The 57,295-nt window shown below is 59.6% G+C and carries 52 protein-coding genes (1 of these 52 cut by a window edge); 25 read left to right on the top strand and 27 right to left on the bottom strand.

Annotated elements, in window-relative coordinates:
• The 4 genes from bioC to bioB all read right to left on the bottom strand — a co-directional run.
• Positions 1-177 carry the beginning of a malonyl-ACP O-methyltransferase BioC gene (gene bioC / locus AWM69_RS13985; protein WP_218727230.1) on the bottom strand. 636 nt of this gene lie to the left of the window's left edge, so only the first 177 of its 813 coding nucleotides appear in the window; the start codon lies at positions 175-177; its stop codon lies off the left edge, out of view.
• A complete protein-coding gene (locus AWM69_RS13980; protein ID WP_131653342.1) occupies positions 170-901 on the bottom strand; it encodes an alpha/beta fold hydrolase in 732 nt (243 codons plus the stop codon). Before AWM69_RS13980 ends, bioC begins: the two co-directional genes overlap by 8 nt.
• A complete protein-coding gene (gene bioF / locus AWM69_RS13975; RefSeq protein ID WP_218727229.1) occupies positions 894-2,066 on the bottom strand; it encodes an 8-amino-7-oxononanoate synthase in 1,173 nt (390 codons plus the stop codon). The genes AWM69_RS13980 and bioF overlap by 8 nt, the downstream gene beginning before the upstream one ends.
• A gap of 133 nt (positions 2,067-2,199) precedes the next feature.
• Positions 2,200-3,255: a biotin synthase BioB gene (gene bioB / locus AWM69_RS13970; protein ID WP_048380805.1), complete on the bottom strand. Its 1,056-nt coding sequence runs from the start codon at positions 3,253-3,255 to the stop codon at positions 2,200-2,202.
• Positions 3,256-3,343: 88 nt separating this feature from the next.
• On the opposite strand from bioB, the gene AWM69_RS13965 reads away from it, so the two are divergent.
• The 5 genes from AWM69_RS13965 (at position 3,344) to rarD (ending at position 9,168) form a co-directional block, all read left to right on the top strand.
• A complete protein-coding gene (locus AWM69_RS13965; RefSeq protein ID WP_218727227.1) occupies positions 3,344-4,084 on the top strand; it encodes a ComF family protein in 741 nt (246 codons plus the stop codon).
• A gap of 57 nt (positions 4,085-4,141) precedes the next feature.
• Complete coding sequence (locus AWM69_RS13960; protein WP_218727225.1) at positions 4,142-4,906, top strand: TOBE domain-containing protein; 765 nt, start codon at positions 4,142-4,144, stop codon at positions 4,904-4,906.
• Between the two features lie 73 nt (positions 4,907-4,979).
• Positions 4,980-6,881 carry a PhoX family phosphatase gene (locus AWM69_RS13955; protein WP_218727224.1) on the top strand — a complete coding sequence of 634 codons (1,902 nt, stop codon included), beginning with the start codon at positions 4,980-4,982 and terminating at the stop codon, positions 6,879-6,881.
• A 212-nt stretch (positions 6,882-7,093) separates the two neighbouring features.
• Positions 7,094-8,068, top strand: coding sequence for a serine/threonine protein kinase (locus AWM69_RS13950; protein ID WP_048380813.1), 975 nt, complete (start codon positions 7,094-7,096; stop codon positions 8,066-8,068).
• Between the two features lie 212 nt (positions 8,069-8,280).
• Complete coding sequence (rarD, locus tag AWM69_RS13945; protein ID WP_048380815.1) at positions 8,281-9,168, top strand: EamA family transporter RarD; 888 nt, start codon at positions 8,281-8,283, stop codon at positions 9,166-9,168.
• 108 nt (positions 9,169-9,276) lie between these two features.
• On the opposite strand, the gene AWM69_RS13940 is transcribed toward rarD, so the two are convergent.
• Entirely contained in the window at positions 9,277-9,795 is a 519-nt protein-coding gene (locus AWM69_RS13940; RefSeq protein ID WP_218727222.1) for a glycine cleavage system protein R, read from the bottom strand.
• A gap of 370 nt (positions 9,796-10,165) precedes the next feature.
• On the opposite strand from AWM69_RS13940, the gene AWM69_RS13935 reads away from it, so the two are divergent.
• Entirely contained in the window at positions 10,166-12,343 is a 2,178-nt protein-coding gene (locus AWM69_RS13935) for a malate synthase G (protein ID WP_218727221.1), read from the top strand.
• 129 nt (positions 12,344-12,472) lie between these two features.
• On the opposite strand, the gene AWM69_RS13930 is transcribed toward AWM69_RS13935, so the two are convergent.
• Positions 12,473-12,919: a response regulator gene (locus AWM69_RS13930; protein ID WP_131653349.1), complete on the bottom strand. Its 447-nt coding sequence runs from the start codon at positions 12,917-12,919 to the stop codon at positions 12,473-12,475.
• 297 nt (positions 12,920-13,216) lie between these two features.
• Between AWM69_RS13930 and AWM69_RS13925 the strand changes: the two genes are divergently transcribed.
• The 7 genes from AWM69_RS13925 (at position 13,217) to AWM69_RS13895 (ending at position 21,644) form a co-directional block, all read left to right on the top strand.
• Positions 13,217-15,151, top strand: a complete 1,935-nt coding sequence (locus AWM69_RS13925; RefSeq protein ID WP_218727219.1) for a putative nucleotidyltransferase substrate binding domain-containing protein — start codon at positions 13,217-13,219, stop codon at positions 15,149-15,151.
• Positions 15,148-15,858: a PolC-type DNA polymerase III gene (locus AWM69_RS13920; RefSeq protein WP_218727217.1), complete on the top strand. Its 711-nt coding sequence runs from the start codon at positions 15,148-15,150 to the stop codon at positions 15,856-15,858. The genes AWM69_RS13925 and AWM69_RS13920 overlap by 4 nt, the downstream gene beginning before the upstream one ends.
• A gap of 446 nt (positions 15,859-16,304) precedes the next feature.
• Positions 16,305-16,829, top strand: coding sequence for an RNA polymerase sigma factor (locus AWM69_RS13915; protein ID WP_218727215.1), 525 nt, complete (start codon positions 16,305-16,307; stop codon positions 16,827-16,829).
• Complete coding sequence (locus AWM69_RS13910; protein WP_218727213.1) at positions 16,826-17,803, top strand: FecR family protein; 978 nt, start codon at positions 16,826-16,828, stop codon at positions 17,801-17,803. Before AWM69_RS13915 ends, AWM69_RS13910 begins: the two co-directional genes overlap by 4 nt.
• 90 nt (positions 17,804-17,893) lie before the next feature.
• Positions 17,894-20,308, top strand: a complete 2,415-nt coding sequence (locus AWM69_RS13905; protein ID WP_131653354.1) for a TonB-dependent receptor — start codon at positions 17,894-17,896, stop codon at positions 20,306-20,308.
• 41 nt (positions 20,309-20,349) lie between these two features.
• The gene (locus AWM69_RS13900) at positions 20,350-21,459 is read left to right on the top strand and encodes a PepSY domain-containing protein (protein ID WP_218727211.1); all 1,110 of its coding nucleotides are present in this window, start codon (positions 20,350-20,352) and stop codon (positions 21,457-21,459) included.
• Positions 21,459-21,644, top strand: a complete 186-nt coding sequence (locus tag AWM69_RS13895) for a hypothetical protein (protein WP_048380830.1) — start codon at positions 21,459-21,461, stop codon at positions 21,642-21,644. Before AWM69_RS13900 ends, AWM69_RS13895 begins: the two co-directional genes overlap by 1 nt.
• 34 nt (positions 21,645-21,678) lie before the next feature.
• On the opposite strand, the gene AWM69_RS13890 is transcribed toward AWM69_RS13895, so the two are convergent.
• A complete protein-coding gene (locus AWM69_RS13890) occupies positions 21,679-22,179 on the bottom strand; it encodes an ATP-dependent zinc protease (protein WP_048380832.1) in 501 nt (166 codons plus the stop codon).
• Positions 22,180-22,410: 231 nt separating this feature from the next.
• Here AWM69_RS13890 and AWM69_RS13885 point away from each other — a divergent pair, with 231 nt between their 5' ends.
• Positions 22,411-23,235: an acyltransferase gene (locus AWM69_RS13885; RefSeq protein ID WP_256930344.1), complete on the top strand. Its 825-nt coding sequence runs from the start codon at positions 22,411-22,413 to the stop codon at positions 23,233-23,235.
• A gap of 66 nt (positions 23,236-23,301) precedes the next feature.
• On the opposite strand, the gene AWM69_RS13880 is transcribed toward AWM69_RS13885, so the two are convergent.
• Positions 23,302-23,859 carry a DUF2780 domain-containing protein gene (locus AWM69_RS13880; protein WP_131653356.1) on the bottom strand — a complete coding sequence of 186 codons (558 nt, stop codon included), beginning with the start codon at positions 23,857-23,859 and terminating at the stop codon, positions 23,302-23,304.
• Positions 23,860-24,132: 273 nt separating this feature from the next.
• Here AWM69_RS13880 and AWM69_RS13875 point away from each other — a divergent pair, with 273 nt between their 5' ends.
• Both AWM69_RS13875 and AWM69_RS13870 read left to right on the top strand, forming a co-directional pair.
• Positions 24,133-25,209: an RHS repeat-associated core domain-containing protein gene (locus tag AWM69_RS13875; RefSeq protein ID WP_218727210.1), complete on the top strand. Its 1,077-nt coding sequence runs from the start codon at positions 24,133-24,135 to the stop codon at positions 25,207-25,209.
• Positions 25,210-25,274: 65 nt separating this feature from the next.
• Positions 25,275-26,318 carry an RHS repeat-associated core domain-containing protein gene (locus tag AWM69_RS13870; protein WP_218727208.1) on the top strand — a complete coding sequence of 348 codons (1,044 nt, stop codon included), beginning with the start codon at positions 25,275-25,277 and terminating at the stop codon, positions 26,316-26,318.
• Positions 26,319-26,385: 67 nt separating this feature from the next.
• Here the strand turns inward: AWM69_RS13870 and fdhA are convergent, their stop codons facing one another.
• The 7 genes from fdhA to glyA form a co-directional block, all read right to left on the bottom strand.
• Complete coding sequence (fdhA, locus tag AWM69_RS13865; RefSeq protein WP_131653359.1) at positions 26,386-27,585, bottom strand: formaldehyde dehydrogenase, glutathione-independent; 1,200 nt, start codon at positions 27,583-27,585, stop codon at positions 26,386-26,388.
• Positions 27,586-27,673: 88 nt separating this feature from the next.
• Positions 27,674-28,531: a formyltetrahydrofolate deformylase gene (gene purU / locus AWM69_RS13860; protein ID WP_131653360.1), complete on the bottom strand. Its 858-nt coding sequence runs from the start codon at positions 28,529-28,531 to the stop codon at positions 27,674-27,676.
• Positions 28,532-28,661: 130 nt separating this feature from the next.
• On the bottom strand, positions 28,662-29,294 hold the full coding sequence (locus AWM69_RS13855) for a sarcosine oxidase subunit gamma (RefSeq protein WP_131653361.1): 633 nt from the start codon (positions 29,292-29,294) through the stop codon (positions 28,662-28,664).
• A 98-nt stretch (positions 29,295-29,392) separates the two neighbouring features.
• The gene (locus AWM69_RS13850) at positions 29,393-32,410 is read right to left on the bottom strand and encodes a sarcosine oxidase subunit alpha (RefSeq protein WP_218727206.1); all 3,018 of its coding nucleotides are present in this window, start codon (positions 32,408-32,410) and stop codon (positions 29,393-29,395) included.
• Positions 32,407-32,739: a sarcosine oxidase subunit delta gene (locus AWM69_RS13845; RefSeq protein ID WP_131653363.1), complete on the bottom strand. Its 333-nt coding sequence runs from the start codon at positions 32,737-32,739 to the stop codon at positions 32,407-32,409. Before AWM69_RS13845 ends, AWM69_RS13850 begins: the two co-directional genes overlap by 4 nt.
• A gap of 14 nt (positions 32,740-32,753) precedes the next feature.
• Positions 32,754-34,004, bottom strand: coding sequence for a sarcosine oxidase subunit beta (locus tag AWM69_RS13840; RefSeq protein ID WP_048380847.1), 1,251 nt, complete (start codon positions 34,002-34,004; stop codon positions 32,754-32,756).
• A gap of 22 nt (positions 34,005-34,026) precedes the next feature.
• Positions 34,027-35,280, bottom strand: a complete 1,254-nt coding sequence (glyA, locus tag AWM69_RS13835; RefSeq protein WP_131653364.1) for a serine hydroxymethyltransferase — start codon at positions 35,278-35,280, stop codon at positions 34,027-34,029.
• A 359-nt stretch (positions 35,281-35,639) separates the two neighbouring features.
• On the opposite strand from glyA, the gene AWM69_RS13830 reads away from it, so the two are divergent.
• On the top strand, positions 35,640-36,680 hold the full coding sequence (locus tag AWM69_RS13830) for a low specificity L-threonine aldolase (RefSeq protein ID WP_048380851.1): 1,041 nt from the start codon (positions 35,640-35,642) through the stop codon (positions 36,678-36,680).
• A gap of 147 nt (positions 36,681-36,827) precedes the next feature.
• On the opposite strand, the gene AWM69_RS13825 is transcribed toward AWM69_RS13830, so the two are convergent.
• From AWM69_RS13825 to gbcB, 3 genes are all read right to left on the bottom strand, one after another.
• Positions 36,828-37,130 (bottom strand): cell division protein ZapA, encoded by a 303-nt coding sequence (locus AWM69_RS13825; protein WP_048380853.1) that lies wholly within the window; start codon positions 37,128-37,130, stop codon positions 36,828-36,830.
• On the bottom strand, positions 37,127-37,357 hold the full coding sequence (locus AWM69_RS13820) for a hypothetical protein (protein WP_131653365.1): 231 nt from the start codon (positions 37,355-37,357) through the stop codon (positions 37,127-37,129). The genes AWM69_RS13825 and AWM69_RS13820 overlap by 4 nt, the downstream gene beginning before the upstream one ends.
• A gap of 146 nt (positions 37,358-37,503) precedes the next feature.
• Positions 37,504-38,604, bottom strand: a complete 1,101-nt coding sequence (gene gbcB / locus AWM69_RS13815; protein ID WP_131653366.1) for a glycine-betaine demethylase subunit GbcB — start codon at positions 38,602-38,604, stop codon at positions 37,504-37,506.
• Between the two features lie 282 nt (positions 38,605-38,886).
• Between gbcB and gbcA the strand changes: the two genes are divergently transcribed.
• Complete coding sequence (gbcA, locus tag AWM69_RS13810; protein ID WP_048380860.1) at positions 38,887-40,179, top strand: glycine-betaine demethylase subunit GbcA; 1,293 nt, start codon at positions 38,887-38,889, stop codon at positions 40,177-40,179.
• A gap of 17 nt (positions 40,180-40,196) precedes the next feature.
• Here gbcA and AWM69_RS13805 read toward each other — a convergent pair whose 3' ends face one another.
• The 7 genes from AWM69_RS13805 to AWM69_RS13775 all read right to left on the bottom strand — a co-directional run bounded on the left by AWM69_RS13805 (position 40,197) and on the right by AWM69_RS13775 (position 49,268).
• Positions 40,197-40,769 carry a GNAT family N-acetyltransferase gene (locus AWM69_RS13805; protein WP_218727204.1) on the bottom strand — a complete coding sequence of 191 codons (573 nt, stop codon included), beginning with the start codon at positions 40,767-40,769 and terminating at the stop codon, positions 40,197-40,199.
• A 527-nt stretch (positions 40,770-41,296) separates the two neighbouring features.
• Entirely contained in the window at positions 41,297-42,067 is a 771-nt protein-coding gene (locus AWM69_RS13800) for an electron transfer flavoprotein subunit beta (RefSeq protein ID WP_131653368.1), read from the bottom strand.
• Positions 42,068-42,176: 109 nt separating this feature from the next.
• Positions 42,177-43,439, bottom strand: coding sequence for an electron transfer flavoprotein subunit alpha/FixB family protein (locus AWM69_RS13795; RefSeq protein WP_131653369.1), 1,263 nt, complete (start codon positions 43,437-43,439; stop codon positions 42,177-42,179).
• On the bottom strand, positions 43,436-45,379 hold the full coding sequence (gene dgcB, locus AWM69_RS13790; protein ID WP_218727203.1) for a dimethylglycine demethylation protein DgcB: 1,944 nt from the start codon (positions 45,377-45,379) through the stop codon (positions 43,436-43,438). Before dgcB ends, AWM69_RS13795 begins: the two co-directional genes overlap by 4 nt.
• 148 nt (positions 45,380-45,527) lie before the next feature.
• Entirely contained in the window at positions 45,528-47,588 is a 2,061-nt protein-coding gene (gene dgcA, locus AWM69_RS13785; RefSeq protein ID WP_131653371.1) for a dimethylglycine demethylation protein DgcA, read from the bottom strand.
• A 15-nt stretch (positions 47,589-47,603) separates the two neighbouring features.
• Positions 47,604-48,134 carry a 4-vinyl reductase gene (locus tag AWM69_RS13780; protein WP_048380870.1) on the bottom strand — a complete coding sequence of 177 codons (531 nt, stop codon included), beginning with the start codon at positions 48,132-48,134 and terminating at the stop codon, positions 47,604-47,606.
• Positions 48,135-48,290: 156 nt separating this feature from the next.
• The gene (locus tag AWM69_RS13775) at positions 48,291-49,268 is read right to left on the bottom strand and encodes a dipeptidase (RefSeq protein ID WP_131653372.1); all 978 of its coding nucleotides are present in this window, start codon (positions 49,266-49,268) and stop codon (positions 48,291-48,293) included.
• A 228-nt stretch (positions 49,269-49,496) separates the two neighbouring features.
• On the opposite strand from AWM69_RS13775, the gene AWM69_RS13770 reads away from it, so the two are divergent.
• Both AWM69_RS13770 and AWM69_RS13765 read left to right on the top strand, forming a co-directional pair.
• Entirely contained in the window at positions 49,497-49,898 is a 402-nt protein-coding gene (locus tag AWM69_RS13770) for a lysozyme inhibitor LprI family protein (RefSeq protein ID WP_218727201.1), read from the top strand.
• 37 nt (positions 49,899-49,935) lie between these two features.
• A complete protein-coding gene (locus tag AWM69_RS13765) occupies positions 49,936-50,352 on the top strand; it encodes a DUF3010 family protein (protein WP_218727199.1) in 417 nt (138 codons plus the stop codon).
• A 6-nt stretch (positions 50,353-50,358) separates the two neighbouring features.
• Here the strand turns inward: AWM69_RS13765 and AWM69_RS13760 are convergent, their stop codons facing one another.
• Positions 50,359-51,297 carry a GlxA family transcriptional regulator gene (locus AWM69_RS13760; protein ID WP_218727197.1) on the bottom strand — a complete coding sequence of 313 codons (939 nt, stop codon included), beginning with the start codon at positions 51,295-51,297 and terminating at the stop codon, positions 50,359-50,361.
• 165 nt (positions 51,298-51,462) lie between these two features.
• Between AWM69_RS13760 and AWM69_RS13755 the strand changes: the two genes are divergently transcribed.
• From AWM69_RS13755 to AWM69_RS13735, 5 genes are all read left to right on the top strand, one after another.
• Complete coding sequence (locus tag AWM69_RS13755; protein WP_218727195.1) at positions 51,463-52,407, top strand: choline ABC transporter substrate-binding protein; 945 nt, start codon at positions 51,463-51,465, stop codon at positions 52,405-52,407.
• A 74-nt stretch (positions 52,408-52,481) separates the two neighbouring features.
• The gene (locus AWM69_RS13750) at positions 52,482-53,369 is read left to right on the top strand and encodes a 3-keto-5-aminohexanoate cleavage protein (protein WP_131653376.1); all 888 of its coding nucleotides are present in this window, start codon (positions 52,482-52,484) and stop codon (positions 53,367-53,369) included.
• A gap of 106 nt (positions 53,370-53,475) precedes the next feature.
• Positions 53,476-54,441, top strand: coding sequence for an L-carnitine dehydrogenase (locus AWM69_RS13745; protein WP_218727193.1), 966 nt, complete (start codon positions 53,476-53,478; stop codon positions 54,439-54,441).
• 19 nt (positions 54,442-54,460) lie between these two features.
• Positions 54,461-54,991 (top strand): thioesterase family protein, encoded by a 531-nt coding sequence (locus tag AWM69_RS13740; protein ID WP_218727191.1) that lies wholly within the window; start codon positions 54,461-54,463, stop codon positions 54,989-54,991.
• 187 nt (positions 54,992-55,178) lie between these two features.
• The gene (locus AWM69_RS13735; protein WP_048380887.1) at positions 55,179-55,436 is read left to right on the top strand and encodes a hypothetical protein; all 258 of its coding nucleotides are present in this window, start codon (positions 55,179-55,181) and stop codon (positions 55,434-55,436) included.
• 155 nt (positions 55,437-55,591) lie between these two features.
• Here AWM69_RS13735 and AWM69_RS13730 read toward each other — a convergent pair whose 3' ends face one another.
• Positions 55,592-56,695, bottom strand: a complete 1,104-nt coding sequence (locus tag AWM69_RS13730; protein WP_218727189.1) for a GlxA family transcriptional regulator — start codon at positions 56,693-56,695, stop codon at positions 55,592-55,594.
• Positions 56,696-57,295 lie beyond the last annotated feature (600 nt).

Below are 57,295 nucleotides of genomic sequence, written 5' to 3'. Positions count from 1 at the left end.
GTCCAACCAGCGCTGCGGCTGGATGCCTGCCGGCAAACGGGCGATCAACTGATGGCCAACCGCACGTTGCAGTTCGGCCACACTGTCATAACTGACGGCGGCACGAGAAAACGAATCGGCCACCTGACGCTTGTCCGGCAAGTGGCCGGCCAATGTTGCAACACTCAAATCAGTCATCACCCAACTCATGTAAAAAAGCCTGGATGGCGGCCGCCAGTTCGTGGGGCGCTTCCAGTAAAAAAGCATGACAGGCCTGTTCAATCAGACCCACTTCAACATCGGGCAAAAGGGTCAATACGTCAGTGGCAGCCTGTACCGGCACCAGTGCATCGAGACCGGCAAACAGGTGCAGTTGCGGCCCGCTGAATGCCTGCAAGGCACGTCGTGTATCCAGCTTGCCCAGCAGGTCGAGACCCGCGAGCAAGGTGTCCGGTTCGGCCTTTGGTGCCCCGCCCAGCAGCAGACCGGCCAGCGATCGGGGCTCGGATGCGCCTTGGCTGCACAACAGGCAAAAACGCTTCAAGGTGGTGTTGGGGGCATCGCGAAAGTTGTTGAGGAACGCCTCAAAGGTGACGGTCGGCATCGCACTTGGCCAATCGCTGCGACTGACGAAGCTCACGTTGCTGCCCAGCGTCACGAGCCCGCAGCAACGATCTCCCCGACGTGCCGCCAATTCGCTGGCAAGCATCCCGCCCAGCGACCAGCCACCGAGCCAGACGTTGTCGGGCAGGCTGGCGTCAAGTTCGTCGAGCCAGTCGTCCAGCGCTGCCGAAAGCAGCACCGGCAAAGGTTCGATTTCGACTCGCAAATGCTCGTCCAAACCACTCAAGGCCGCCGCCAGGGGTTCCAGCGGCGATACTCCCAAGCCCCAGCCGGGCAGCAAAATCAAACGATCACGCATGGTCGGGCTCCAGCTCACGCCAGCAATCTTCAAGTGCATTTAACAATAGCTGCACCTGCGCCTCGGTGTGAGCAGCCGACAAGGTCACACGCAAACGTGCGCTACCGGCAGGCACGGTCGGCGGGCGGATGGCCGTCACCAGCAGCCCGCGCTCGCGCAGGCGCCGCGACAGCTGCATGGCTCGGCCGCTATCACCCACCATGATCGGCTGAATCGGCGTGAAGCTGTCCATCAGTTGCAAACCGATCTGCTCCGCGCCATGGCGAAACTGGCGAATCAAGCGGTTCAAGTGCTCGCGACGCCAGTGTTCAGTGCGCAACAGCTCAAGGCTTTTCAAGGTCGCACAGGCCAGAGCTGGCGGTTGGCTGGTGGTATAGATGTAAGGCCGGGCGAACTGGATCAGGCTTTCGATCAGCTCTTCGCTGCCGGCGACAAAAGCGCCGCTGGTGCCGAACGCTTTGCCGAGCGTGCCGACCAGTACCGGCACATCGTCCGCGCTTAAGCCGAAGTGCTCGACAATCCCGCCACCCGTGGCGCCCAGCGGCCCGAAGCCATGGGCGTCATCGACCATCAGCCACGCGCCTTTGGCTCTGGCTTCACGGGCCAGCGCAGGCAAATCGGCCAGATCGCCGTCCATGCTGAACACGCCATCGGTTACCACCAGCGTATGACCGCAGGCTTTTTCCAGGCGCTTGGCCAGACTGGTTGCGTCGTTGTGCAGGTAGCGATTGAAACGCGCACCGCTCAACAGGCCCGCATCGAGCAACGAAGCATGGTTGAGACGGTCTTCGAGCACCGTGTCGCCCTGCCCCACCAATGCCGTGACAGCCCCGAGGTTGGCCATATAGCCATTGCTGAACAGCAACGCACGCGGGCGTCCGGTGAACTCGGCCAGGGCTTCTTCCAGCGCATGGTGCGGAACGCTGTGGCCGATGACCAGGTGCGATGCTCCGCCGCCAACGCCCCAGCGCGAGGCCCCGGCCTGCCAGGCTTCGATCACCTGAGGATGATTGGCGAGCCCCAGGTAGTCGTTGTTACAAAAGGCCAGCAAGGGCTGACCGTCCACCACCACTTCAGGCCCTTGCGGGCTCTCAAGCAGAGGGCGCTGGCGGTACAAATTGTCGGCCCGACGCGCGGCCAGACGAGTGCTCAGGTCAAAAGACATGCTGGCAATAATCCTTGTAGCCGCTGCCGAAGGCTGCGATGAGCAGCGAAACGACCCCGGCCCGGCTATGAAAAGCGAACGCCACGCGGGCCTTGTCGCAGCCTGCGGCAGCGGCTACAGGCCTGCGTCTGGTTTAAACCGCAGCGTTGTAGAACTGTTCGCCGGATTTCTGATCCATCAGCGCATGCTCAATGGCCGCCTGGTGCACTTCGTCAGCGTGATCCTCACGCGCTTCGGGCAGGATGCCCAGGCGGCTGAACAACTGCATGTCCTTGTCGGCCTGAGGGTTGGCGGTGGTCAGCAACTTCTCGCCATAGAAAATCGAGTTGGCCCCGGCAAAAAACGCCAGCGCCTGCATTTGCTCGTTCATGGCTTCACGCCCGGCCGACAGTCGCACATGGCTCTGCGGCATCATGATCCGCGCCACTGCCAACATGCGAATGAAGTCGAATGGATCGATGTCCTTGGCGTTTTCCAACGGCGTGCCGGCCACTTTCACCAGCATGTTGATGGGCACCGACTCAGGGTGCTCCGGCAGGTTGGCCAGTTGAATCAGCAGATTGGCGCGGTCATCCAGTGACTCGCCCATGCCCAGAATCCCGCCGGAACAGATTTTCATCCCGCTGTCGCGCACATAGCTCAGGGTTTCCAGACGCTCGCTGTAAGTGCGCGTGGTGATGATGCTGGTGTAGAAGTCCGGCGAGGTGTCGAGGTTGTGGTTGTAGTAATCAAGACCGGCATGGGCCAGCGCAGCGGTTTGCTCCTGATCGAGTTTGCCCAGGGTCATGCAGGTTTCCAGGCCGAGGGCCTTGACCCCTTTCACCATCTCCAGCACGTAAGGCATGTCCTTGGCGGACGGATGCTTCCAGGCGGCACCCATGCAGAACCGGGTGGAGCCAATCGCCTTGGCGCGCGCGGCTTCTTCCAGCACGGCCTGTACTTGCATCAGCTTCTCTTTGGCCAGGCCGGTGTTGTAGTGACCCGACTGCGGACAATATTTGCAATCTTCCGGGCAGGCGCCGGTCTTGATCGAAAGCAAGGTCGAGACCTGCACCCGATTGGCATCGAAATGCGCGCGGTGAACGGTTTGCGCCTGGAATAACAGGTCATTGAACGGTTGGACGAATAACGCTCGGACTTCGGCTAAAGACCAATCATGTCGCAAGTTGGCAAGGCTGCTGGCGCTCATCGGCGTATCTCTTGTTTATGCTTTGACTTGAACCTGAAGCAAACGCCCCAGGTACGGCACGGATGCTCGGCATGTTTAAGGATGAACGATGAACTGTCAACCACAATGGATAAGGTCGGTTTACATCTGGTTATTAAATAACCATTCGTGCTTGTTGTGCGATGAATCAACCGATGGCGGGCTGCCCATGTGCACACCTTGCGAACTTGAGCTGCCGTGGCTGGGCGACAGTTGCCAGCGTTGCGCCTTGCCGCTGCCCATGGCGGGACTGACGTGTGGTCACTGCATCAGGCAACCACCCGCCTTTGAGGCTGTGCATGCGCCTTGGGCCTACAGCTTTCCCGTAGACAGCCTGATCATCCGTTTCAAGCACAACCGCAAATGGCCCTTTGGTCGATTGTTAGCCGAACTTCTAAGTCAATCGCTGCTCGATAGCTTCAACTCCGGCACCCCTCGACCCGATGCCCTGTTGCCCGTGCCCCTGTCTACCGGGCGTCTGCGCAAACGCGGTTTCAACCAGGCGGCAATGCTCGCTCACTGGCTCAGCCCGCTCGTGAGCATCCCTTGCCATGAACATTGGCTGCTGCGCACTCAGGACACCCCGGCGCAACAGGCGCTGGATGCCAAAACCCGCAAGCGCAATTTGCTCCAGGCCTTCGCCCTCGCGCCCGGGGTGCAGGTGAACGGCCTGCACCTGGCGCTGGTGGATGACGTACTGACCACCGGTGCCACCGCTGAAAGCCTGGCCCGCCTGCTGATCAAGGCCGGTGCGCGCCGGGTCGACGTGTATTGCCTGGCCCGCACCCCCAAACCTGATGGGCCGCCTTGACGTCACCGGGTTGTACAGGCACTTTCCAGCCTTCAACCGCTTTGCGAATCCGTCGTCATGCACTTGCCCACCCTGCTCACGCAACACATCGTCCGCCGTCCTCAGCGCATCGCCTTGCTGCAGCATATTGCCGAGCAAGGTTCGATCACCGCCGCGGCAAAAAGCGCGGGCATCAGCTACAAGGCTGCGTGGGATGCCATCGATGAGCTGAATAACCTGGCGCAGACCCCACTGGTGGAGCGCATCGTGGGTGGCAAAGGCGGCGGGGGCGCTCGCCTGTCGGTGGCAGGCGAGCGCGTGTTGCGGCTATACCAGCGTCTGCAAACCCTGCAAAGCCAGGTGCTGGACGCGACCGAAGACGTCGAAGACCTCGACCTGCTCGGTCGATTGATGCTGCGCACCAGCGCCCGTAACCAGTTGCACGGCAGCGTGATTGCCATTCATGGGCATGGCCACTACGACCTGATCCACCTGGAACTCCCCGGCGGTCTGACCCTGCAGGCACAAATCACCCGCGACAGCACCCAGCGACTGGAGCTCGCGATTGGCACCCCGGTGGTGGCACTGATCAAGGCCGGCTGGCTGCAAGTGATCGATATCCGGCAGGATATCGCTGCCGGACACAACCATCTGCATGGCCAGATAGAGCAGATCCTGCAGGCCGACGATGGTCCCAGCGAAGTGCGCATCAGCCTGCCCAACGGGCAAACCCTGTGCGCCCTGACAGAGCCGCAGCACCTTGAAACACTCGGCTTGCAAGCCGGTAGCCCGACCCGGGTGCAGTTCGCGCCGTCTCTGGTGCTGCTCGGTACACCGCTGTAACAGCGTGTTGAAACATCCCTGTCACACCGGCTGATTAAGGTGACTGCAAAAATCGTCTTGAGCCCAGCCTGCCATGAACCTATTAGAAGAAGATCAATCCACCGACCTTGAGCAAATCGTAGGCCTCAGTCGCCGGGGGTTTATCAGCGCGGGTGCGCTGTGCGGTGCCGCAATGTTTTTGGGGGGCGGTCTGCTGAGCCGCAGCGCACTGGCTTCAAGCATCAGTGCCGGCACCAGCCAACTGCTGGGGTTTGACAGCATCGCTGCCGCCACTGCCGACAGCATCAGCCTGCCGCCCGGCTACCGCTCGGCGGTGCTCATCAGTTGGGGGCAACCTTTGCAAGCCAACGGCCCCGCGTTTGATTCCAGCGGCAACGGCAGCGCCGATGCTCAGGAAGTGCAGTTCGGTGACAACAATGACGGCATGAGCCTGTTCGCCTTCCCGGATGATCCGAACCGCGCCCTGATGGCGATCAACAACGAATACACCAACTATCGCTACCTCTATCCTCATGGCGGCCAGCCTACCTCTGCGCAAGAGGTGCGTAAGGCCCAGGCCAGCGAAGGCGTGTCAGTCATCGAGATTCAGCGTAAGGGCGATGCCTGGCAGTTTGTTCAAGGCTCGCCCTTCAACCGCCGTATTCACGGCAACACACCGATTCGGCTTGGCGGCCCGGCAGCAGGCCACGCGTTACTGAAAACCCGGGCAGACAACACAGGCACCCGCGCATTGGGGACGTTCCAGAACTGCGCCAATGGCAAAACGCCGTGGGGCACCTACCTCACCTGCGAAGAGAACTTCACGGATTGCTTTGGCAGTTCAGACCCCGCACAGACTTTCGACCCGGCGCAAAAGCGCTATGGCGTGGTTGCCGCCAGCAAAGAGATCGGCTGGCATCTGCACGACCCGCGCTTCGATGTCGCGGTTAATCCCAACGAGCTCAATCGTCACGGCTGGGTCGTGGAGATCGACCCGTTCGATCCGCAGTCGGTGCCGGTCAAACGTACCGCGCTGGGGCGCTTCAAGCATGAAAACGCGGCTCTGGCCGAAACCCTCGACGGCCGCGCCGTGGTGTACATGGGTGACGACGAACGTGGCGAGTTCATTTACAAGTTCATTAGCCGCGACAAAATCGACCACAAGAACCCCAAGGCCAACCACGATCTGCTCGACCACGGCACGCTCTATGTTGCGCGCTTCGATGCTGGCGACAAGAACCCGGACCGCCCCAGAGGCCAGGGCCAGTGGATCGAATTGAGCCACGGCAAAAACGGCCTCGACAGCAGCAGCGGTTTCGCTAATCAGGCTGAAGTATTGATCCACGCCCGCCTGGCGGCGAGCGCGGTCGGCGCCACGCGTATGGATCGCCCGGAATGGATCGTGGTCAGCCCCAAAGATGGTCAGGTCTATTGCACCTTGACCAACAACGTCAAACGCGGAGAAGACGGTCAGCCGGCCGGTGGCCCCAACCCGCGCGAGAAAAACGTGTACGGGCAGATCCTGCGCTGGAAGGAACGCAACAACGACCACGCCGCGGCGGCATTTGACTGGGATTTGTTTGTGGTGGCGGGCAACCCGGTTGTGCATGCCAAAACCCCGAAAGGCGGCTCGGCCAACATCACCCCGCACAATATGTTTAACAGCCCCGATGGGATGGGGTTCGATGATGCCGGACGGTTGTGGATCCTGACGGATGGCGACGCCAGCAATGCCGGAGACTTTGCCGGGATGGGCAACAACCAGATGCTGTGCGCCGATCCTGCCAGCGGGGAAATCCGTCGTTTCATGGTCGGTCCGGTGGGCTGCGAAGTCACGGGCATCAGCTTCTCACCGGATTACAAAACCCTGTTTGTCGGCATCCAGCACCCAGGCGAAAACGGCGGCTCAACTTTCCCTGAACACCTGCCCAACGGCAAACCGCGCTCCTCGGTCATGGCCATCAGCCGTGAGGACGGCGGTATCGTCGGGGCTTGAAACGACCACAAGCCTTGTAGCCGCTGCCGCAGGCTGCGAAAAGGGCCGCAGGACCTTCACTATTTCAGGGTCGCTGCGTCACCCATCGCAGCCTACGGCAGCGGCTACAGGGGTTGGCAGAGCGGCTCCGCCCATTTCAGTCGCCCTCTGCCAACCGGTCTGCGCTAACATGCATGGCCGGACGCGGCAGCCTGCTGCGCGCAGGAGTCAGCATGTCTCATCCGTTTGCAACACTTACCCCAGATCTGGTGCTCGATGCCGTCGAAAGCATCGGTTTCTTGAGCGATGCCCGTGTGCTTGCGCTCAACAGTTATGAAAACCGTGTGTACCAGGTCGGTATCGAAGACTCGGAACCGCTGATCGCCAAGTTCTACCGCCCTCAGCGCTGGACCAACGAAGCGATCCTCGAAGAACATCGCTTCACGTTCGAACTGGCCGAATGCGATGTGCCCGTCGTTGCCCCCATGATTCACAACGATAAAAGCCTGTTTGAGCATGCCGGGTTCCGTTTCACCCTGTTTCCGCGCCGCGGCGGCCGTGCGCCAGAGCCCGGCAACCTCGACCAGTTGTACCGCCTCGGGCAATTGCTGGGGCGCTTGCATGCCGTAGGTGCAACCAAACCGTTTGAGCACCGCGAAGCGCTGGGCGTGAAAAACTTTGGTCACGACTCGCTGACTACCTTGCTTGAAGGCAATTTCATTCCTCGTAGCCTGCTCCCGGCCTACGAGTCCGTGGCCCGGGACCTGCTCAAGCGCGTCGAAGACGTGTACGCCGCCACGCCGCACACCAACATCCGCATGCACGGTGATTGCCACCCCGGCAACATGATGTGCCGCGACGAGGTGTTCCATATCGTCGACCTCGATGACTGCCGCATGGGCCCCGCGGTACAGGATTTGTGGATGATGCTGGCGGGCGATCGCCAAGAGTGCCTGGGCCAGCTGTCTGAGCTGATGGACGGTTACAGCGAGTTCCATGACTTCAACCCCCGTGAACTGGCGTTGATCGAACCGCTGCGCGCCTTGCGCCTCATGCATTACAGCGCCTGGCTTGCCCGCCGCTGGGACGACCCGGCCTTCCCCCACAGCTTTCCCTGGTTTGGCACCGAACGCTATTGGGGTGATCAGATACTGGCCTTGCGCGAGCAATTGTCGGCCCTCAATGAAGAGCCATTGAAACTGTTCTGACCTGCTCGAAAACCGATCCTGTAGCCGCTGCCGAAGGCTGCGTCCGGCGGCAACGCCGTCGTAAAACCCTGCGACCGGGATCTCCTGGGGGAACCTGGTCCTCAGGATTTACGATCGCTTCGCAATCGGACGTAGCCTTCGGCAACTGCTACAAATTTTGCTTACACTCTTCTTCTCTTTTCGTCCGTTAGTTGCCTAAGCAAGGATTCTGCATGCAAGCCGCCAACCCGCGTCGCGGGTACATCTTAGGTCTCAGCGCCTATATCATTTGGGGACTCTTCCCGCTCTACTTCAAACTGCTGGCCAGCGTACCCGCGGCCGAAATCATCGTGAACCGGGTGCTCTGGTCTGCGTTGTTCGGGTCGTTGTTGCTGCTGTTCTGGAAACACCCCGGCTGGTGGCAGGAACTGCGCGACAACCCCAAGCGCATCGGTGTGCTCACCCTCAGTGGGCTGTTGATTGCCGGCAACTGGCTGACTTATGTGTGGGCCGTGAACAACGACCGCATGCTGGAAGCCAGCCTGGGTTACTACATCAACCCGCTGGTGAACGTGCTGCTCGGCATGTTGCTGCTGGGCGAGCGCCTGCGCCGCCTGCAGTGGATCGCCGTAGGGCTGGCCGCCGTGGGTGTGGCCCAGCAGGTGTGGCAAGTCGGCAGTTTGCCGTGGGTGTCACTGGTACTGGCACTGACCTTTGGGTTTTACGGACTGATCCGCAAGCAGGCACCCGTCCAGGCGCTGCCGGGCCTGGTGGTGGAGACGTGGATTCTGGTGCCCATCGCCATTGGCTGGTTGCTGATGCACCCGGGCGCCAATAGCGCCCAGGCAGCGTTCTGGACCAGCTCCGAAGCCTGGTTACTGGTCGCCGCCGGCCCGGCCACGCTGATCCCGCTGGTGTGCTTTAACGCCGCTGCGCGACATCTGCCCTACACCACCCTGGGTTTCATGCAGTACCTGGCCCCCACTCTGGTGCTGATCCAGGCCGTTCTGTTGTTTGGCGAGCATTTATCCGACAGCACGTTGATCGCGTTCATGTTCATCTGGGCCGGTTTGGTGGTGTATAGCCTCGATGCCTGGTTCAGCATGCGCCGCCGCAACTGATCAAAAAACGTACAAACTATTGCAGGCCTTGCTTTATAAGGCCTGCAACAGGTTCTCCAAAGGTTATCCACAGGCGGATGCAGCGTTTCATGGGATAACCCCTGTGGATTAATCGTCGGTGCGCAGCATCAACTCAACCACCAGCTCGTCGGCCAGGGTTTCAAGGCGCCGCTGCAACACCTCCAGCGACAACGTCAACGGCACCGCCAGTATCGCTTCGGCGTGAAACAACGGCTCATTGCTCATGGGAGCAGGCCGCACATCGGTAACCAGCCGCTCCAGGTTGACGCCCTGCTCCGTCAGCACCCGGGTAATGTCACGCACAATGCCGGGACGGTCGTTACCCACCAGTTCCATCGCGATGGGCTTCCAGGTGCAGGATTGCTCGATCCCGCTTTCAGCAATCAAGACCCGAATCCCTTCCTTACTCAAACCTTGTAGCGCATCCACCAATCCGTCATGGGCTTCGGCAGGCACGCCTACGCGCAGGATCCCGGCAAATTGTCCGGCCATTCGCGACATTCGACTTTCCAGCCAATTGCCGCCGTGTTCTGCGATGCACTGAGCGATACGCTCAACCTGCCCGGCCTTGTCCTGAGCAAAGACCGTAATCACGAGATGGTTCATGGCGGGGCTCTCTTGTTAGGAATCGGTTGAGTATAGGCACTGAGCGCCACATCGACGCAGGCCTTGCAGTTGCCGGGGCGACAAAGAAATTGTGTACTGTTTTTATAATTATCTGGAACAACCTATGTATTTCTTGAGAACATCCTGTTCTTCTATGTGACCGATCGCCTGAAAACGGTCGAAGAACGACGTGATTAGTCTGATTTTCACATCTGCAATTGATCATGTAGTATGCCCCGGCGACCACTACATAATTAGCAACACGGTTCGCCAAGGCGTCTGCTATACCCCCTACAACCCCGCCAGCATGAGCTCACGCGGTGTTTTGAGAAGCGCTCCAGGCTTTAAATAAAAATGAGTGAGGCAAGCAATGACTGAACACGTTCAAGTCGGTGGCCTGCAGGTCGCCAAAGTCCTGTTCGACTTCGTAAACAACGAAGCCATTCCCGGTACCGGCCTCGACGCCGACCAGTTCTGGGCCGGTGCTGACAAGGTCATCCATGACCTGGCACCCAAGAACAAAGCACTGCTCGCCAAACGCGATGATCTACAGGCGCGGATTGATGCCTGGCACCAGACTCATGCCGGCAAAGCCCATGACGCCGTGGCTTACAAAGCCTTCTTGCAAGATATCGGGTATCTGCAGCCAGAAGCTGCGGATTTCCAGGCAACGACGCAAAACGTCGATGACGAAATCGCCCGCATGGCTGGCCCGCAGCTGGTAGTGCCGGTCATGAATGCACGCTTTGCCCTCAACGCCTCGAATGCCCGCTGGGGCTCGCTGTACGACGCGCTGTATGGCACCGATGCCATCAGCGAGGCCGATGGCGCAACGCGGGGCAAAGGCTATAACAAGGTCCGTGGTGACAAGGTCATCGCCTTCGCCCGCGCTTTCCTGGATGAGTCCGCGCCGCTGGCCACCGGCTCTCATGTTGACGCCACGGCTTATGCGATTGTCGACGGCGCCCTGCGCGTCACGCTCAAGGGCGGTGCCCACTCCGGCCTGCGCGACACTGCGCAATTGATTGGTTACCAGGGTGAGGCCACAGCGCCGATTGCCATCCTGCTGAAACACAACGGTCTGCATTTCGAAATCCAGATCGACGCTTCCAGCGCCATCGGCCAGACCGACGCGGCCGGCGTTAAAGACGTGCTGATGGAATCCGCCCTGACCACCATCATGGACTGTGAAGACTCGGTCGCTGCCGTCGATGCGGATGACAAAGTGGTGATCTACCGCAACTGGCTTGGCCTGATGAAGGGCGACCTGAGCGAGCAAGTGTCCAAGGGCGGCGAAACCTTTACCCGCACCATGAACCCGGATCGCGCGTACACCACGCCTGCAGGGGGCACTGTCAATCTGCACGGTCGCTCCCTGTTGTTCGTGCGTAACGTGGGTCACTTGATGACCATCGATGCGATTCTCGACAAGAACGGCAATGAAGTGCCCGAAGGCATTCTCGATGGCCTGCTGACCAGCCTTGCCGCGATCCACAGCCTCAATGGCAAGTCCTCGCGCAAAAACAGCCGCACCGGCTCGGTGTACATCGTTAAGCCGAAGATGCACGGCCCTGAAGAAGCGGCGTTCACCAATGAGCTGTTCGGTCGCATCGAAGACGTGCTGAAGCTGCCACGCAATACGCTCAAAGTCGGGATCATGGACGAAGAGCGCCGCACCACGATCAACCTCAAGGCGTGTATCAAAGCTGCCAGCGAGCGTGTGGTGTTCATCAACACCGGCTTCCTGGACCGCACCGGCGACGAGATCCATACCTCGATGGAAGCCGGGCCGATGGTGCGCAAGGCAGACATGAAAGGTGAAAAATGGATTTCGGCGTATGAAAACAACAACGTCGATGTCGGCTTGAGCACGGGCCTGCAAGGCCGCGCGCAAATTGGTAAAGGCATGTGGGCCATGCCCGACCTGATGGCCGCGATGCTGGAACAGAAAATCGCTCACCCGCTGGCCGGTGCCAACACCGCCTGGGTGCCTTCGCCGACCGCTGCTGCCTTGCACGCGTTGCATTACCACAAGGTCGACGTATTTGCCCGCCAGGCCGAACTGGCCAAGCGCGCACCGGCATCGGTAGATGACATTCTGACCATTCCGCTGGCGGTGAATCCGCAGTGGAGCGCCGAGCAGATCCAGAACGAGCTGGACAACAACTCGCAAGGCATTCTGGGTTACGTGGTGCGCTGGATCGATCAGGGTGTCGGTTGTTCGAAAGTACCCGATATCCATGACGTCGGTTTGATGGAAGACCGTGCAACGCTGCGTATTTCGAGCCAGCACATCGCTAACTGGCTGCGTCATGGCATCGTCAACCAGGCTCAAGTCCTCGAAAGCCTCAAGCGCATGGCCCCTGTGGTCGACCGTCAAAACGCCAACGACGCCCTGTACCGTCCGCTGGCACCGGACTTCGACAGCAACATCGCCTTCCAGGCGGCGGTCGAACTGGTGATCGAAGGCACTCGACAGCCCAATGGCTACACCGAGCCGGTGCTGCATCGCCGTCGACGTGAATTCAAGGCTAAAAACGGCGTGTAAGTAAGCGCTCGCTAAAGCCCGGCCTGAATGAACAACACCCCAAACGCTGGATACCCGTCCGGCTTTTGGGGTGTTTTCATGAGCGGTTACAGTCGACAACGACAGCCGCCTGTTCTCAGGTTTTCGGGATCACTGGTCTGGCAAGTGCAACTCGCGCCTGATGAGTTTCAGCAATTTCTCGACATCTATCGGCTTGAGCAGAAAATCCACCACGCTCAGGTGCATGGCATCGATAGCATCCCGCACCTCTGCATTGCCGGACATGATGATCACCGGCAAGGCCGCCAGTTCCGAGTGACGAACCTTGCGCGTCAGGTGCAAGCCATCATGGGGCTCCATGCGCAGGTCAGTCAGGATCAAACCGATAGACGTGTTGGACTTGAGCAGCGCCAGCGCTTCAGCTTCATTACTGGCGGCCACACACTCAATGCCGTGCAATTCCAGCAGCTCTAGCATCAGCTCCCGAGACGCCTCGTCATCCTCCACCAGCAACACGCAATCCTGGGCCGAAGGTGCTTGCATCACCTCTTTCAAGGCCTCACGTTCATCGTCGGTCAAAATATCGTGTTCTGTCATACAGGTCTCGAAAGCTGCGCTATCAGCCGAGTATCCCAGTGACGTAGTCGGCTTTCCCTCTATCGTGTCCCAATGTGCGCTTTGACGCGTGCATTTCCAAGCCCTTCAGCGTAAGAAACCAGCAAAAAGCCAGTGAGTTCTTTCAAAAATCGTCAGCGGCCGCCTCTCCATAGACTTACGTCCAATGGGCACCCACGTAAAGACAACCGAGCATGAGGGAATGAGACACCCCATGGGGCACGCTCCAACCCGTCATAACAACACGGCTAACCAAAGGCCAGGCACGCGGTAATGGCAATGAGTAAATCGGATGCGTTTCTCCAGGCAGGGAAAACAGCAGTGCTGCAGAACATTCACGGCACCATGCAGTTTTTGCAGCGATTCCCGCCCTTTAACCAAATGGAAAACACTCACCTGGCGTACCTGGTCGAGCAGTGTCAACTGCGCTTCTATGGCCCCGGCGAAAGCATCATCCGGCCGACTGACGGGCCGGTGGAGCACTTTTACATCGTCAAGCAGGGCCGGGTGGTGGGCGAGCGCACCCATGTAGGTCGCGAAGAAGCGCAAACCACCTTTGAAATCACCACCGGTGAGTGCTTCCCCCTGGCCGCCTTGCTGGGCGAACGCGCCACCCGCACCGAACACCGCGCCGCCGAAGACACGTTTTGCCTGCAGTTGAACAAGCTGGCCTTTATCAAGCTGTTTGCCCTGTCGGAGGAGTTCCGCGACTTTGCCCTGCGTGGCGTCAGCAGTTTGCTCGATAAAGTGAATCAGCAAGTTCAGCAGAAAGCCGTTGAAACCCTTGGCACCCAATACTCGCTCAATACCCGGCTGGGCGAGCTGGCCATGCGGCACCCTGTGATGTGCCGCCCCGAAACAGCCCTGCGCGAAGCCGTGCGCCTGATGCATGAGCAACAGGTCGGCAGTATTGTGGTAGTCGACGCGCAGCAGGCGCCATTGGGGATTTTCACCTTGCGCGACCTGCGCCAGGTGGTGGCCAGCGGTCTTCAGGATTTCGAGCAAGCCATCCACCTGCACATGACCCCGCAGCCGTTTTACCTGAGCCCCGACCACAGCGCTTTCGACGCCGCCATTGCCATGACTGAACGGCACATTGCCCATGTGTGTCTGGTCAAGGATCAACGCTTGTGCGGCGTGGTGTCCGAACGCGACTTGTTTTCCCTGCAACGGGTGGACCTGGTGCACCTGGCCCGCACCATTCGCCACGCGCCACGGCTGGAGAACCTGATCAATCTGCGCGGCGAAATAGGTCAACTGGTGGACAGGATGCTGGCCCACGGTGCCTCCTCAACCCAGATCACTCACCTCATCACCCAGCTCAACGACCACACCGTGCGCCGGGTAATCGAGCTGGTACTGGCCGACAAAGGCGACCCAGGCGTGCCCTTCAGCTGGCTGTGCTTTGGCAGCGAAGGCCGGCGCGAGCAAACGCTCTTCACCGATCAGGACAACGGCATTCTGTTCGACGCCAAAGACGGCGCCGAAGCTGCCGATATCCGTCAGCGCCTGCTGCCCATCGCGCAGCAAATCAACCAGCATCTGGCAGCCTGCGGCTTCACCTTGTGCAAAGGCAACATCATGGCCGGCAACCCCGAGCTGTGCCTGTCACGTGCGGAGTGGGCCCGACGCTTTGCCGCGTTTATCCGCGAGGCCACCCCCGATAACCTGCTGGCCTCGACCATCTTCTTCGATTTGCGCGTGGTCTGGGGGGACAAACAAGGCTGCCAGCAGTTACGTCGCGGCATTCTGGAGCAAGTGGCCGATAACCGACTGTTCCAGCGCATGATGGCTGACAATGCGCTGCGCCATCGTCCGCCCGTGGGGCGTTTCCGCGAGTTTGTGCTGGAACGCAAAGGCAGCGACAAGGCCACCCTGGACCTTAAAATCCAGGGCCTGACACCTTTTGTCGACGGCGCCCGGCTGCTGGCACTGGCCCATGGCGTCGAAGCCAATAACACCCTTGAACGGTTGCGCCAACTGGTGACGCTGAACGTGATTGATCCGCAGGACGGCGCAGCCTATGAAGAGGCCTACCACTTTATTCAGCAAACCCGCATGCAGCAGCATCAACGGCAAACCCGGGAAAACCGCCCGTACTCCAATCGCGTCGACCCTGACCAATTGAACCAGCTGGATCGGCGGATCCTGCGTGAGGCGCTGCGCCAGGCCCAGCGCCTGCAAAGCAGCCTGGCCCTGCGGTACCAGTTATGAGTTTTCTGTCCTGGCTGCTACCCCGTAAAAAACCGGTATTGAGCGTTGAGCAACAACAACGCGTGTTGCAACTGCCGCCTGCCGCGGGGTGGAGCGATACGCCGTTGCGCCAGCAACGCTGGGTTGTTGTCGATCTGGAAACCAGTGGTTTGAACCTCAACCGCGATCAGGTGCTGTCGATTGGCGCGACAGTGATTGAAGACGGGGCGATCGACCTGGGCCAATCGTTTGAACGCACCTTATTGCGCGCTCACACCACGCTCAACCCCAGCGTGCTGTTACATGGTTTGGGGCCCGGTGCGATTGCCGCCGGCAGCGACCCGGCGCAAGCCCTGCTGGATTTTCTGGCATTCGTCGGTGATAGCCCGGTACTGGCGTTTCATGCACCGTTTGACCAGCACATGCTGGCCCGGGCTCTGAAGGACAGTCTCGACTACCGCTTGCAGCACCCGTTCATGGATGTAGCAATGCTGGCCCCTATGCTCTGCCCGCAGGTCACCCCGCGTGATGCGGGGCTGGATCAGTGGATTGAGCACTTCAACCTGCAGATCGAAAACCGCCACAACGCCAGCGCCGATGCCCTGGCCACCGCCGAACTGGCGTTGATCCTGTTCAGCCGGGCCCAGGCCCAAGGCATTCACACCCCCCTCGCCCTGCAACAACGGCTGAACCAGTGGCAACGGCGCAAACAGGTCCATAGCTTCTAAACACGGCAGCACACCTTTTCGCAGCCTTCGGCAGCGGCTACAGGCTCAGTCGTCCGAAAACGCCGGGGCTTTACGACGGCTACGCCGCCGGATGCGGCCTCGTTCCACTCGACCGCTGCTACGAATAATGCTGTAGCCGCTGCCGCAGGCTGCGATGCATAACTCTCCCTTTCGCAGCCTTCGGCAGCGGCTACAGGCGCAGCAGTCTGAAAACGCCGGGGCTTTGCGACGGCTACGCCGCCGGACGCGGCCTCGTTCCACTCGACCGCTGCTACGGATAATGTGTTGCCGCGCGCGACAGGGTTGCCGTAGCAGTTGACGAGTGGAACGAGGCTACGTCCGGCTTTTGATCTGGCTGCCTGCCATCCGATGAGTGTCAATTGCGCATCACTATTGGCTCTGACACAATCGCGAATAATTATCGTTAGTTAAAACTGCAACCGGTGATGTCCTTGTCGTCAGCCCAAACCCCGCACAGTGAACTGGTTGGATCGCTTTATCGCGACCATCGCGGTTGGCTGCTGGCGTGGTTGCGCCGCAACGTTGCCTGCCCGCAACGGGCCGAAGACATCAGCCAGGATACCTTCGTGCGGCTACTGGGGCGCACCGACCTCAAGGCCCCCCGTGAACCCCGCGCATTTTTGGCGGCGGTCGCCAAGGGCCTGCTGTTTGATTACTTCCGGCGTGCGGCACTGGAACAGGCCTGGCTCAACGAGCTGATGCTGATCCCAGAAGCCGAGCACCCTTCGCCCGAGGAGCAACAACTGATCCTTGAAGACCTCAAGGCCATCGATCGCCTGCTGGGCAAGCTGTCGAGCAAGTCCCGCGCGGCCTTCCTCCACAGTCGCCTCGATGGTTTGAGCCACGCTGAAATCGCCGAGCGCCTGGGCGTGTCCGTACCCCGTGTCCGCCAGTATCTCGCCCAAGGCATCCGCCAGTGTTATATCGCCCTGTACGGCGAGCCGGCATGAGCGCCGTCAGCTCCAGGCCGGTCTCGGCACGGGTGCTGGATGCCGCCATCGCCTGGCAACTGTGCCTGGATTGCGGCAATGGCAGCGCGGTGGAGCAAGCCGAATTTGCCAAGTGGTATGCCGCCAGCGAAGAACACGCTCGCGCCTGGCTGCAACTGGGCATGCTCGACCACCGTTTCAGCAGCACCACTGTCCCGGCCCGTAAGGCCTTGCTGAGCGCTCGCAGTGGTGTGCAGCAACGCGTGCGCAAACTCGGCGGCGGCCTGGCAAGCATTGCCTTGGTGTGTGGCCTGGCCTTGTTCGCCGGTAAAAACTACCTGCCCCTCGATTACTGGATGGCCGACCAGCGCACCGCGACCGGCGAGCAACGCCAACTGCGCCTGGCCGACGGTACCCTGCTCAACCTCAACACCCACAGCGCCGTAGACGTGCGGTTTGACGATAAAACCCGTCTGATCGTGCTGCATGAAGGTGAAATCCTCGTGCAAACCGGGCATGACGACCCCCGGCCTTTTATCGTGCAAACCGCCGATGGCAACTTGCGTGCATTGGGTACACGGTTTCTGGTCAAGCGCGAGGATGACGGCACGCGCCTCAGCGTGTTGCAGTCCCGGGTCGCTGCCCATCCGCAAGGCAGCCCCGATGAACGTATCTACAGTGAAGGCCAGCAGGTGCTGATGCATCGCGACAGCCTCGGACAGATGCTCGCCGTCAATGTCGGGGCCGATGCCTGGACCCGCGGCATGCTGGTGCTCGATAACGTGCGCCTGGCCGATATGGTTCGCGAGCTCAACCGTTATCACCGGGGCCACCTGGGTGTCGAACCCGAGGTCGCCGATCTGCGCATCACCGGCAGCTTCCCGCTGAATAATCTCGAGCTGGCACTCAATGCCTTGCAGCCCACCCTGCCGGTGCAGATCCAGCAACGTACGCCATGGTGGGTCACGGTCAGCGCCAAGGCGCAAACGCGCTAAATACAAATAATTTTCGATCAGCCCTATCACTTTCCGAAATTCGTTCGGCATAAAGGCATTGAGAAACACTTCCATTCAGGAATTCGCCGAATGTCACGTACCCTCGACACGCTTTTGCGCCCAAGCCTGCTGGCCATTGCCATCGCCCTCAGCGCTCCGCTGGCCAGTACTGCGCTGATGGCCGCCGAGCAAAGCTCGACCGCCCGCAGCTACAGCCTGCCTGCCGGGCCGTTGGCCACCACACTGAATCAGATCGCCAGCCAGGCGGGTGTGACGCTGGCCATAGATTCTTCGCTGCTGGCCGGTAAAACCTCGGCCCCGGTCGAAGGCACATTCGAAGCCACCACGGCCCTGCGCGAAGCATTGCGCGGGACGGGGTTGCAGTTGCAGCAGAGCGGCAGCGGGTCTTACACGTTAGTGCCGGTGGTCGAAGGGGCATTGACCCTGGGTGACGTGAACATTAACGCCGCAGCGGTGGCCGAAGGTTCGGAAGCCGCCGGGTATGTCAGCGAGAACATCAGCAATGTCGGCGCGCTGGGCGGGATGAAGTTGCAAGACACACCCTACTCCATGAGCGTCACGTCTCAGGCGCTGCTCAAAAACATGCAGGCCACCTCGCTGGATGACGTGTTCAAACGCAACCCGTTCACCCAGGTGTATTCCCCGACAGGGGCGGGCTATGCCAGCGCAGTCAATATTCGTGGTTTCAGCAGCTCGGGCAGCCTGAACATTGCCAACGACGGCCTGCGCTTTACTACGGGCGCAGATGCAGGCAACTTTCTGGAAGAAACCGAGCAGTTGGAAGTCATCACCGGTCTCACCGGTTTTTTGTATGGCCCCGCCTCGCCCGGTGGTTTGGCCAACTACGTGCTTAAACGCCCGACCTATCAAAACTATCGCAGCGTAACCCTGGGCAATGCCGGCGGTGACAACTATTACCTGCATGGTGATTTCGGTGGCCCCATCGATGATGAAGGCAAATTTGCCTATCGCTTGAACCTGCTGACCCAAGATGGCGAAACCGCTATCGACATGCAGAAGCGCCGTCGGGAAATGATCAGCCTGGCGGTGGACTGGAACGTCAGCGACGACCTGCAAATCCAGTTCGACGCTTCGCACAAGAAAACCCAAATCCGCGGGGTCACCAGTTATTGGTACTTCGGGGATCAGGCGCTAAGACCTCGCGCTTCGCAGCTGGACAACGACAAGTTGTACAGCCAGAAGTGGGCATTCTCGGACAACGAAACCGACAAGGGCGGCGTACGTGCCACGTGGCGTCTGGACGACACCTTCACCCTGCGCGGCGCTGTCTCCTCGCAGAAATACACCGAAGAGAACACCTACACCGGCCCGACCGTCTACAGCGCGGGGGGATATACCCAACCGCTGTATGCGTTTGCACCGATCGAGCATCAGGAAAACTCGGCTTACCTGTTCCTGGATGCGGCCTTCGAAACAGGTTCGATCGGCCACAAAATGACCTTGGGTTATCAGGGTAACAACTCGCGCATCAAGCAGTACGAGGACCATGTCCCCAGTTCGCCACCGCAATATGTCGATGTCGGCGGCGGCACCTTGCCCTTCGGCACGGGTCAGCAAGTCGACAAACCCGGCTACTCGATCGGTAATGGCAACAAACGTCTGGCGAGCACGTCTCAATCCAACAATTTCCTGATTGGCGACGTCATCACCTTCAACGATCAATGGTCGAGCATCCTTGGCGTGACCCGGACTCAAATCAAGTCTTATGCCAATGACTTCATCTACTCCTCACCCGAGAAGAAAACCCGCTACGACGAGAGCAAGACGTCACCCAGCGCGTCGCTTATTTACAAGCCTGTGCCTTGGCTGACGACCTATGCCACCTACATTGAAGGCCTTCAGGCGGGCGGGACGGCACCTTACAACGCACTGAACGCAGGTGAAATCTTCGCCCCGCAAGTCAGCAAGCAGTACGAAATAGGCGCCAAGGCCACCGTGGGCGAAACCTTGCTGACCCTGGCCCTGTTCAACATCGAGAAACCCAACGGATTCCTCGGCGAGTCGATGGTTTACACCGAGAGCGGCACGCAGGTGAACAACGGCCTGGAGTTCAGCGTAACGGGAAAGGTCACACCCGAGATGACCGTGATCGGCGGCTTCACCTTGCTTGATCCGAAGGTCAAAGACGCCGACGTCAAAGCCAATGACGGCAATGCGCCGGTGAACGTCGCCAAGCAGCTGGCCAAGGTATATGCCGAATACGACATCAACAGCGTCCCTGGCCTGGCTCTGACCGGTGGCGCGTTCTACACCGGCAAGCAGTACACCGACGAAGCCAACGACTATCAGTTGCCGTCCTTCACCACCTTCGATGCGGGCGCGCGCTATCGCATGAAGGTGTCGGAGAACGATCTGACCTTGCGCATGAACGTCAGTAACCTGGCGAACAAAGAGTACTGGCTCAACAGCCATTACCTGGGCGATCCACGCACCGTACAGTTCTCAGCCCAGCTGGAGTTCTAAAGCGCCCCTGCAGTGGTTGTTTTTTTGTATTTGGGAACATCATGAAAAGCAAAACCATCCGCCGCTGGTCTTTTATACATACCTGGACCAGCCTGATTTGCACCGCCTTTTTGCTGATGCTGGCGCTGACAGGTTTGCCGTTGATTTTTCACCATGAAATCGACCATCTGCTGGGGGACGCGCCAGAGTTGAGGCAGATGCCCGAAGGCACGCCTCATCTCAATCTGCAACAACTGGTCAAAGCCGCCGAGGCTCATCGCCCCGACGAGGTGATGCAGTATTTCGGCTACGACGAAGATGAGCCCAATGCGGTGGTCGCGATCATGGCCGCCACGGCGGGCACCGAGCCCAACTCGTCGCATACTTTCATGCTCGATGCGCGCACCGGCGAAGCCCTGGAAATGCCGTCGGCCAATGGCGGGATCATGATGGTCATGCTGCGCCTGCACGTCGATATGTTTGCCGGCCTGCCCGGCAAGCTGCTGCTGGCGTTCATGGGGCTTTTGTTTGTGCTGGCGATCATCTCGGGCGCGGTGCTGTACTTGCCGTTCATGCGCCGTCACGATTTCGCCATGGTACGCACCGACAAATCCACGCGCCTGCGCTGGCTGGACCTGCATAACCTGATCGGGGTCGTGACCCTGACCTGGGCTCTGGTGGTGGGTGTTACCGGGGTCATCAGCGCCTGTGCCGACCTGATTATCGCCGCCTGGCGTACCGACAGCCTCAGCGCGATGGTCGAACCTTACCGCGACGCGCCCCCCCTGACCCGGCTCGCGCCGGCCAGTCGCCTGCTGGACATCGCTGCCACGGCCGCCCCCGGCATGCGCCCGGACTTTATCGCCTTTCCCGGTACACGGTTCTCCAGCGAGCATCATTACGGGGTGTTCATGAAGGGCAGCACGCATCTGACTTCACATCTGCTGACACCGGTGCTGATCGACGCCAGTACGCTTGAAGTCACCGCTGTGGCCGAACGGCCGTGGTACATGGATGCAATGGGCATGTCGCAGCCCCTGCACTTTGGGGACTACGGCGGCATGCCGATGAAGATTCTCTGGGCAGCCCTCGACCTGCTGACCATCGTGGTGCTCGGCAGCGGCCTGTACCTGTGGTGGGTACGCCGCCGCACAGCCAAGGAAAACACCTGATGAAACCGCGTCAGTCGAATTTCTGGAAGGTGTTCTCCATCCCCCTGGCCATCGCCCTGATCAGCGCAACGGGCCTGTTCAGTGCACTGCTGGATGACGGTGCGTGGGATACCCTGAGCTGGCTCGGCCTGGGCATACCGGTGTGGATCAGCCTGCGCGGATTGCTCCGCCGCCGGCAAGCATGACCCCCCGGCAACGGAACCTGCGCAGGACGTTACATCAGCAATCCGGTTTGTCGGCCGTGTAACGACGCGCCGGGTTTACCGCGGCGTCAAACTCACGCAAGGCCTTGGCACCGATCAGCAGCGGGTAATTGAAACTGCTGCGGTCGGTAAGGTTGACCTCAACCGTGCGCTTGACGTTACCCAGGCACATCTCCAGATCGACGACCGGACGCTTGGCGCTTTCTGCCGACTCCTTGTCTTCATCTTCATCTGCGCGACTTTTGATTTTGCTGATCCGCGCCACTTTGTGCTCGTAGACTTTTTTACTCGCGCCATCGGTGGCCAGCTGGAAGCGCACCCACGGCTCGCCATCGCGGGTGAAGGTTTCGATGTTCTTGGCCGACAGCGAAGCGGTCAACGCGCCGGTGTCCATCTTGGCTTTGAGGGTTTCGCCGATCTCAGGCAATTTGATGTATTCGTAGCGCCCGTACAGGGTCGGATCGGCGGCCATCACCGGCAATGCCAACAGGGATAGCAAGGCTAGAACAGACTTCATGGCGGCATTTTCCTTTCATGACTGGCCGCCTGCGGGAGAGCGAACAGGCTCGTCATACAGGCGACTCGGTGGGTCGGGTTTTCCGGGGTGATGCTATCGCGAGCACGCTCGCATCGACAGTGTTCAGTACACGGTAACCCATGACGTGTGAAACATTTGTCAGCCAGACGATTTGGCGATCTGAAGCCGTCTGCTTATCATGGCCGGTCACTGGACGTTCAAGAGTTATTTATGCGCCGCCTGCTCACCGGCTGTTTGGTTACCCTGTTATTGCTGTGCAACACCCTGATCCTGTTCGGGCCGCTCATGCTGTTTGCGCTGCTCAAACTGGTGTCACCGGGGCGCCTGCGCGATTACAACTCCAGCGCGGTCATGTGGATCGCCGAAACCTGGTCCGAGATCGACAAGCGTATTTTTGCCCTGTGCCTGCCCACCCGCTGGGACATTCGCGGGGCAGAAGGCCTGAGCCGCGACACTTCGTACCTGGTGATCAGCAATCACCAGTCGTGGGTCGATATTCCGGCGCTGATGCAGGGTTTGAACCGACGCACGCCGTTCTTCAAATTCTTTCTGAAAAAAGAACTGATCTGGGTACCTTTTCTGGGGCTCGCCTGGTGGGCGCTCGACTACCCGTTCATGAAACGCTATTCAAAGGCTTTTTTAGCCCGGCACCCGGAGCTCAAGGGCGAAGACCTCAAGATCACCCGGGCCGCCTGTGAACTGTTCAAGCGCCAGCCGGTGACGGTGGTCAATTACCTCGAAGGCACACGCTTTACCCCGGCCAAGCGCGCCCAACAACAATCGCCCTACACCTACCTGCTCAAACCCAAGGCGGGGGGCGTGGCGTTTGTACTGGCGGCGATGGGTGAACAGCTGGATGCCGTGCTCGATGTGACCGTGGTGTATCCACAGCCGGATATTCCAGGCTTTTGGGCGTTGATCAGCGGGCAAGTGCCCAAGGTGATTGTCGATATTCAGACCCGCGAGCTGGACGCGGCGTTGTGGCAGGGCGATTACGAGAACGATCCGGTGTTCCGCGAACATGTCCAGAGCTGAATCAACCAGCTCTGGATCAAGAAAGACCAGCGCATCAGCACCTTGCGTGCCGAGCGCGGCTAAGGGTTAAACGCCCCAGGCGCTGCCCAGTTTGCCCAGCAGTGAAGTACCGACACCTTCACCGCCCAGGTACTTGAGGATGATCGGGGCAAATTGACCGACCATGCCGCTGTCCATGCCCAGGGCCTTGAACGCGGCGTCCAGCTCAGCAGTGTTGGACACGTTGCTGACAGCGCTGGTCGCCGCCGAGCTGACACCATCGGTTTTACCCAACAAGCCGCCCAACTGGCTCAACTGGCCCAACGCACCTGCGCCGGACAGTTTGTTGATGCCCGGCACTTCCTTGGTCAGTTCCGAGTAGTCGGAACCGGTCAGCTGGTTCTTGGCCAGGCTCAACATCGCGCCCACACCGCCTGCCGCCTGTTCCGGCTTGACGTCTAGCTTGGACAACTCGCTCAGCAAACCCGCCGCCTGCAGCGATTTGTCTGTGCTTGCGCCATTGCCGTTGCCGCCTTGAACCTGAGCCGCGATACCAGCCACATCGCTCATGCTGAAACCTGCAAACACCGGGCTCGCCGCCACGGTCATCAATGTTGCCAGTGCCACGCCGCTCAACTTTTTCATCAATTAAACCTCTAGAACTAAAAAACCACCCGGTAACGAGCAGTAAAGCTGTGAGTTTGACCCAAAAAAGAAGCAGATGTTCCCAAATGCCACTATTGGATAAACCGGGCCGTAATTTTAGTTGAAAACAGGTTACAACCTGCAACCCACCCTGATCTGTGACGGTTTGCGGACAGGTTCAAGCCCAAACCTAGCAGTTCTGCTAGCTATACACACCGAGGATCTGGACAGATGCTAAGCACTCGCAGGCGTGGACAAATCCCGGAGTTTTTCATGAGCACATCCGATAAACGAGTCGCAGCGACCTACCAATATGATCCGCTGGATCGCCTGACAGATGCCCAAGGCGCCCGGCGTTTTTACAACAACACACGCCTCGCCACCGTCATCGAAGGCGAGCGCAGCACGTGCTTTTTTGAGCACGACACCCAGCCACTGGCACTGCAACGGTCTGGCACCGCTGCCGACACCACATTGCTGGCCACTGACGCGCAAACGTCGGTGCTGACCAGCCTGCCTGCTACGGCCAGCCCGTCCGTTCATCACTACACACCCTATGGCCATCAAGCCGCAGCCAGTGGTCTGTCCGGTGTACCGGGATTCAACGGCGAACACCCCGACCCGCTGACCGGCCATTACTTGCTGGGGCAAGGGTATCGGGCATTCAACCCGGTGCTGATGCGGTTCAATAGTCCGGACAGTTTGAGCCCGTTTGAGGAGGGGGGAATTAACGCGTATGCGTATGGCCAAGGTGATCCGGTAAATCGGGTAGACCCAAGCGGGCACTACGCGTCCCGCTTCCTGAACTTTCTCTCTCGTGGCGCGATAAAAGCTCAATCACGCGTCACCGGCGCGAAGGTTAAACCCGTTAAAAATGTGACACGACTTTCGGAAGGTATCGTTGCGTTCGAGGACATTTACAAAAACAAAAGCAGGCTGAACTTTATTGGTCATGGGACAGAGTTCGAAGGTGGGTATCGCATAAAGTACGATGACAAAAATGCCATTAACGCCGCCTCACTTTATAACTTGGCGTCTAACCACGGACTTGCCGTAAAGCAGTATGAAAATTTGCGCACGGTCATGTGCTATTCCGGCGATGGCGGGGCCAACTCATTCGGGGCCGAGTTGTCTTTGATCACAGGCCGCCCGGTAAAAGCCTACCAGGGGACGGTGATGACATCAGACCCCGATCAAATCATTCCACCGCTCAAAGTTGGCGAAACCTATTCATCGCGCACCGTGTTCGCCATTGAGAAGAACCGCGCGCCCACCAAATATTTACCCCGGGCTTTTAAACAGAACTTCAGACCCGTTACCTATGGCTCAAACATACGAGCAACCAACTGATTCTTCTAGTTGAGGCAAGCCCTTCAGGGTCACCTGTACATATTCACACTTACGGGAGTTCCAGCATGTTGCCCCACAACGTTCTGCTCAGCCGTTATCAATACGACCCGCTGGATCGCCTGAGAGGTGCCCATGGCGCCCAGCGCTTTTACAACAAAACACGCCTCGCCACCGTCATCGAGGATAAGCGCAACACGTGTTTTTTTGAGCACGACGCCCAACCATTGGCCCTGCAACGACTGGGCACTGCTCTCGACACCACATTGCTGACCACCGACGCACAAGCCTCAGTGTTAAGCAGCCTGCCCTCCAGCGCCAACCCGTCTGTTCATCACTACACCCCCTACGGCCACCGAGCCCTGGTGAGCAGTCTGCCGAGCGTACCGGGCTTCAACGGTGAACAGCCGGATCCGCTGACCGGCCATTACTTGCTGGGCCAAGGGTACCGGGCATTCAACCCGGTGCTGATGCGTTTCAATAGCCCGGATAATCTGAGTCCGTTTGGCCAGGGCGGGCTGAATGCCTATGCCTATTGCGCAGGTGATCCGGTTAACCGGGCAGATGCCACAGGGCACTTTTGGCAACACCTGATCAGTGCCTGGAAGGGGTTTCAAAACCGGGTCGGTTTAAGGGTTCCGTCACGGCAAAGGCAATCGTCAATCGCGTCGACTTCTTCGCTTCCTTTCCCCTCTATTTCCAGAGCCTCGTCCGTCTTTTCAATTTCACCCACGGCCTCAGGCTCCGTAGCTCCTGCGACGCCACCAGTGGCTACGGTGTTGAGCGGTAAGAGTGCCGCATGGACCACGCGGGAAGTTGAAGCATTGCAGGCGTTCAATGTGCCGCCGTTACCCAGATCCGACTCAATAGACTTGAATGATCTTGCGCAGATAGCCGACAACGTTCTGGATGAAAGACGAATGGGGATATATTTATCTGAAGACGACGCTGATCTTATGGCACTGCGCCGCCACTTTGCCGAAGGCTTGCCACAAAGACGCTCAAGTCTTCCTGAATATGACAATTTCGCCCCCCCGGACTATGAGTGGGTAAAAAAAAGCACCGCCCGAAAAAAACAACGCCCCCTGGGCGCAATCCGAAGGGCGTTGTAAATCGAGTGGTGCTTCACAGCGTCTGAATGGACGCCCACAACAAGCGGGCGTCGGTTCACTCCAGGCTTCAGTTGCCGCTGAACATCTTGTGCGGATCGATCACAAACTTCTTCGGCACGCCGGCATCGAACTCGCCATAACCGCGTGGTGCCTGGTCCAGGCTGATGACTTCAACACCAACAATGTCGGCAATTTTGATGCGGTCCCACATGATGGCTTGCATCAGTTGGCGGTTGTACTTCATGACCGGCGTCTGGCCGGTGTGGAAGCTGTGGGATTTAGCCCAACCCAGGCCAAAGCGGATACTCAGGCTGCCTTTTTTCGCTGCAGCGTCCACGGCACCCGGATCTTCGGTAACGTACAGGCCGGGAATGCCGATTTTGCCGGCGACGCGCACGACACCCATCAGTGAGTTGAGCACTGTGGCCGGGGCCTCATGCTTGACGCCGTCGTGGCCGTGACCACGGGCTTCAAAGCCTACGGCATCGACGGCGCAGTCCACTTCGGGCTCGCCCAGCAATTCGGCGATCTGCTCGTGCAGCGGGGTGTCCTTGGACAAGTCAGCAATTTCGAACCCTTGAGCTTTGGCGTGAGCCAGTCGAATCGGGTTCACGTCGCCCACAATCACGACGGCGGCACCCAGCAAACGCGCCGAAGCTGCCGCTGCCAGGCCCACCGGACCGGCACCGGCGATATACACCGTGCTGCCCGGGCCGACGCCGGCGGTCACTGCACCGTGATAACCGGTGGGCAGAATGTCGGAGAGGCACGTCAGGTCACGGATTTTCTCCATGGCTGCATCACGGTTCGGCAGTTTGAGCAGGTTGAAATCGGCATACGGCACCAGCACGTATTCGGCCTGGCCACCGATCCAGTCACCCATGTCCACGTACCCATAGGCGCCGCCAGGACGGGCCGGGTTGACGGTCAGGCACACACCGGTGTTTTGTTCTTTGCAGCTACGGCAGCGACCACACGCCACGTTGAACGGCACGGACACCAGATCACCGACTTTCAGGTGCTCCACGTCACGCCCGGCTTCAATCACCTCGCCAGTGATTTCATGGCCCAGTACCAGCCCGGTTTGCGCCGTGGTACGGCCACGTACCATGTGTTGATCGGAACCGCAGATGTTGGTCGATACCACACGCAGGATCACGCCGTGATGAATCGGTTTGCCCTGGGGATTCTGCATCTTGGGGAAAGGAATGCTTTGCACTTCAACCTGGCCATTGCCCAGGTACACCACGCCGCGATTGTCAGCCATCTGTATCACCCTTCTTGTAGTTGGTGGGTGAACTGCACGCGGCAAGCCGCAAGCAGATCTGTTTTCAGCTTAGAACGAGGTGCCCTCCCTAGAGCACCACCGTACGACCTCCATTTAGGAAAACACGCCGCTCAATGTGATACCCCACTCCCCGCGCCAACGTCTGGGCCTCGATGTCACGGCCTTTGGCGATAAGGTCTTCGGGATAGTGGCTGTGATCGACCGACTCGACCCCTTGGGCAATGATCGGCCCTTCATCCAGGTCGTTGTTAATGTAGTGCGCCGTGGCGCCGACCATTTTGACGCCCTTCTCGTATGCCTGGTGATAGGGCTTGGCCCCTTTGAAACCGGGCAACAGCGAGTGGTGAATGTTGATGGCCTTGCCATCGAGCTTGCGGCATAGCTCGGGAGAGAGCACTTGCATGTAGCGGGCGAGGATCACCAGTTCGGCACCGGTGTCTTCGATCACTTGCCACACCTTGGCCTCTTGCGCAGGTTTGTTGCGCGGGTCCAGTGCGAAGTGGTGGTAAGGGATGTCGTGCCATTGAGCCAGGGGCTCAAGGTCGGGGTGATTGGAAACCACAGCCACCACGTCCATCGACAATTGGCCAATGCGCTGACGGTAGAGCAGATCGTTGAGGCAGTGATCCGCCTTGGACACCATGATCAGTACTTTGGGACGGTAATGCGGGGGCGTCAGTTCAAAGCTCATGCCGAAGGCTTGAGCCCGTTCGGCCAGGCCTGAACGAAATTCGGTTTCGTCAAAGCCGTCCGGCTGACGAAATTCCACACGAATGAAAAACCGCGCCGAGCGCTGGTCGTCAAAGGAATGGTGCTCGGTGACGTAGCAGCGCTGCTCGAACAGAAAACGCGTCACCGCGTCCACCGTTCCCATGACGCTAGGGCAGTCGGCAGTGAGAATCCAGGTGTCCGGGGCACGGCTCATGGGGAAGTTCCTTATTGTTGTCCAGGTCTGTAGGAGCGAGCTTGCTCGCGATCCAGTCAACGCGGTCTATTTGAAAAAACCGCAGCGCTCAGATCGCGAGCAAGCTCACGCCCACAGGGGGTGTGTCGGGTCAGGCCTCAACACTCAGTCCGAACTCTGCAGCCGCGTCTTGCAACCATAGCCACCAATAGTCAGAAAAGCTGCGACGGATTAGGAGTTCCCAGGTGTCTTCGCCGGTATGCCGGATCACCAGCTGCGACTTGGCGAATACGGTGCCGACCGCCTTGCCCACCGGAAAGTTGTCAGGGTGAACGTCATAGCTGGTGGATTTCATCAGCACTTCGCGCACTTTCGGCCCGCTCAGTTCCAGCAGCTGTTGCCCGCCGCTGACGTTGACCACTGAGATGTGCAGCCCGGCCAGCGCCGCTCGCAAAGCTTGCTCCACTGCATATTCCTGGCCGCCAGGTACGATCAGCAGCCATTCATCCGGGCCCATCCACTGCAGCGACGACTCGCCTTTGGCCACCAGGCTCAAGGCCACGGGCAGCTCCAGGCCCAGGGCCTTGTGTACGCCTTCGGCAAAGGCCGGGTCCTTGGCATCGCCACGCAAGGTCAGGTGCCCGAGGAGTTTTTTCTCGCGCACAGTGACACCGGGATTTTTGCGTCCCTTGCCGACCAGGCCGCCGAGATTGGCGTGGTGCAGCGATGATTCGGCTTTCGCACCCGAGTCCGGGCGTTGTTGGTAAACGTTGGCTGTGCTCATGGGTCACCCGCTAAAAATGGTGGTGTTCGACCAACCTGCATCGCGAGCCAGGCACTGACCGACAGAAATGCGGCGTGCTTGCTCGCGACAGGTTTCACTCAAATATTTTGCCGTTCGCCTTTCGGGTCGAAGAACACCGAAGACACGATTTCGGCTTCGATCACAGTGCCATCGGCCAACGGTGCAAATACCCGCTCACCCATGCGGCTGAGACCGCCCTTGACCACGCCCATCGCAAACGAATAACCCAACGAGCCGCAGGTGTAACTGGAAGTCACGTGGCCGACCATGCTCATCGGGATCGACTGGCGAGTGTCGAACACCAGCTGTGCGCCTTCAGGCAACCATTTGGTCGGGTCGACCGGTTTGAGACCAACCAGTTGTTTACGCTGTTCGCGTACACAGTCTTCGCGGTTCATGCCACGCCAGCCGATCCACGAGAACGGTTTGGTCCGGCCTACACACCAGCCCATGTTCAGGTCATCCGGAGTCATGGAGCTATCGGTGTCCTGGCCAACGATGATGAACCCCTTTTCCGCACGCAACACGTGCATGGTCTCAGTCCCGTACGGTGTCAGGTTGTACGCCTTGCCGGCCTCGGCGATTTTCTCCAGTACGCCCATTGCGTAGTCGGCCTGGATGTTGACCTCGTAGGACAGCTCACCGGTAAACGAAATACGGAACACCCGTGCCGGCACGCCGCCCACCAGGCCTTCTTTCCAGGTCATGAACGGGAAGGCTTCGCGATCCAGGTCGATGTCCGTCACTTCACTCAGCAGTTTGCGGCTGTTAGGGCCGGACAAGGTCAGCGTCGCGTAGTGGTCGGTCACCGACGTGAAGTACACCTTCAGCTCTGGCCATTCGGTCTGTTGATAGATTTCCAGCCACTGCAGGACGCGTGCCGCGCCGCCGGTGGTGGTGGTCATCACAAAATGGTTGTCCGCCAGACATGCCGTCACACCATCGTCAAAGACCATGCCGTCTTCTTTGCACATCAGACCGTAGCGGGCTTTGCCCACGTCAAGTTTGGTCCAGGCGTTGGTGTAGATGCGGTTGAGGAACTCCCGCGCATCCGGGCCTTGAATGTCGATTTTGCCGAGGGTAGAGGCATCGAGAATCCCGACGCTGTCACGGACCGCCATGCACTCGCGCTTGACCGCCGCGTGCATGTCCTCGCCGTTACGCGGGAAGTACCACGGACGCTTCCATTGGCCGACATCTTCAAACTCGGCGCCTTGCTTGACGTGCCACGCCTGCAGCGCGGTGTAACGCACCGGCTCGAAGATATGCCCGCAATGCCGGCCCGCTACCGCGCCGAATGTCACCGGCGTGTAGTTGGGACGGAACATGGTGGTGCCCATCTGCGGGATGCTCACGTTCAGCGAGCGCGCGGCAATGGCCAGCCCGTTGACGTTACCGAGTTTGCCCTGATCGGTACCGAAGCCCAGCGCGGTGTAGCGCTTGACGTGCTCGACCGACTCGAAGCCTTCCCGGGTCGCCAGTTCGATGGCGGCAGCAGTGACGTCGTTCTGCAGATCGACAAATTGTTTCGGAGCCCGCGCCGTGGCTTTTTCATGGGGCACCTGAAACAGCGCCAGCGTCGGTTCTTCATGATGATTCAGGGCTTTGGGCAGCACGCCTTCAACCGGTTTGAAGCCGGCTTCGCTGGCCGCCCGTACGCCGCCTTCGAACCCGTCAGCCAGGCTGTCGGCGAGGCCGTATACGCCATTGATACCGCCCACGCACACGCGCTTTTGCGGCGCTTCGCCAGGTACAAAACCCAGAATATCTTCGCGCCAGGTCGGCTTGCCACCCAGGTGCGAAGCCAGGTGCACCACCGGGCTGTAACCGCCCGAGGTCGCTACCAGATCGCACTCCAGCCATTCGCCGGGGCTGGTGACGCTATGGGATTTGAGGTCAATCGCCGCCACACGGGCACCGGTGACATGTTTGCTGCCGCGCGCTTCAATCACCGCGCTGCCGGTCAGGATCCGGATGCCTTTGGCCCGCGCTTCTTCAACCAGGGCGCCGCGTGGATTGCTCCGCGCATCGGCAATGGCCACGACTTGCTGGCCGGCGTCGAACCAGTCCAGAGCGACGCGATACGCGTGGTCGTTGTTCGTGCTCAGCAACATTTTTTTGCCCGGCGCCACGCCGTAGCGGCGCACGTAGGTGGACACTGCGCCCGCCAGCATGTTGCCCGGTACGTCGTTGTTGCCGTAAACCAGCGGACGTTCGCAGGCACCGGTGGCCAGCACCACGCGCTTGGCCCGTACCCGGTTAATGCGCTGACGCACCTGACCGATCGGAGCCCGGTCACCGAGGTGGTCGGTCAGGCGTTCGTGAATGGTCAGGAAGTTGTGGTCGTGATAGCCGTTCACCGTCGCCCGGGGCAGCAGCACGACGTTCGGCAGTGCCTTGAGTTCAGCGATGACTTTGGCTACCCACTCCATCGCCGGTTTGCCGTCGAGGCTTTCACGGCTGTCGAGCAGGCTACCGCCAAATTCTTCCTGCTCATCGGCCACGATTACCCGTGCCCCACTGCGTGCGGCAGCCAATGCGGCAGCCAGGCCCGCAGGGCCCGCGCCGACGATCAGCACGTCGCAATGGTGGTTCATGTAGTCGTAGGTGTCCGGGTCATTCTCGGTCGGCGAACGGCCCAGACCGGCGGCCTTGCGGATGTACTTCTCGTAAGTCATCCAGAACGACTGCGGGTACATGAAGGTTTTGTAGTAGAAACCCGGCGGCATCAGCTTGCCGCCGACTTTGCCCAGAATCCCCATCATGTCGTTGTTGACGTTGGGCCAGCCATTGGTGCTCGTGGCAACCAGCCCCTGGTACAGCGCCTGTTGCGTGGCGCGCACGTTAGGGATCTGCGTGGCCTCGGTCGCACCGATCTGCAGCACCGCATTGGGCTCTTCGGCACCGGCGGCAAAAATGCCCCGTGGCCGTGAATATTTAAAGCTGCGGCCAATAATATCGACGCCGTTGGCCAGCAGTGCGGCCGCCAGACTGTCGCCTTCGTAGCCTTTGTATTGTTGGCCGTTGAAGGTAAAGGTCAGCACTTTGGAGCGATCGACGCGGCCGCCGTGGGGCAAGCGATGGGTCTGGCTCATACTTTTTCTCCCAACGCGCAAGTTGCCGTGGTGGTCAGCGGCGCGGACTGTTCGGTGAACTGCGGTTTGCTGCCGATCAGGTAAGTCTCAAGGATCTCGTACGTCACCGTGTTGCGCGTGGCGTTGAAAAACTGACGGCAGCCGGCGACGTGGTTCCACAGTTCATGGTGCAAACCGCGAGGGTTGTCACGAAAGAACATGTAGTCGCCCCACTCTGCATCGGTGCAGGCGTTGGGATCGAGCGGGCGCGGAATGTGCGCCTGGCCGGACGCGTGAAATTCCTCTTCGGAGCGAAGCTCGCCGCAATGGGGACAGAAGATGTGCAACATGAGTGATTCTCCTGTTAGTGGGCGACGGCGGCTGCGCCGTGTTCGTCGATCAGGGCGCCGTTGTGGAAACGGTCGATGGAAAACGGTGCGGCCAGGGGATGCATTTCACCTTTGGCCAGGCTGGCGGCAAACACGTTGCCCGAGCCCGGAGTGGCCTTGAAGCCGCCCGTACCCCAACCGCAGTTGAAGAACAGGTTGGGTACCGGCGTTTTGGAGATGATCGGGCAGGCGTCTGGCGTGGTATCGACGATGCCGCCCCATTGACGGTTCATGCGCACGCGGGACAACACCGGGAACATCTCGACAATCGCTTGAACAGTGTGCTCGATCACCGGGTACGAACCGCGCTGGCCGTAGCCGTTGTAGCCGTCGATGCCGGCGCCGATCACCAGGTCGCCCTTGTCGGACTGGCTGATATAGCCGTGTACAGCGTTGGACATGATCACGCTGTCGATAATCGGTTTGATCGGCTCCGACACCAGCGCTTGCAGCGGGTGCGATTCGATGGGCAAGCGGAACCCCGCCTGACGCGCCATGTGCCCGGAGTTACCGGCCGTCACCACACCGACACGCTTGGCGCCGATAAAGCCTTTGCTGGTTTCAACGCCGATGCATACGCCGTTTTCTTTGCGAAAGCCCAGCACTTCGGTTTGCTGGATCAGGTCGACACCCAGCGCGTCCGCTGCCCGGGCAAAGCCCCAGGCCACGGCATCGTGGCGAGCAACGCCGCCACGGCGTTGTACGGTGGCGCCCATCACCGGATAACGGGTGTTTTTGGAGCAGTCCAGGTACGGAATTTCGTCCGCCACTTGCTGGGCATTCAGCAGCTCGCCGTCCACGCCATTGAGGCGGTTGGCGCTGACCCGGCGCTCCGAGTCACGAATGTCTTGCAGGGTATGGCACAGGTTGTACACGCCGCGCTGCGAGAACATGACGTTGTAGTTCAGGTCCTGAGACAGGCCCTCCCACAGTTTCATCGCGTGCTCGTACAGATGCGCCGACTCGTCCCACAAGTAGTTGGAGCGCACGATGGTGGTGTTGCGCGCCGTATTACCGCCGCCCAGCCAGCCTTTTTCGACCACCGCCACATTGGTGATGCCGTGCTCCTTTGCCAGGTAGTAGGCCGTCGCCAGCCCGTGCCCACCGCCGCCAACGATGACCACGTCGTAGACCTTTTTCGGGATCGGCGTACGCCACATCTTCTGCCAGTTTTCGTGGTGGCTGAGGGAGTGTTTGAAGAGGCCGAAGCCTGAATACCGTTGCATAGGATTTACTCCAAAACCGCTCTCAGCGATAAACCGGGAAGTCTTTGCACAGCGAAGTCACCTGGCGGGCAACGTCAGCTTCGATGTCGGCATCGCCGAGATGATCGAGGATGTCGCAGATCCAGCCAGCCAGCTCCGTGCATTGCGCCACTTTGAAGCCGCGTGAGGTCACCGCCGGGGTGCCGATACGCAGGCCGGAGGTAACGAAAGGTGATTGCGGATCGTTCGGCACAGCGTTTTTGTTGACGGTGATATGGGCACGACCCAGTGCAGCGTCGGCGTCTTTGCCGGTCAGGCCCTGGCGGATCAGGCTGACCAGGAACAGGTGATTGTCGGTACCGCCCGAGACCACGTCGTAACCGCGCTTGATAAACACCTCAGCCATGGCCTGGGCATTGTCGAGCACTTGTTGCTGGTAGGCTTTGAAGCCAGGCTCCAGGGCCTCCTTGAAGCACACCGCCTTGGCTGCAATCACGTGCATCAGCGGGCCGCCCTGACCACCCGGGAACACGGCCGAATTGAGCTTTTTCTCCAGCGCTTCGTTGGCCTTGGCCAGAATCAGGCCGCCACGCGGGCCGCGCAGGGTTTTGTGCGTGGTGGTGGTGACCACATCGGCATACGGCAGCGGGTTCGGGTACAGACCGGCAGCCACCAGGCCAGCGACGTGGGCCATGTCGACAAACAGATAGGCGCCGACTTTGTCAGCGATTTGGCGAAAACGCGGGAAATCGAGGATTTGCGAGTAGGCCGAGAACCCGGCAATGATCATTTTTGGCTGATGCTCAACGGCCAAACGCTCAACTTCGTCGTAATCGATGGTGCCGGTCGCGGTGTCGATGCCGTACTGCACGGCGTTATAGAGCTTGCCCGAGAAGCTGACACTGGCGCCGTGGGTCAAGTGGCCGCCATGGGCCAGGCTCATGCCCAGTACGGTATCGCCTGCGTTAAGCAAGGCCAGATAGACCGCGGCGTTGGCTTGGCTGCCGGAGTGCGGCTGCACGTTGGCGTAATCGGCACCGAACAGTTGCTTGGCGCGGTCGATGGCCAGTTGCTCCACTTTATCCACATGCTCGCAGCCACCGTAGTAGCGCTTGCCCGGGTAGCCTTCTGCGTATTTGTTAGTCAGACCACTGCCTTGAGCTTCCATGACGCGCTGGCTGGTGTAGTTCTCGGAGGCGATCAGCTCGATGTGATCTTCTTGACGCTGATCTTCGGCATTCATGGCCGCTAACAAGATGTCGTCGTAACCCTGAATCTGATCCTGCTTGCTGAACATTGCGTTCTCCCAGCGCCAGCGCGCCTTTGGTCTCGGTGAGGCGTGTGCCAGATGGCATGCCCTTTGAGCCAGATGGTAGGGCTGGAACGGGGGAAACAAATGCCTACGGACGCCACGCAATGGTGCGTTTACGACATGGCGCCTTTAGCCGCAGCAGAAGGCTGCGATAACGCTCACACGACGCCCTATAAAAGCCCCGCCCGCTGCGAGGTCGCTCGCAACCTGCAACAGTGGCTACAAGAGTCGTGTCGTTTGTGGACTATTATTTTGTAGGGCGTTTCCGCGCCTAAAGCCGTGTCTGTGCACCCGGAAGATTCTTGGATAAAGTGCACAGCATTCTTCGACCATGGAACCGGGAAATGACTGACAAGAGCCAACAATTCGCCAGCGACAACTACTCCGGTATCTGCCCTGAAGTCTGGAGCGCCATGGAACAGGCCAACGTCGGCCACCAACGCGCTTATGGCGAGGACGAGTGGACGCTGCGCGCTGCCAACGACTTCCGCAAACTGTTCGAAGCCGACTGCGAGGTGTACTTCGCCTTCAACGGCACCGCCGCCAACTCCCTGGCGCTGTCGTCACTGTGCCAGAGCTTCCACAGCGTGATCTGCTCGGAAACCGCCCACGTCGAAACCGATGAATGCGGCGCCCCGGAGTTCTTCTCCAACGGCTCGAAACTGCTGACCGCCCGCTCGGTAAACGGCAAGCTGACGCCCGATTCGATCCGCGAAATCGCCCTCAAACGCAAAGACATCCACTACCCGAAACCCCGTGTGGTGACCATTACCCAGGCCACTGAAGTGGGCAGCGTGTACCGTCCGGAAGAAATCCGGGCCATCAGTGCCACCTGCAAGGAGCTGGGCCTGAACCTGCACATGGACGGCGCGCGCTTTTCCAATGCCTGCGCCTACCTGGGCTGCTCGCCGGCAGACCTGACCTGGAAGGCCGGTGTCGACGTGCTGTGCTTTGGCGGTACGAAAAACGGTATGGCGGTGGGTGAAGCGATTCTGTTCTTCAACCATGACCTGGCCGTGGACTTTGATTACCGCTGCAAGCAGGCCGGGCAACTGGCTTCAAAAATGCGCTTTTTGTCTGCGCCCTGGGTGGGCTTGCTGGAAAACGACGCCTGGCTCAAGCACGCACGCCACGCGAACCATTGCGCCCAGTTGCTGAGCCAATTGGTGAGTGACATTCCGGGGGTTGAGCTGATGTTTCCGGTGGAGGCCAACGGTGTGTTTCTGCAGCTTTCGGAGCCGGCAGTGACCGCGTTGACAGCCAGGGGCTGGCGCTTCTACACCTTTATCGGCGACGGCGGCGCGCGCTTCATGTGCTCGTGGGACACCGCTGAGGCACGGGTTCGGGAATTGGCCGCGGATATTCGCGAAGTCATGGCGGGGTAAAAACAGCAGCGGCTACGGATTATCCGTAGCCGTTACCGAGTAGAACGAGACGAGGTCCGGCACTGGATTTTGATCCACCCGCCCTTCGGAGGCCGAATCCTGCGACTGCTTCGCAGCCGGGCGCGGCCTCGCTCCGCTCGACCGCTGCTACGATTGTCCGAGCGTTCGTTCAATCACATCGACCGTGGCGCTGACTTGCTCTTGATAACGGTCGAGTTCCTGTTTGTGACGCTGCTTGAGTTCAATCTGTTGCGAGCACAGATTCAACGCCGCCAGCACCAGCAATTTGTCCCCGATCAAGCTCGGGTACTTTCTTTTCGTATCGGCCAAGGCAACGTTCAACATCACCGATGCCGCCACCAGGGTTTTCTGCTCCCCTTCAGGCGCCTTGATCGAATAGTCGTTGCCCAGAATCGAGACGACTTTTATTCCGTCTCTGTCCGCGTTCATGCGTTGACAGGGCTCACGCTCGCGCGCTCAACCAGGGCTTGAATGCGGGCAGCAGTAGCGCCTTGCTTCTCTTCGTGTTCCATCAGGCTCAGTTGCAGGCTTTCGTTTTCGTCTTTGGCCTGGACCAGTTCAGCGTTCAGCGCCGTGTTGGCGTCCAACAGCTCTTGCTTTTGTTGAACCAGGTCGCTGACCAGTTGTTCCAGTTTGCTAAGGGATGATTCCATCATGGTGGTGATCTCAAGCAGTTTCAGAGGGCGCGTACGATAAAGAAAAGTCGGCAGCTAAGCTAGCGCCGACCTTGCTTTCAGACCCCTAAAGACTGTGGTTTCGGTGCTTTGTTCCCGAACACCGCACAGGCCAGCCCCTGCTGCTTTTAGAATTCGATACGCACATCGCCCTTGGGCACGCTGCAACACGAGAGAATATAGCCTTCTGCCACGTCTTCATCGGTGATGCCGCCGTTGTGCTCCATCTCGACTTCGCCGCCCAGCTTCAACACCTTGCAGGTGCCGCAAATCCCCATGCCGCAGGCTTTGGGGATGAGCAAGCCGAGTTTGGCGGCGGCCGCGTGTACGGTTTCGGCCGGGCCCACGCGGATACTCTTGCCCGATGCGGTGAATTCCACCTGGTTCAAGTCCGCCGCATCCAGCTCCGGCGCATCGGCCGCCTGCTCGGCTTGCTCCACGGCATCGGCCCGCGCTTCGGGTGGCGTCGCCCCGAAAGATTCTTCATGGTAGCGGCTCATGTCAAAACCGCTGCCTTCCAACAGGCGCTTGACGGCGCTCATGTAGGGCGTCGGCCCGCAACAAAACACTTCGCGTTCCAGGAAGTCCGGAGCCATCAGTTCCAGCATTTTGTGATTCAGATAACCGCGATAGCCGGCCCACGGCTCGCCCAACCCGTGCTTTTCACAAATCAGGTGCAGGCTGAAGTTATCGATGCGCGACGCCATATGCTCCAGCTCGCGGTGATAAATGATGTCTTTGGGCGAGCGCGCACTGTGGATAAACACCATGTCGACATTGGCGTTGGTGTCGTAAAACCAGCGCGCCATGGACATGACCGGGGTAATCCCGACGCCGCCGCTGAGATACAGCACTTTGGGGCTAGGCGCATCAATGGCGTTGAACAGCCCGACCGGGCCGTGAACCGCCAGCTCCTGCCCTTCGTGCAGGGTGTCGTGCAGCCAGTTGGACACGCGTCCGCCCGGAACACGCTTGATCGTCACCGAAAAACTGTAGGGCACCGATGGCGAGCTGGAGATGGTGTACGAGCGCATCACCGGAGAACCTTCAATTTCCAGCTCCAGGGTCACGAATTGCCCGGGCTTGAAAAAGAACAGGATCGGCTGGTCCGCCATAAAACAGAAGGTGCGCACATCCCAGGTTTCCTGAATGACTTTGACGCATCGCACGATGTGTCGGCCATTAGCCCAGGTCTGGGTGGTTACCGGATTAAGAAAGGTGTTGGACATGCGCTTCTCCACGGCCGACTGTTGGCCTCTTGGTGGCGATTTTGCGCATGCCCCGGGCCGACCACTTATCTATCCGCGACATTCACATACTTGTGGCAACCAGCCCCTGAAAACAGGGGCTCACGCGTCGGAATCAGATGGGGCCATGTCGCCCATGGATATGGCCCCGGCTTGCGACGAACGCACACTCAGCGCCATTCACCTGCAGTAATTATTTTGCCTTGCGTCGCACCCTGATCAGCCACTTTTAGGCCACACACGATGGCCATGAGGATTACAACGATGGACGTCACCACAACCCTGAGCCTGGGCGATCCACTGGAACCTGCACGCAAGGCTACGGCCGAGATGCTGCAAACCCGCGAGCGGACCTTTTCCCTGCCGCAGCCGTTTTATAACGACGAGCGCCTGTTTGAAATCGACATGCAGGAGATCTTCCATAAGGAGTGGCTAATCGCAGGCATGACCTGCGAGATCCCGACCAAGGGCAACTTCCTGACCCTGCAGGTGGGCAAAAACCCGATCATCGTGATTCGCGGGGCCGAAGGCCAGGTTCATGCCTTTCATAACGTGTGCCGACATCGCGGTTCGCGGTTGTGCACCACTGAAAAGGGCAAGGTGGCCAAGCTGGTGTGTCATTACCACCAGTGGACCTACGAGCTGGACGGGCGCCTGCTGTTTGCCGGTACCGAGATGGGCCCTGACTTCGATATGAAGCAATACGGCCTTAAACCGGTGAACGTCAAAACGGCGGGGGGGTACATTTTTATCAGCCTGGCCGAAAACCCGCCGGCCATCGACGAGTTCCTCGCCACACTCGACCACTACATGGAACCCTATGACATGGAAAACACCAAGGTGGCGATCCAGACCACCCTGGTAGAGAAGGCCAACTGGAAGCTGGTGCTTGAAAACAACCGCGAGTGCTACCACTGCAACGCGTCCCACCCTGAGCTGCTGAAAACTCTGCTGGAATGGGACGACGTTACCGACCCCCGCGCCGATCAGGCATTCAAGGATCACGTGGCCGCTTCGGCTGCTGCCTGGGACGCCGAGAAAATCCCTTATGCCCACGCCAGCTTCGGCCTGCGCAACCGTATCGTGCGCATGCCGCTGCTCAAGGGCACGGTATCGATGACCCTGGATGGCAAACAAGGCTGTGCAAAACTGATGGGGCGGATCAAGAACCCGGACCTGGGCTCGATGCGCATCCTGCACTTGCCGCATTCATGGAACCACTGCATGGGCGATCACATCATCGTGTTTACGGTGTGGCCAATCAGCGCCCAGGAAACTGTGGTCACCACCAAATGGCTGGTGCACAAGGATGCGGTGGAAGGTGTGGATTACGACGTGGAGCGCATGCGCGACGTCTGGGACGCCACCAACAATCAGGATCGCCGGCTGGCCGAAGAGAACCAGCGCGGCATCAACTCCACCGCGTACCAGCCAGGGCCGTACTCCCAGACCTATGAATTTGGTGTGGTCAACTTTGTGGACTGGTACAGCGAACGCCTGTTGAGCAACCTCGGGGCGGAGCCTGCTGCGTACCTTAAAGGGGTTGAGGCCCAGTAAACACTGAGCCAGATGCCTCAGCCCAGCGTGCAGAGCATCAAATACGCCTCACCCGTTACGCGTATCAACGGGTGGGGCGTGACCTGGCAGGTTTTGACAATTTCAAAGCCGTGACGCTCATAGAAGCGGCGCGCCCCGGTGTTCGCCTCATAGTCGATCAGGCTCAAGCCCGTCAGCCCCAGTTCACTGCAACGCTCCCGGGCGTGCTGCAGGAATTTCGCCCCCAGCCCCAGGTTTCGCCAGCCCTCGTGCAAGGCCAGGCTTGAGATATAAAGCGTGTCGGCAACTTCCATGTCGGCATAGGGCGCCAGCACCGGATCGGTCACAGGCTCGGCCTCCGGATCGTCACGCATGACGAAGCTGTGCATCATGCCGATCACCCGGCCTTCAGACTCGGCAATCAGGCAGTTTTCATACGAGAAGATCACGCCTTCGCGTGCATAGCGCATTTCGCCGACATCCAGCAGCGTCTGTCCCGGTTGCGCGATCAGGCTCCAGATATAGTCGGCGCAGCCCTCAGACGATATTTGAAACAGGCGAGCGATTTCACGCGCATCGTTGCGCACAGCCGGACGAAATAAAACGGTCATTCACTTTACTCCACAAGGCATTGGGCGCTCTTTTTAGCCCAGCCTCCTCAAGGGCGACAACTTGCAGGCGTACCACCTGTATATCAAGATGTTGCCAGCCACTGATCATTATTTGATCAAAGCTCTGCACCCCTGATAATCAAAGGGCCACAGCCCTCCGCTAACATCTTGTCCACAGGCACACCCACAGCAATTGTGGGGAAGTGGACAAGTTATCCCGGAAAGTGCATTTGATCGTTTTTTGTACAACACACTGTAAGCCACGTTGTACGTGGCTTGTAGGCAGCCGCGAACACCTTATCCACATATCCACCAACAGAGAATGTGCGCAACTTATGCACTGCCCGAACCTGCTGTGGAAAACCTCCTAAAGTGCCGATTATTCAGGGGTTTCAGGTTCTGGCCGTGGATAACGTGTTGAATTGAGCGTTTTTTGACCAGAAGCCCGTAAGCCCCGGTTTATATGGTTCTTAGCCGACAGCAAACAACTTATCCACATAAGCGCTAACAGACTTTGTGGGCAAGTGTCAGCGTACGACACCTTCTTCAATCAGCAGCTTCAAAATAGCCTGCGCGCCCTCTTCGGCACTCACGCCTTTCAGCACCTGACCCGACCCGCCAGCAGCCTTGGCTGTCGCGGCTTTCATCCGATCGGCACCGCTTTTGGCCTTGATCACTTTCAAACGCTTGGGCCGGGGTTTGGCCGGCTGCAGAAGTCCCGTTGTGGATAAGTCATCTGCGACCACCTCCACATCATCCACTTCGAGCATCCCTCGCGTGGCCGGGCCGTAAGCGCTTTGACGGGCCTTGGGAGCGGCGTTATCCACAGTGACCATGAACGGCAAACGCACCTTGAGCCGCCGCCGTTGACCACGCGGCAGGGCCTGGAGCACCAGCGCCACGTCGTTGTGGATAGATTCGATTTGCGCGACCCCCACCAGCAACGGCCAGCCCAACTGTTCGGCCAGCAAGTATGGGAGCATGCCCGAGCCTTCGCCGGTTTCGGCCTGGCTGCCTGTCAGCACCAGTTGCACGCCCGTCTCACGGATGTAATCGCGCAACACCGGCACCGCATCCGCGTCGCTCGGCTGTTCCAGAACGTGCAGGGCATCCAGGCCCATGCCCAGGTAAGCCCGCAATGCGGGTTCATGGGGATTGCCCGCATGCAGCACGTGCAAATCATCCCCGGCCAGCTGCAAGCCCAGCTCGACCGCACGCGCGTCGTGTTCTGCGCGACGGGCACGGCCTGAAGCCGGGTGAGCGCCGATGGATACCAGGGCAAGGGTGGCAATGGTCATGTGTCTCTCTCCAAATCAAAAGCCCCTCACCCTGGCCCTCTCCCTCTGAAAGGGGGGAGTGACCTGAGTGATTGCCGGAGCAACGGCCGACCGATAAATCGCGTCGGCTTTAACCATTGAATGCAACAGGAACCGGCGCACTCTCCCGCTGGGAGAGCCCGGGTGCCAGGGTGTCCTGGCGCCAGTTATCCACAGCGGTAATCAGCGCTTCGAGCACAGCGGAACCATCGCCGATCACCGAAAGATCCGCGCGCTTGATCATGTCGCACGCCGGATCCACGTTGATGGCCACCACCTTGTCGCAAGCGCCAATCCCTTGCAGGTGCTGAATCGCGCCACTGATACCGACCGCGACATAGACGCGTGCCGTGACCCAGATGCCGCTGGCGCCCACCTGCCGGTCGCGGGCCATGAAGCCGTCATCCACAGCCACCCGCGAGGCCCCTTCCGTGGCGCCCAGTGCTGCCGTAGCCCTGTGGAAAAGCGCCCAGTCCTTGATGCCGTTACCGCCACTGACAATGAACTCTGCTTCAGCCATGGGGATCGCTGACGGATCAACCTCCACCGCCCCCAGGTCCTCGATACGCGGTAAACACCTCGGCACGTCTGTGGATAACTCCACTATCCGGGCTTCATGGCGGGTATCGCTGACTGGTTCGGCACATTCAACCGCCGCCAGAATCACTTTGGTGACCGGCTGCGCCAAATCTTGCAACCCGGCACCGGCGCGGCCGATGCAGGTTCCATCCTTGACCTGCCATACCCGCGTCGCAGGCCGCTGGCCCTGGCTCGCCGCAAAGCGGCGGCCCAATTCCCCGCCGCCATAGCGGCTGTCAGGCAACAGCCAATGCTTGGGTGCAAACTGGTTATCCACAGCCCGCAAGCCGTGGACGCGCTGCTCCGGTGCATAACCCTCAAAGGCTTCCCCTTGCAGAATCAATAAGCGGTCGACACCTGCCGTGGCGAAGGCGGTTTCTTTTGGTTCGCCAAAGACCACCGCCAGCACCGCTCCGTCGGTGCCCGCCAATTGATGGGCCAACCCCAACAGATCGCGGTCGTGACTGCTCAAGCGACCGCCGACCATGTCCGGCACGACGCCGATATAGAACGCGGGCGCCAGCACCTCATGCAGCGGCAATTGCACGTGAGCGGCAACCGAACGCTTGCTGGTGCCTCCCTGCTGCGCGCCGCTGCGGTCTATCCGCTTGATACCGTTAGGGCCGATAAAGCCCACGCCGTGCACATTTTTGCGCAGTACACCGTTGGGCCCCATCCAGCTCTGCTGGCTCGGTTGCATCGCCGCGTGCAACGGGTGCAGGCGGTTGCGAGCGATCCACTCGGCCCGCGGATCGCGGCGAATAATGTCACTCATGCTGTCACCTCCGGGATGACGCGCCGCGCGGGTTTCGCGGGGGCTGCGTCTTCAATCAGGGCATCGGCCACCAGTTCGGCAATGTCTTTGATCAAGGGCCGGGGTTCGACCACACCTTCGAGCATGGCGGTGCATTGCGGACACCCGACAGCAACACGCTCGGCACCCGTTTCGCGAATATCCTCCATGCGCATATCGGGGATTCGCTGCTTTCCAGGAATATCGGTAATCGGCGCGCCACCGCCACCGCCGCAGCACCGGGAACGGAATCCGGAACGCTGCATCTCTTTCACATCGATACCCAATGCTCGCAATACCGCGCGCGGGGCCTCGTATTCACCGTTGTAGCGGCCCAGGTAGCACGGATCGTGATAGGTCACGCTACCGCCTGTGTCAGGGCTCAGATTCAACTCACCCGCACTGATCAGTTCGGCCATATACGTGCTGTGATGTTGCACCTCATAGTCGCCGCCCAGTGCGCCATATTCGTTTTTCAGGACGTGGAAACTGTGCGGGTCGCAGGTGACGATGCGGCCGAAACTGTACTGCGCCAGGGTCTGGATATTGCGCCGGGCCAAGGCTTGAAAGGTCGCTTCGTCGCCCAGACGTCGGGCCACATCACCGCTGTCACGCTCTTCGAGGCCAAGCACGGCAAAGTTGACCTTGGCCGCTTTCAGCACTTTGACGAAGGCACGCAAGGTGCGCTGGTTACGCATGTCGAAGGCGCCATCACCGACCCAGAACAGCACGTCCACCGAAGGCTTGTCGCGCATCAGGTCAAGGTTCAGATCCGCCGCCCAGTTCATCCGCCCGCCCGGGGCGAAACCGCCGGGGTTGTCGGTCGCGATCAGGTTGTCCAGCACCTGGGCGCCGTTGTTCGGCGTGGCGCCTTTTTCCAGGGTCAGAAAGCGTCGCATGTCGACGATGGCATCCACGTGCTCGATCATCATCGGGCACTCTTCGACACAGGCCCGGCAAGTGGTGCAGGACCAAAGCGTATCGGCGTCGACCAGACCGTTAACGATGGGTTGATGCGGGTTGCCACCGTGTTCGCCAATCGGTTTGCCCGGATACGGGCTGCCCGCAAAGTTCGCATCGGTACCGCCCGCGAGGCCGACCACCATGTCCTGGATCAGCTTTTTCGGGTTCAGCGGCTGTCCGGCAGCGAAGGCCGGGCAAGCGGCTTCGCACTTGCCGCATTGCACGCACGCATCGAAACCCAGCAGCTGGTTCCAGGTAAAGTCCTTGGGCTTTTCCACCCCCAACGGAGCCGTACGATCATTCAGGTCCAGAGCTTTCAAACCTGTCGAACGTCCCCCGCCAAAACGCTCGGCACGCCGGTGCCAGGCCAGATGCAGCGCCCCGGCAAAGGCGTGTTTCATCGGGCCGCCCCAGGTCATGCCGAAGAACAGTTCCGATACGCCCCACAACACGCCAACGCTCAACACCGCCGCCAGCATCCAGCCACCAAACCCTTCAGGCAGCACACCCGCCACCGGCAAGGTGAGGATGAAAAAGCTCACGGCGAACGCCATCAGGCTTTTTGGCAGGCGCATCCACGGCCCTTTGGACAAGCGGCTCGGCGGATTCAAACGCCGTTTGAACACAAACAGCGCACCGACAAACATCAACGCCGTGGCAAACAACAAGGCGTAGCCCAGGATGCGGCTCTGCAAACCCAGGCCGTGAACCAGCACCGCCAGCACCGCTGCCAGCACAAAGCCCCCGGCCGTGGCGACGTGGGTGTTGGCCATGTATTTGTCGCGGGCCACCACGTGGTGCAGGTCGACCATGTAGCGCTTGGGCATGGCCAGCAGGCCACCCAACAAATCAACCTTGGCCGGACGGCCACGACGCCACATCGCCATCCGCCGCAGGGCGCCAATGACGGCGAGCCCAAGGGCGGTGAACAACAGGACGGGAAGAACGATATTGAGCATGATGAAGCTCCCAAAAACCAGAGGCACGCAACCTGTAGCCATTGCTGCAGGCTGCGATAAGGTCCGAAGGACCTTCGCCTTTAAAACACGACCGCTTCACGCCCGATCGCAGCCTGCGGCAGCGGCTACAGGGTTCTCGAGTCCGGCATCAAAAATCCTTGCACAACCGCAGCGCGTCATAGATCGCGGCATGCACGTTGCGTTGCGCCACGCAGTCGCCAATGCGGAACAGTAAATACCCGTCCCCCGGCTCGCTCAGGCACGGCTGCGGCTTGATTGCGAACAGCGCTTCGACGTCGATCTGGCCCTTGTTGCGCGAATCCGGCTTGAGCTCGTAATACAGGGCTTCGTCCGGGCGCACGCCGTTTTCCACCACCACCTGATCCACCACCCGCTCTTCCTTGGCGCCGGTGTATTCGTTTTCGAGCACGGCGATGAGCTTGTCGCCCTCGCGGTAGACCTTCTCCAGCATCATGTCGCCGGTCATGATCACTTCTTTGGGATACAGGCTGCGGTAGTAAGTAGGGAATGAGGTCCCGCCTACGGCCACGCCGGGTTTGGTGTCGTCGGTGACGATCTCCACCTGGCTGCCTTTATCGGCCATGAAGTCCGCCACCGACATGCCGGTGAACTCACAAATGGTGTCGTACACCAGCACGTTTTTGCCCGGTGCAACCTTGCCGTCGAGCACGTCCCAGCTGCTGACCACCAAGCCTTCAGCGGCTCCCCAATGTTCGTTCTGCTCGATAAACGAATGCCCGCCCACCGCCAGCACCACCACGTCCGGACGCAAGTCCCGAATGGTCGCCGCATCGGCTGCGGTGCCCAGGCGCAGGTCCACTTTCAGGCGGGCCAGTTCCAGCTGGAACCAGCGGGTGATGCCGGCCATCTGATCGCGCTGCGGCGCCTTGGCAGCCAGGCTGATCTGCCCGCCAATGGCCTCCCTTTTCTCGAACAGGGTGACGTCATGCCCACGCTCGGCGGCCACACGAGCCGCTTCCATGCCGGCCGGGCCCGCACCAACTACCACCACCTTGCGTTTTACCCCGGTGGTTTTTTCGATGATGTGCGGCACCCCCATGTATTCACGGGAGGTGGCGGCGTTTTGAATGCACAGTACATCCAGCCCTTGGTATTGGCGGTCAATGCAGTAGTTGGCCCCTACGCACTGTTTGATCTGGTCAACCTGGCCCATTTTGATTTTGGCGATCAGGTGCGGATCGGCTATGTGGGCGCGGGTCATGCCCACCATATCCACGTAACCACCCTCCAGAATCCGCGTGGCCTGGTTCGGGTCCTTGATGTTTTGCGCATGCAGCACTGGCGCCTTGACCACTTCCTTGATCCCGGCCGCCAGATGCAAAAACGGCTCCGGTGGATAACTCATGTTCGGGATCACGTTGGCCAGGGTGTTGTGGGTGTCACACCCCGAACCGACCACCCCGATAAAGTCGAGCAGACCGGTGTCGTCGTAGTACTTGGCGATCTGCTTCATGTCTTCGTGGCTCAAGCCATCGGGATGGAACTCGTCGCCGCACAGGCGAATCCCGACGCAGAAGTCCGGGCCGACTTCAGCCCGCACGGCCTTGAGCACTTCGAGGCCAAAACGCATGCGGTTCTCAAACGTGCCGCCCCATTCATCGGTACGCTTGTTGACCCGCGGGCTCCAGAACTGGTCGATCATGTGCTGGTGCACTGCCGACAGTTCCACCCCGTCCAGGCCGCCGGCCTTGGCACGTCCGGCTGCGCTGGCGTAGTTGCCGATGATGCGCCAGATTTCTTCGGGCTCGATGGTCTTGCACGTGGCGCGGTGCACCGGCTCACGTACCCCGGACGGCGACAGCAGGGTCGGCCAGTTGAAACCGTCCCACCGCGAACGACGGCCCATGTGGGTAATCTGAATCATGATTTTGGCGCCATGCTTGTGCATGGCATCGGCCAGATTCTGAAAATGCGGAATGATGCGATCGGTACTCAGGTTGACCGAACTCCACCATTCCTGGGGGCTGTCGATGGCCACCACCGACGAACCGCCGCAAATCGCCAGGCCAATACCGCCCTTGGCCTTTTCTTCGTAGTACTGCACATAGCGCTCGGTGGTCATGCCACCGTCCGTGGCATACACCTCGGCATGGGCAGTGCTGAGCACACGGTTGCGGATGGTCAGTTTGCCGATTTGAATCGGCTCAAACATTGCTTCGAATGCCATATCCCGATCCTCGACTTACAACGGTTTGACGATGAACAGGCCGTCATCGTGGCCTTCTTCAGATCCGCCGTAGACCTGTTCGGCACGGGTGCGAAGCTGACTGCCGCGGGCCTGCAGAATCTGATCCATGGCGCCGGCAAACCAACCGGTAAACATGTAGTCGACCTTGCGCCCGACCTTGCCGTACACATACACAAACGCTGAATGCTCGAGCGTGACGCTGGCGGTGCCTTTATCGAGGTCGATGTCCTGGATCTTGAACAGGCCCCAGCCGCGTTGCGACAGGCGCTTCATGTAATGCTCGAACACCGCGACGCCTTCCAGGCCGTGGCATTCAGCTTCTTTTTCACACCAGTGCCAGGCGGATTTGTAGCCAGCCTTGTAAAGGATTTCGGCGTAGGCGTCAGCGCCCAGCACCTCTTCGATGCCCATGTGGTTATTGACGAAAAAGTGCCGGGGTACGTAAAGCATCGGCAAGGCATCAGAGGTCCAGATACCGGTTTCGCTGTCGACTTCGATAGGCAATTGCGGGGCGATTTTAGCCATGAAACAAAACTCCAAAAAAAATTGTTATGTCGTAGCAGCTGTCGAGCTTTAGCGAGGCTGCGTCGCGTGTCCGCAGGACAGCCCTCTGGGGCCGCTTCGCGGCCCAACGCCGCCTCGTTCCTCGGCAGCTGCTACGGTTTTTTATTTAGCGGTGGCTTACTCGCCCCAAACATCCTTGAGGACGTTGACCCAGTTTTCGCCCATGATCTTGCGCACCACACGCTCGGGGTGGCCGCGCTTGAGCAGGGTTTCGGTGAGGTTGGGGAACTCGCCCACGGTGCGGATGCCCAGCGGGTTGATGATCTTGCCGAAGCTGGTCAGACGGCGGGCATAACCCTTGTCATGGGTCAGCATTTCGAAAAAGTCCTGGCCATGGCCCTGAGTGAAATCAGTGCCGATACCAATGGCATCTTCACCCACAATGTTCATGGTGTATTCGATGGCTTCGGCGTAGTCATCGATGGTGGAGTCGATGCCTTTGGCCAGAAACGGCGCGAACATGGTCACGCCGACAAAACCGCCGTGGTCGGCAATGAATTTGAGCTCAGCGTCGGATTTGTTGCGCGGGTGTTCTTTGAGGCCGGACGGCAGGCAATGCGAATAGCAGACCGGTTTTTTCGATTCGAGGATCACCTCTTCCGAGGTTTTTGAACCCACGTGGGACAGGTCGCACATGATCCCGACGCGGTTCATTTCGGCCACGACTTCGCGGCCAAACCCGGAGAGCCCGCCGTCACGTTCGTAGCAGCCGGTACCCACCAGATTCTGCGTGTTGTAGCACATCTGCACCACGCCCACGCCCAGCTGCTTGAAGATCTCGATATAGCCCAACTGGTCTTCGAAGGCGTGGGCATTCTGGAAGCCGAAAATGATGCCGGTTTTGCCCAGCTCCTTGGCCCGACGGATGTCAGCGGTGGTCTTGACCGCAATCACCAGGTCGCTGTTGTCGCGAATCAGGGTCTGGCTGGCAACGATGTTATTAATGGTGGCCTGAAAACCTTCCCATACCGACACCGTGCAATTGGCTGCGGTCAGGCCGCCTTTGCGCATGTCTTCAAACAGTTCACGGTTCCATTTGGCAATGATCAGCCCGTCGATAACGATGCTGTCGGCGTGCAATTCGGCTGGGCTCATCAGGCGTCCCCTTATTGGCGATGGCTGCGCCGAATCGTCTGCCGGCGCTTTGGGGCCAGCATAGGCTTGGGGTTAAAAACAGCCGGGTGCAAAAGCGACAGCGCAATTGCCGAAAGCGTCAATCCACGACAATGCAGGCATGCGCCAGGTAATGGCCTATGCTGCGTGGCTGTTCTTTGGCCGATGCTTAAGCCAGAATCCCTCCCTTCTATGGATTAGGAAGCCGCAATGAAATCGATTCTCCTGGCCCTGGCGTTGATCTCCAGTGGCGTCCACGCAGCCGATGATGGCGATTACAACCCGTGTGATGCGGTAGAAAACGACAAGCAAACCCTGGCGTGTTCGGAGTACAGCAGAAGTGCTGCCGAGCAATTGCTGATCGAAAATTACCAGTCCCTGCAAGCGCGCATGACTCAGCTGTACGGCGAAAATCCGACCCAGCTCAATAACATCACCAGCAAAATCAAAACGGCTCAGGCGTTGTGGCTGCACCAGCGTGATGCCGATTGCGCGATTGTGGTGTTCCCGAACACGGCAGGCACCCAGGCATTCTCCATTGCCCAAAATGACTGCATCGCACGCGTCAGCGACGACCGTTCGGAATTCCTGGAGTCCATCGGCCAGGAATAACCCCCCGCTCCCAGTGAGCTGCATTTCCAGGATTTTTATGACTATTTGCGGTATCGAAATCAAAGGCAGCGAAGCCATCTTCGCCCTGGCCACCCAAGGCGCAGGCGGTCTTGAGCATCTGGCCATCGCCACCAAGAAAATCGCCCTCGACGACGATGAAGACGCTGCCAGCGTCAAAGCCTTCGCCGCCGCCCTCGCAGCGTTCGTGAAGGCTAATGCCATCACCCGCATTGCGATCAAAAAGCGCAGCAAAAAAGGCGAATTCGCCGGCGGTCCGACAACCTTCAAGATCGAAGGCATTCTCCAGTTGCTGGATGACTGCGAGGTGCAACTACTGTCGCCGCAGACCCTCAACGCCCAGTTCAAAAAACACGCGTTCGACCTCCCGGCCTCACTGAACAAGTATCAGCATGAAGCGTTCAAGGCAGCCTGTGCGGCACTGCTCAAAAAATAACCACTGCTAACCTGGCACCCGGTCCTGGCTTGGCGCGCAGTCAAATCGCGCACGGTAACTGCGGGTGAAGTAGGACGGGGACTCGAAGCCACAGGCAATACTGATGTCGAGCACACTCATGTCGGTCTGACGTAACAGCTGGCGGGCTTTTTCCAGGCGCAGGCCGAGGTAGAAGTTGCGTGGCGTGTCGTTAAGATGCAGGCGGAACAGCCGCTCCAGCTGGCGCCGAGTGACACTGATGCCCTGTGCCAATTGCGAGGTGCTCAGGGGCGGCTCGGTGTGTTGCTCCATCTCTCCGATCACCTGCACCAGCTTCTTGTTGTGCGTCCCGTAACGCGTGGCGACTTGCATGCGCTGGTGGTCCTTACGCGGACGGATACGTCCCAGCACGAACTGCTCGGAGACTTGTATCGCCAGTTCGGGACCGCAAGCCTGGGCGATCAGGTCCAGCATCAAATCGATCGACGCCGTGCCACCCGCACAGGTGATGCGCTGGCGATCAATCTCGAACAGTTCCTGGGTCACCTGCAACTGCGGGAAGGACTCCTTGAACGCCTCCAGCGCTTCCCAGTGCAGGGTCAGTCGATGGCCGTCGAGTACACCCGCCTGCGCCAGCACAAAGCTGCCCGTGTCGATGCCACCGAGCGTCACACCCTCACTGGCCAGGCGTCGTAGCCAGTGCTTCAAGGCGGGAGTCATATGGGCCAGCGGGTCGAAGCCGGCCACCACCAACAGCGTCGCGCCGGCGTTCAGCACTTCCAGCCCGGCCTCGGCATTCACGGACATGCCATTGCTTGCCAGCACGGCACCCCCGTCGCAACTGAGCACGTGCCAACGGTACAACTCACCGCGAAAACGGTTGGCCACGCGCAGAGGTTCTATCGCAGAAATAAAGCCCAATGACGAAAAACCGGGCATCAACAGAAAGTAAAAATCCTGGGGCATGGCAGTGCTCGCAGATTCAGGGTCGCTGGATTGAAACACACTCGGGTCGCTGCAGTGCAAAAGCCGGTCGCCCCAGTGCGGTTATAAGGTACGCGGCCTGCGTACCTTGGCATCACGGCGCACAAAGACGCCGGATCCCCAATAACAACCTGCCGAGGCCTCCCCATGAAGCGACTGATCAGCTGTTGCCTGTTAGCACTCAGCGCCACGCCGTTACTCAGCCCCCACGTATTCGCCGCAGAAGATGCATCCTGCAAAAACGTGCGCATGGGTGTCGTCAACTGGACCGATGTGATCGCCACCAGCGCCATGGCACAAACCCTGCTCGACGGTCTCGGCTATAAAACCAAACAAACCAGCGCCTCTCAGCAAATCATCTTCGCCGGGATGCGCGATAACCGGCTGGACCTGTTCCTGGGCTACTGGAACCCGACCATGAACGCAAGCATCGCCCCCTTTATAGCCGCCAAACAGGTCACGGTGCTGCCAGAGCCCAGCCTCAAGGACGCCAAGGCCACGCTCGCCGTGCCGACGTATCTGGCCGACAAGGGCCTGAAAACCTTTGCGGACATCGCCCGATTCGAGAAAGAGCTGGGCGGCAAGATCTACGGCATCGAACCCGGCTCCGGAGCCAATACCCAGATCAAGGCGATGATTGATAAAAACCGGTTTGGCCTGGGCAAATTCCAATTGGTGGAATCCAGCGAAGCCGGGATGCTCTCGGCGGTCGCCCGCGCAGTTAAACGCAACGAACCCATCGTGTTTTTCGGCTGGGCACCGCACCCGATGAATATCCAGCAGGACATGACCTACCTCAGCGGCAGCGAAGATGCATTGGGCCCGAACGAAGGCCAGGCTTCGGTCTGGACCGTCACCATGCCGGACTACGGCAGTCGCTGCCCGAACGTCAGCCGTTTGCTGAGCAACCTGACGTTCAGCGCCGAAGACGAGAGCCGCATGATGCAGCCGCTGCTGGATCACCAGGACGCTCAAGCCTCTGCCCGCCAGTGGCTCAAGGATCATCCGCAAGACCAGCAGCGCTGGCTCGAAGGTGTCACCACAGTGGATGGCAAACCGGCCGCAGAACACCTGAAACTCAGCACTCAATAATCCAGTACCGAGCCCACATGCCGCCGCCCGCAAGGGCCGCGCAGTGGCGCTCTACGCGCTAAGGAAAATGCCCCATGAACCACGACGTCATCATCACCTGTGCACTCACCGGTGCCGGCGACACCTCTGGCCGCAGCCACCTGGTGCCGATCACCCCCAAGCAAATTGCCGACGCCGCCGTGGAGGCCGCCAAAGCCGGGGCCACGGTGGTGCATTGCCACGTACGCGATCCAGAAACCGGTCAGTTCAGCCGTGATGTGGCGCTGTACCGGGAACTGATGGAGCGTATCCGCGAGGCCGACATCGACATCATCGTCAACCTCACAGCCGGCATGGGCGGCGACTTGCACATTGGCCCTGGCGAAAATCCGATGGCGTTTGGTCCCAACACCGACCTGGTCGGGCCGCTGACCCGTCTGGCGCATGTCGAAGCGTTGCTGCCTGAAATCTGCACCCTGGATTGCGGCACCCTGAACTTTGGCGACGGCGACACCATTTATGTGTCTACGCCGGCACAACTGCGCGCTGGCGCCAAGCGTATCCAGGAGCTGGGGGTAAAAGCCGAGCTGGAAATTTTCGACACCGGCCACCTCTGGTTTGCCAAACAAATGATCAAGGAAGGCCTGCTCGACGATCCACTGTTCCAGCTGTGCCTGGGCATTCCGTGGGGGGCGCCGGCAGACACCACCAGCATGAAGGCTATGGTCGACAACCTGCCGGCCAATGCAGTGTGGGCCGGGTTTGGCATCGGTCGCATGCAAATGCCAATGGCAGCACAGGCGGTACTGCTGGGCGGCAACGTGCGGGTCGGGCTGGAAGACAACCTGTGGCTGGACCGCGGTGTATTGGCCACGAACGGTCAACTGGTCGAGCGCGCCACCGAGATCCTCAGCCGCCTCGGCTCACGCGTACTCACCCCGGCCGAAGGGCGGGTAAAGATGGGCCTTAAAGAACGCCGCTGATGCACGCCGCCTTGCCCTCTGTCCTGGCTGACTCGCGGTGTTGTTGGGTCCGCAGACCAGGATGAGGGGCATTTGATGTTTACCCCCTTTTATTCAGGATTTTCCCATGACCTTCATCACCCACATCAAAACCTTCGCCGCGCTTGGCAGCGGTGTCATCGGCAGCGGCTGGATCGCCCGCGCACTGGCCCACGGGCTGGATGTGGTGGCTTGGGACCCGGCTCCTGGAGCCGAGGCCGCCTTGCGCAAGCGTGTGGCCAAGGCCTGGCCGGCACTGGAGAAAAGCGGTCTGAGCCAAGGCGCCTCGCAGACCCGGCTGCGCTTTGTCAGCACCATTGAAGAATGCGTACGCGATGCCGATTTCATTCAGGAAAGCGCTCCGGAACGACTCGATCTCAAGCTCACGCTGCACAGCCAGATCAGTGCTGCGGCCAAGCCCCGGGCCCTGATTGCGTCCAGCACCTCAGGGCTGCTGCCCAGCGAGTTCTATGAAACCGCCACGCATCCTGAGCGCTGCATTGTCGGTCACCCGTTCAACCCGGTGTATTTGCTGCCACTGGTCGAAGTCGTCGGCGGTCAAAAAACCGCGCCCGAGGCGATTCAGGCGGCGATCCAGGTCTATCAGTCCCTGGGCATGCGCCCGCTGCATGTGCGCAAGGAAGTGCCTGGGTTTATCGCCGATCGTTTGCTCGAGGCGTTGTGGCGAGAAGCCTTGCACCTGGTCAATGACGGCGTGGCCACCACCGGCGAGATCGATGATGCGATCCGCTTTGGTGCCGGGTTGCGCTGGTCGTTCATGGGCACCTTCATGACCTACACCCTGGCAGGCGGAGATGCGGGCATGCGTCATTTCATGAACCAGTTCGGTCCGGCCCTGCAATTGCCCTGGACGTATCTGCCCGCCCCCGAGCTGACCGAAAAACTGGTTGATGACGTAGTGGAAGGCACCTGTGAACAATTGGGAAGCCATAGCATTGCCGCGCTGGAAAGCTATCGTGATGATTGCCTGCTGGCCGTCATGGAGGCCATAAACGCCACCAAACTCAAACATGGCATCGCCCTTCACGACTGATCGAACACCGAGGTTCACCATGTCCGCACTCAACACCTACAGCACACCGATCCTTGAAGAGTGGGTCGATTACAACGGGCATCTACGGGATGCGTTTTACCTGCTGATTTTCAGCTATGCCACCGATGCCCTGATGGACCGCCTGGGACTGGACAGCCAGAGCCGCGAGGCCAGCGGTCATTCGCTGTTCACCCTGGAGCTGCACATGAACTACCTGCACGAAGTGAAGCTCGGCGCTCAGGTTGAGGTCCGCACCCAACTCATCGACCACGATAAAAAACGCCTGCATCTCTATCACAGCCTGCACCTGGCCGGTGATGAGCAGACCCTCGCCGGCAACGAACAAATGCTGCTGCACGTCGACCTCGCCGGGCCACATTCAGCCCCGTTCAGCGAACACACGCTGGCGCTGCTGCAAGCGATCGAAATCCAGCAACGCACTTTGCCCAAGCCGGCATATGTCGGCCGTGTGATCGGTTTGCCAAAGGCGCCTGAACATGAAAAAAGCCCCGAACCTGCCGTGACAGATCCGGGGCTAAAAGTGTTGTGATGCCGAGAGGTGACCAAACCATCGACCGTGTTGCTGAGGCCAGTTTGCCCAGCCCGGCTGAGACTGACTTAGCCGAAAACGACCTGTGTTTAGGCAAACCGGACATTACGCAAAACCTCGCTTGATCCCTTGCCCAAGGCCTACCAGAATCAAACTTCAATCGCGCCTCGAAAAAAGGATAAAAACCATGATGCACGCGGATTTGGTTGATGAGCAGGATCTGTTGAGCCAGCTGCGCTCGCTGGGCTTTGACGTGTCGGGCACCGCAGAACAAGCCTGCACCGCCGCCGTGTGCGGATTGAATGACACCAATGCCCGTGCGCTCAAGGGACTGGTCGAAAAACTCTACACCGGCAGCGCGACCATCCTGCCGGCCGTGCGCCAGGCCATTGATCAGCAACTGCTGCCCGGGCTGGCGCAATTCAAGCAGAGCAAAACAGCCTGAACAGAGCGGCTACGGATCCCCTTCGTAGCCGCTGCCGCTGCCGCAGACGGCGACAAGGGCCGAAGAACCTTCAAAACCCGTTGCTGCGACAGCGTCCGGGCTTTTGTACCGGGGGCCTCACGGCATGGAGCCGTGACCCGGCAACTGGATAGGCTCTACAACCTCACACTGGCAAAGGTCGACTCGTTGCGTGCCTGGTTCAAGGCAGACATCGGCCCGGCCAATGGGGTCATTAGCAACGACTGCGGAATTGGGACCAGGGTGGTCTGCTGTGCGGTATTGGAACCTACGCGCTCATCCCGTGGCGGGATGCCGAAGTATTCGCGGTAACACTTCGAAAAGTGCGGGGTCGACACAAAGCCGCAGACCGCTGCCACTTCAATGATCGACATGGGTGTTTGCTTGAGCAATTGCCGTGCCCGCACCAGTCGCAACTTGAGGTAGTAGCGCGACGGTGAGCAGTGCAAGTATTTCTGAAACAGCCGCTCCAGCTGACGTCGTGACACCGCGACGTACACCGCCAGTTCGTCGAGGTCGATGGGCTCCTCGAGGTTGGCCTCCATCAACGCAACGATTTCCTGCAATTTAGGCTGGTTAGTGCCGAGCATGTGCTTGAGGGGGACCCGCTGGTGATCCTGCTCGTTACGAATGCGCTCATAGACGAACATCTCAGAAATGGCTGCCGACAACTCGCGACCATGATCACGGCTGATCAGGTGCAGCATCATGTCCAGCGGTGCAGTGCCGCCCGAACTGGTGAATCGGCTGCGATCCAGAGTGAACAGGCGCGTGCTCATGGATACCCGCGGGAAGGCTTCCTGCATGGAGGCCAGACACTCCCAATGCACGCTGCAATCAAAACCGTCGAGTAAACCTGCGTAGGCCAACGCCCAGCTGCCGGTACAGACTGCACCCAAGCGACGGGACTGACGCGCCTGGCTCTGCAGCCATGACACATGTTCGCGACTGACGGTGCGTTGAATGCCAACACCTCCACAGACAATCACCATGTCCAGCACCGGAGCCTTGTACATGCTGGCATCGGGGGTCACTTGCAGGCCATCACTGGCCCAGACCTGGCTGCCATCAGCGCTGAGGGTGCTCCATCGGTACAACTCGCGGCCGGACAACTGATTGGCCATGCGCAAGGGTTCTATCGCAGACGCCAGGGAAATGAGTGTGAAATTGTCCAGCAGCAAAAAACCGATGGATTGAGGCGCACGGTTCTGGGGTTGGGCCCCGGAGTTGAACGACGTCATCGCAGTATCTCCTCACACAAAGCAGGTGTTGGCCTCAGGCTCAGGCTCTTGTTATCGCCCTGTTTGTACGGGGCTTTACGATGACAACGCAAACCTCATGCCTAAACTTGAATGCGCATTCAAAAAATTCTGAAAACGACGTCGCTATGCGTCTAGACAGGCCATGCCTAAATGCTCGACAAACAGGCTCAACCCTGCGTGCATGCCGTCTACCCCGCTGCTGTTGAGCACATTGGTATCACTTGTGGGAAGCGTGTAGGAATCTGGTACTGAGCAGTGTCACCGAAAGCACAGGTCGCGTGAGATGTGCGCCACAAAAATCCGTCGCGCACTAAAAAAGTGCAAGCTCGCGCTTACAACTCCAACACGCTCGCCGTTAACCCGCTCTGGGAAGTTTCTTTGTGTTTACTGCGCTTCGCACGAGTCTCTCGGAATGAATCTGGACTCATCAGAGTAGGACACGTCCGGATTTCTTTGGCGATGATCTACACCGGGGGGTGGGCTGTTAGGGTCGCGGCATTCGACCCGGAGCCCGCCCATGACTCAGTGCTTCAAAGACCATCCCAGCGACACTCAGCGCCTGTTTCACAACACCTTGCC

This window comes from Pseudomonas sp. D1HM, from assembly GCF_019266105.1.
Lineage (GTDB): Bacteria > Pseudomonadota > Gammaproteobacteria > Pseudomonadales > Pseudomonadaceae > Aquipseudomonas > Aquipseudomonas taetrolens.
This window is presented reverse-complemented; position numbering and strand designations above follow the sequence as displayed.

Excerpts from the sequence above, each read along its gene's own strand:
- dgcB (WP_218727203.1), bottom strand. The coding sequence starts at position 45,379 with ATGCTCAATATCGTTCTTCCCGTCCTGTTGTTCACCGCCCTTGGGCTC.
- AWM69_RS13770 (WP_218727201.1), top strand. The coding sequence starts at position 49,497 with ATGAAATCGATTCTCCTGGCCCTGGCGTTGATCTCCAGTGGCGTCCAC.
- AWM69_RS13845 (WP_131653363.1), bottom strand. The coding sequence starts at position 32,739 with ATGTTGCACATCTTCTGTCCCCATTGCGGCGAGCTTCGCTCCGAAGAG.
- AWM69_RS13895 (WP_048380830.1), top strand. The coding sequence starts at position 21,459 with ATGAAACCGCGTCAGTCGAATTTCTGGAAGGTGTTCTCCATCCCCCTG.
- AWM69_RS13880 (WP_131653356.1), bottom strand. The coding sequence starts at position 23,859 with ATGAAAAAGTTGAGCGGCGTGGCACTGGCAACATTGATGACCGTGGCG.
- AWM69_RS13805 (WP_218727204.1), bottom strand. The coding sequence starts at position 40,769 with ATGACCGTTTTATTTCGTCCGGCTGTGCGCAACGATGCGCGTGAAATC.
- bioB (WP_048380805.1), bottom strand. The coding sequence starts at position 3,255 with ATGAGCGCCAGCAGCCTTGCCAACTTGCGACATGATTGGTCTTTAGCC.
- AWM69_RS13850 (WP_218727206.1), bottom strand. The coding sequence starts at position 32,410 with ATGAGCCAGACCCATCGCTTGCCCCACGGCGGCCGCGTCGATCGCTCC.
- gbcB (WP_131653366.1), bottom strand. The coding sequence starts at position 38,604 with ATGTCCAACACCTTTCTTAATCCGGTAACCACCCAGACCTGGGCTAAT.
- AWM69_RS13870 (WP_218727208.1), top strand. The coding sequence starts at position 25,275 with ATGTTGCCCCACAACGTTCTGCTCAGCCGTTATCAATACGACCCGCTG.
- AWM69_RS13760 (WP_218727197.1), bottom strand. The coding sequence starts at position 51,297 with ATGCCCCAGGATTTTTACTTTCTGTTGATGCCCGGTTTTTCGTCATTG.
- AWM69_RS13900 (WP_218727211.1), top strand. The coding sequence starts at position 20,350 with ATGAAAAGCAAAACCATCCGCCGCTGGTCTTTTATACATACCTGGACC.
- AWM69_RS13855 (WP_131653361.1), bottom strand. The coding sequence starts at position 29,294 with ATGAGCACAGCCAACGTTTACCAACAACGCCCGGACTCGGGTGCGAAA.
- AWM69_RS13775 (WP_131653372.1), bottom strand. The coding sequence starts at position 49,268 with ATGAGCCCAGCCGAATTGCACGCCGACAGCATCGTTATCGACGGGCTG.
- AWM69_RS13930 (WP_131653349.1), bottom strand. The coding sequence starts at position 12,919 with ATGACAGAACACGATATTTTGACCGACGATGAACGTGAGGCCTTGAAA.
- AWM69_RS13940 (WP_218727222.1), bottom strand. The coding sequence starts at position 9,795 with ATGAACCATCTCGTGATTACGGTCTTTGCTCAGGACAAGGCCGGGCAG.
- gbcA (WP_048380860.1), top strand. The coding sequence starts at position 38,887 with ATGGACGTCACCACAACCCTGAGCCTGGGCGATCCACTGGAACCTGCA.
- rarD (WP_048380815.1), top strand. The coding sequence starts at position 8,281 with ATGCAAGCCGCCAACCCGCGTCGCGGGTACATCTTAGGTCTCAGCGCC.
- AWM69_RS13910 (WP_218727213.1), top strand. The coding sequence starts at position 16,826 with ATGAGCGCCGTCAGCTCCAGGCCGGTCTCGGCACGGGTGCTGGATGCC.
- AWM69_RS13890 (WP_048380832.1), bottom strand. The coding sequence starts at position 22,179 with ATGAAGTCTGTTCTAGCCTTGCTATCCCTGTTGGCATTGCCGGTGATG.
- AWM69_RS13740 (WP_218727191.1), top strand. The coding sequence starts at position 54,461 with ATGTCCGCACTCAACACCTACAGCACACCGATCCTTGAAGAGTGGGTC.
- purU (WP_131653360.1), bottom strand. The coding sequence starts at position 28,531 with ATGAGCCGTGCCCCGGACACCTGGATTCTCACTGCCGACTGCCCTAGC.
- AWM69_RS13840 (WP_048380847.1), bottom strand. The coding sequence starts at position 34,004 with ATGCAACGGTATTCAGGCTTCGGCCTCTTCAAACACTCCCTCAGCCAC.
- AWM69_RS13875 (WP_218727210.1), top strand. The coding sequence starts at position 24,133 with ATGAGCACATCCGATAAACGAGTCGCAGCGACCTACCAATATGATCCG.
- AWM69_RS13950 (WP_048380813.1), top strand. The coding sequence starts at position 7,094 with ATGTCTCATCCGTTTGCAACACTTACCCCAGATCTGGTGCTCGATGCC.
- AWM69_RS13765 (WP_218727199.1), top strand. The coding sequence starts at position 49,936 with ATGACTATTTGCGGTATCGAAATCAAAGGCAGCGAAGCCATCTTCGCC.
- AWM69_RS13925 (WP_218727219.1), top strand. The coding sequence starts at position 13,217 with ATGAGTAAATCGGATGCGTTTCTCCAGGCAGGGAAAACAGCAGTGCTG.
- AWM69_RS13915 (WP_218727215.1), top strand. The coding sequence starts at position 16,305 with ATGTCCTTGTCGTCAGCCCAAACCCCGCACAGTGAACTGGTTGGATCG.
- AWM69_RS13755 (WP_218727195.1), top strand. The coding sequence starts at position 51,463 with ATGAAGCGACTGATCAGCTGTTGCCTGTTAGCACTCAGCGCCACGCCG.
- AWM69_RS13795 (WP_131653369.1), bottom strand. The coding sequence starts at position 43,439 with ATGAGTGACATTATTCGCCGCGATCCGCGGGCCGAGTGGATCGCTCGC.
- AWM69_RS13955 (WP_218727224.1), top strand. The coding sequence starts at position 4,980 with ATGAACCTATTAGAAGAAGATCAATCCACCGACCTTGAGCAAATCGTA.
- AWM69_RS13935 (WP_218727221.1), top strand. The coding sequence starts at position 10,166 with ATGACTGAACACGTTCAAGTCGGTGGCCTGCAGGTCGCCAAAGTCCTG.
- AWM69_RS13965 (WP_218727227.1), top strand. The coding sequence starts at position 3,344 with ATGAACTGTCAACCACAATGGATAAGGTCGGTTTACATCTGGTTATTA.
- AWM69_RS13830 (WP_048380851.1), top strand. The coding sequence starts at position 35,640 with ATGACTGACAAGAGCCAACAATTCGCCAGCGACAACTACTCCGGTATC.
- AWM69_RS13745 (WP_218727193.1), top strand. The coding sequence starts at position 53,476 with ATGACCTTCATCACCCACATCAAAACCTTCGCCGCGCTTGGCAGCGGT.
- AWM69_RS13980 (WP_131653342.1), bottom strand. The coding sequence starts at position 901 with ATGCGTGATCGTTTGATTTTGCTGCCCGGCTGGGGCTTGGGAGTATCG.
- AWM69_RS13780 (WP_048380870.1), bottom strand. The coding sequence starts at position 48,134 with ATGGCTAAAATCGCCCCGCAATTGCCTATCGAAGTCGACAGCGAAACC.
- AWM69_RS13735 (WP_048380887.1), top strand. The coding sequence starts at position 55,179 with ATGATGCACGCGGATTTGGTTGATGAGCAGGATCTGTTGAGCCAGCTG.
- AWM69_RS13820 (WP_131653365.1), bottom strand. The coding sequence starts at position 37,357 with ATGATGGAATCATCCCTTAGCAAACTGGAACAACTGGTCAGCGACCTG.
- AWM69_RS13825 (WP_048380853.1), bottom strand. The coding sequence starts at position 37,130 with ATGAACGCGGACAGAGACGGAATAAAAGTCGTCTCGATTCTGGGCAAC.
- AWM69_RS13750 (WP_131653376.1), top strand. The coding sequence starts at position 52,482 with ATGAACCACGACGTCATCATCACCTGTGCACTCACCGGTGCCGGCGAC.
- AWM69_RS13920 (WP_218727217.1), top strand. The coding sequence starts at position 15,148 with ATGAGTTTTCTGTCCTGGCTGCTACCCCGTAAAAAACCGGTATTGAGC.
- bioF (WP_218727229.1), bottom strand. The coding sequence starts at position 2,066 with ATGTCTTTTGACCTGAGCACTCGTCTGGCCGCGCGTCGGGCCGACAAT.
- AWM69_RS13885 (WP_256930344.1), top strand. The coding sequence starts at position 22,411 with ATGCGCCGCCTGCTCACCGGCTGTTTGGTTACCCTGTTATTGCTGTGC.
- AWM69_RS13730 (WP_218727189.1), bottom strand. The coding sequence starts at position 56,695 with ATGACGTCGTTCAACTCCGGGGCCCAACCCCAGAACCGTGCGCCTCAA.
- dgcA (WP_131653371.1), bottom strand. The coding sequence starts at position 47,588 with ATGGCATTCGAAGCAATGTTTGAGCCGATTCAAATCGGCAAACTGACC.
- AWM69_RS13960 (WP_218727225.1), top strand. The coding sequence starts at position 4,142 with ATGCACTTGCCCACCCTGCTCACGCAACACATCGTCCGCCGTCCTCAG.
- fdhA (WP_131653359.1), bottom strand. The coding sequence starts at position 27,585 with ATGGCTGACAATCGCGGCGTGGTGTACCTGGGCAATGGCCAGGTTGAA.
- glyA (WP_131653364.1), bottom strand. The coding sequence starts at position 35,280 with ATGTTCAGCAAGCAGGATCAGATTCAGGGTTACGACGACATCTTGTTA.
- AWM69_RS13905 (WP_131653354.1), top strand. The coding sequence starts at position 17,894 with ATGTCACGTACCCTCGACACGCTTTTGCGCCCAAGCCTGCTGGCCATT.
- AWM69_RS13800 (WP_131653368.1), bottom strand. The coding sequence starts at position 42,067 with ATGACCATTGCCACCCTTGCCCTGGTATCCATCGGCGCTCACCCGGCT.